The sequence below is a fragment of the Enterobacter sp. SORGH_AS_0287 genome, assembly GCF_031453695.1.
GTDB classification, from domain to species: domain Bacteria; phylum Pseudomonadota; class Gammaproteobacteria; order Enterobacterales; family Enterobacteriaceae; genus Enterobacter; species Enterobacter ludwigii.
The window spans coordinates 115,343-173,013 of sequence record NZ_JAVIZW010000002.1 but is presented as its reverse complement, the minus strand read 5'-3'; the positions used below and the strand labels follow the sequence as shown (position 1 = coordinate 173,013).

Sequence of the window (57,671 nt, the reverse complement as noted above, 5' to 3'; positions counted from 1 at the left end):
ATCTTCATTATAGTACAAGTGTAAAGATACCCATCTGTTTATATGTTAAAATCTTCAGGTAAACCATGTTCAGCTTGAAATTAGTTATCATGGCGCGTTTTAAAATTCACACGACCATTGCGATGAATTTTAACATTACTAGTGCGAAACTAAGATCCCTGATTCCTTTTCAGAATGGATTTAAGAATAACAGTAATATTCAGGAAGCAAGCGCCATGTTTATGGTTGAATCCTAATGTTTCTCGCCCTCGTTATTTCGGGTGAGAAATATCGTAAAGAAAAGCTCTTACTTCTTTCGTTTGCATTGCGTTGACGCACTTACCAGAATCACAACCCGCAGATATCCCTGTTGATAACGCCCAGCGCTCATTTGAACTCCTGCTAACGTGACGCGCCCACTTAGTGTCCTGGAGCAGGATGAAATAAGATAAAGAGGGGAAACAAACTTTTTAGTGTCTTATCCTGCCAATCTTTTCGCGGAATATGATCCAGACAGAAAGACCCCATGGGTTACCCTGTACCGGTTCATAAAGAACTTAATTCTGATACATCTTTGTTGACGAGAGAAGAACTGATCATGATGCTCACCATATAGGCGTTCCTGCAAAATAGATGGCGCGCTGATTTTTCAGATTTGGGTCGGGCATCAGATTTGCCCGAAGTGGACTGCCGAATGACAATCTGCAACGGCTGGTCAGCCTTATCCGTACTGTCGCTTGTAAATGTAGTCCTGCCACCGGAGCCATGGGAATTTCCAATGAAAGTGATTTTTGTGCGGCATGCCGAAACAGAATGGAACCGGCACGGGATTATCCAGGGCCACGAGGATAGCCCGTTGACGGCCCGTGGCGCGTTGGAGACATCGGCGTTACTGATGGCCTTAACGGATGCCGGTTATCCCGTGGAAGGTGTCTTTACGTCACCCCTTGGACGTGCGCGGCACATGGGGCAGGCGCTGGCGGGCCATTTTCAGTGCCCGCTGGTGATCGAGGCGGCACTGAAAGAACAGTCATTTGGTCACTATGACGGCATGACGAAGGTGCGCCTGGCGCGTGAACACCCCGATTACTTCCTCGCGTTATTTTCACAGGATGCCACGTTTTGCCCTCCCGGCGGCGAGTCGCTTGCCTGTGCTTCTCAGCGTATTCTCCATTTCGTGCACGAGAAAATGGCACTTGCAACGCATCAGACGCTTTGTGTGGTCACGCACGGGCAGGTCATGCAGGGTATGCTTGCGCTGCTCAGGGACGGAAACCTGGAGCATTTCAACCGCTACGCACAGCCGAACGCCAGCTATACCGTGCTGGAGGGGGGCGGAGGGCAGGACTTCACCCTCCGCTGGGGGATCGCCACCCACCTGCTTAAGTTGCCTGAGATGGATTGAGTAAGGGGAAAGGCCAGCGCAATGCACCGGTGGCTGAAAGACGGTTAACCGCTCCGGCCCGCGGTTAATAGAGGAGCGTGTGTGACTGTAACATCAGCAACGCACGCTGCCCGGTTGCCTGCCGCATCCTGTAGCACAGCGCGCTGGGCTCCACCAGAACATAACCCCGGGTGTGGAACCTGTTGAGCACCTGCACCTGGCTGACGGAGGCGAGATAGCGCGACGGTGCATGCCTGCGACAGATACCGGCGCAGACGCCCTTGCCGATCACTTCCTTATACCGTGCCGGGGTCACCCGGTCCTCATTGAGAATGACGGTCACGATGTCGTGACGGCGCGTGACGGCAAGCGGATGCCAGGAACGCAGCGCCTGTAGCAACCGCCCGGTATCGCTTGCCTGCGCGCAAAAGCAGGTAAAGATGAGAGCCAGGACTCAACGCTTTTTCCCATTGTTCATGACGGACAGAACGCCAGCTATCCGGATCCACCGTGCCTTTCGTCCCGGCGGATCCGGCTGCACTCAGAAATACGCGGTCCAGAAGCAGGAGACCGGCATGGCGAGCACCAGGGAAGGCAGCATGCTCGCCACCGGAAAAACCTTGATTCCGGCGATGCGCAGGCCGGTTGCCACCATCAGGACACCGCCTACGGCCGAGAAATCAGCCTGCATGGCCGGGGTCGTCATCGGGACAATAAACACCGCGCCCCAGGCCAGCGCCAGCTGAATAATGAGCTGCGGAACCGCAACCAGCGCCACGGCATAACCGAGGGTGGTCGCAAAAATCAGTGCCGTGAGCAAATCGAGAAAAGCTTTGGCGATCAGCACGCTGTTGTCGCCCGTCATGCCTTCATGCATGGCACCAAAAATCCCGGTGCCACTGGCACAAAAGAGCACAATGATCGCAACGTATTTTTGCAGAAACTCGGCACGGGCGTCCTCGTCACCCGGATCTTCTCTGACCACGAGCGCGACCAGCCCGCGGGCTTTCTCACCCAGATAGCCGATGCCTTTTTCCAGGTAACAGAGTTCACCCAGCAGCGTGCCGAGCAGGACAGACAGCACCATCACCGGCATGTGGCTCACGCTGGTGACCAGTACGATCCCCATGCACAGCGAGGCTGCCCCGAAAATCAGCGGCATGGAGACGCGCAGCCGTTCGGGCAGGCGGGCGCTGATAATGGCACCCGCCATTCCCCCGATTACCACCGCGGACCCGTTAATCCAGGGACCTGTGATCATAATGATGTTCTCCTGTTATCAGATGATGCGTTTCCCCCCAGCGGGGCAGGGAGTCGCAGGTCAGATCCAGCAGACTGAGCGCCCGCGCCACGCTGTGTGCGATGATCGCTTCGCTGCCGCTGGGACGGGCATACCAGGCCGGGACCGGGGGAAAAATAATGCCGCCATTTTCCGTCACCTGAAGCATGTTACGCAGGTGTCCGGCATGCAGCGGCGTTTCGCGGACCATTAACACCAGCCTGCGGCGCTCTTTCAGGGTCACGTCTGCCGCTCGCGTCAGCAGGTTATTGCCAAGGCCGGTCGCCACGACTGCAAGGGTATGCATGGAGCAGGGGGCGATCAGCATGCCAGCCGCCGGAAATGAACCGCTGGCAATGGCGGCCCCCACATCCCTGACGTCATACGCGACATCCGCGAGCGCCACGACCGCCTCTTCCGTCAGGGTGGTTTCATGACGGCGGTTCAGCTGTGCGGCGGGGGTGATGACCAGGTGGCTCTCCACCTGAAGCGCCCTGAGCGCCCGCAGGGCCGCCACGCCGTAGCCAAACCCGGATGCACCGCTGATGCCAATGATGATGCGTCGGGGAGGTAATACGTCGGTGTTATCCATGGTGTATCCCCTTATCCCGGATAGTCATCGGGCAGAAAACGCCGGACATCTACCTCCATAAAGGCACTGCGGCGAAAGGCACCTTTCATCGCGAAGGGAACCGTACAGTCAAAAATGGTTTTACAGGCAATGCCATGGTCACGTACGGAATAGCTGAAGGCCGGGTCGGAAGACGGATCCAGAGGGTGACAGCGAACACCCGGAATGAAGACGGTGCTGATATCACCCTGGTAACGCGTGGTCATGGCCCAGATCACATCGTTGAGATCGAAAATGTCCACATCCTCGTCAACCAGCATCACATGCTTGAGCTCGGAAAAGGCCGAGAAGGCCAGCAGTGCGGCTTGCCGTTGACGGCCCTCATCACTGGCCTGATTTTTTTTCACCTGGATGACCGCAAGGTATTTGCCCGTTCCCGGGGAAGGGCAGTGCACGTTCAGAACAAAACCGGGCAGGGCACGTTCAACCAGCTGCAGAATACTGGCTTCGGTGGGGATCCCCGCCATGTTGGTGTGCTCATCGCTGGGGCCAATGCACGTCTGCAGGATCGGATGGCGGCGGTGGGTGATGGCCTTCACTTTGATAATCGGAACCAGTGGCTGCGCCTTGCCGGTGTAGCCCGGGAATTCTGGCATGGCCTTCCCGCTGTTGGTATGCTGATCTTCCCTGACCCGGTAGTTCGGGATCAACTCACCCTCGATCACTACTTCGGCACTGGCAATGGCGCGCGCCTTCACGGTCAGACAGTCCACCAGCTCGACAGGCTGCTGGCGCAGACTGCCTGCCACCGACAACTCGTCATAGCCGAGCGGGGTGGTGGGCGGCTCAAAGCAGGCACCAATTTCAATGGCCGGATCCACCCCGATACTGATGGAGATGGGCAGAGGCAGTCCGTCATCCTCTGCCTTCTGACGAAACGTATCCAGATGGCGCCCCGGAACGAAGTACATGGAAATTTCATCCCGACTCTGCACACAGAGGCGATGGATCGTGATGTCGTGTTCGCCGGTCTGCGGATCGGCGGCATAGCACATCCCCAGCGTAAAATAGGGTCCCGCATCTTCCGGCGTGTTTGTCGGGGCCGGAAGAATATTGAGAATGCTAAAATCCGGATCGGTGGCCAGATGGACAACCTCCTGACACACGGCATTTTCGGGCGGAATAACGACAGGGGCTACGGGATGGGTCACGGCATCCTTGAATAAAAAGGCCAGTTTATCCGGCGTAGTGTTGAGCAGGTGGGCCACACGTTTGCGGGAAGCGAGCAGCCCGATCAGCACTCGCATGTCGTCATAGCCTTTTATGCTATTGAATAACATTGCCGGACCGATGCGGGTGGGACGCATGACGGTACCGTGTGCCCCAATATATCGGTAGACACCTGAAAGTTCCGCGTTGGGATCGACGGTCTCATCAGTTTCAATGAGTTCATTATCAAGATGGCTCAGCAAAGCCAGCGCACTGCGCAGGTCGGTGACCCTGGGTCGACGGGACATAGCAAACTCCTTTCTCAGTAACCGGAAACAGGCCTCCGGTGAGATGACTCTGGCTTCCTGCTGGTGATGGCAGAAAGCGCCCATAACACCTGGTCAGTGTGTGGGGTATCGGAAATTCCCGTCCAATCACATTTCCCCTTGTTTTGATATGGGATCCTTATTGGACTTACGGTAAGGGGAGAAGGTGTGGACTATCGGTATCTGCACGCGTTCGTCGTGCTTGCCGGGGAATTGCATTTCGGCAACGCCGCACGGCGACTGCACATTACACAACCAGCGTTAAGCCGCCAGATCCGGGTTCTTGAAGAGCAACTCGGTATGCCGTTGTTTATTCGTGACCGGCGTCATGTGACCCTAAGTCAGGCGGGAAGGCGTCTGGCAGAGGCCGCCCGGGTCTCCGTCAGTCACTATGAGAAACTGATGTCGCGGGCGCGCAGTCTGCGCGAGGGGTTCAGAGGTCAGCTTAAGCTGGGGTATGTGGGGTCAGCGATCCTCGATCCGGCGCTCACGTGCCTGACCAGCGGGTACCGCAGGACCAAACCGGATGTGGAGATCGTCATTGAAGAGTATAATGTCAGCGATCAGCTTACCCTGCTGCTCGATCATGAGCTGGATGCCGGCCTGATCCGCTCACCGGTTCCGCGTTATGCTGGCCTGAATTACCTGAATATTGCTACCCGGGCACTGATTGCTGCCGTGCCTCACAGCCATCCACAGGCTGCCATTGAGAGAATTTCGCTGGCGTCGCTGGCCGGGGATATCTTCATGATACAGCAGGATCCACCTGGCGTGGGTCTGGGCTGGTCTGCCTTACACGCCTGTGAGCAGGCCAGCTTTGTTCCGCAAAAAATTCATTTTACCCGGGATGTGGCTGTGGCTATCGGCATGGTATCCATGGGGATCGGGGTCACCCTGGTGCCTGAAACTCAGCGCTCGGTCACGCTGCCAAATGTCTGTTATTGCTCTCTTGAGGATGCCGGGGCGGTAACGACCCTGACGTTGTGCTGGCCAAAATCCCGCAAAAGCCGCGAGCTGGTAGAGTTCATACGCTACATCGCCCCCGATGTGCTTGCCGCGATGACGCCCCCGCCGGCGGCGGCCGGTGGTTTTTCTCACCCTGCTAAGTGAGAGGGGGGGGCAACATGCGGCTGGATTTTTTCATCAGGCAACTCAGCGGTGTCAGCACCCCGGAGCTGAACATGAGGATGGCCGTCAGCGGCAGGCAGGACGTCGCCCAGTGGCGCTGTCTGCGCCGCAGTAAACAGTGAGAATGCCAGCAGGATACTGGCAAAAACGCTTCTGTGTATCATCATAAAAGTGCTCCCGTCGATGTGAACCGACCGGGAGCATATCTGATTGTATGTTGAGATCAGTTTTGTCTCGTTAAACCTTTCAGCAATTATGTTGGACCTGAGTAAACCGTTTTTCAGCAGGTTTTATTGAGTATCAGGGTTAATGCCGGATTACAATTCTGCGGTGAACCTCGTCTTGCTCTGAACGGGACATGGCCCTGGCCGCCGGTAGGTGCGACAGTCATCATGAATGGTAAAGAGCGATTTTCTCGTACGTTCACGGTTTATCCGCTCCCCGCTGTCCTGCCTGGGGCAAAGCAACACGCTCAAGTGTTGACCTTTTCCGCCTCTGTGGGTAACCGGCTGAGGCAGTCAACGTCAGGATAGTGAAGATGATTGCTCAGATTACTGATTGAAAGCACCTGAGGACCCTCTTATGAGAAGTACTGCTGCGCAAATGAGGATGTTAATCAGTATGATAATGGTTATCATTTACATATTGTTACAATAATCATACACAAATACATTGAGATATACTGAAAGGTAAACTTATATAAAGTTGTGCCACACAGGCACATTCCATTATGAATTATTTGTATTCAAGGAGATGGATGTGAAAAATAAGGCAGTATTAAACCAGAGAAATGAGAAAGCGCTTAATGCAGTAAGCATTAATCGTATCCCCGTAAAAGCCAGTAAAATTACCCGTGGTCACTCAGTTGATCGCATTCCTGAATATTTTGGACCTCCGGGGCTGCCAGGTCCTGTGCTTTTTTATAGTTAATCTGCCGTAAATTTAATACCGGCGGGGGAAGCTCCGCCGTATCATCTCATATGCAATGGACTGATAGATGCTTATTACTCCCGACACGCTGAAGATTACCTGTTTCAATAAGGATCTCGTTGTTCTTGATCTTCTCAAGGATGAATATACTGTGCTTGAAAATACAGCGGACAGTTTCCTGACATTTCAGATCCCCAATCCCGATGTAGAAGCATTTCTGAACGGTGAGAAAAATTGCCGTTATCTTCAGGCGGATAGCCATAATGATCCTGAATCATTTCTGGAAGTTCGCTGGATGAAACCGCAGGTGAGAATAAAGCACAGTTCCGCGCTTGCCCGAATATCTGCGCTCAGGGCTATGTTGTACTGCAGGCACGGCCTCAATCACGGAGGACTGATAGCGTTAAAGCGTCAGTTTTGTGAAAGTCAGACCATCGGGTGTGCAACAAAGATAACACCAGAAGTGGATATCAGAATAAAAAAGGAAATTGCAGCACTCAACAGTATCTTTGATTTGATTGACCATGATAACCCCTGTCTTGTGTATTCCTGCGCTCTGAAACAACGTCTGATTTCCAGAAAAATAGGCGCAACTCTTGTTATAGGCGTCAGAACACGTCCCTTCTACAGCCACGCGTGGGTGGAGGTAGACAGTACTGTGGTCAGCGATGATCCCGACCTGAGAAAGAAAACGAGCGTCATACTGGAGTGCTGACCATGTTGATCGTTCCTGTCATGTTATCCGAAAGTGTCGCTGTTCCGGCACACTTTACGGCTGTAAGAACCGGTATGTATCTGATATACCTTGATGCCGGCTGGTCATATCGCGAGGATGATGGCAAGTTATGTATTTTTAGTGGCTGGGCGATAACCGGGAACGGTGAAGTGCTTTCACTGTCTGAAACCGCGCCTGACGTACTGGAGAAGGAGCTTAAATCAGCAGATGGCTATTTTTGTTTTATCGTCATTGAAAATGACGTTATCCAGGTGATGAAAAGCCTTTACCGGTACTGTGATGTCTATTATGGAAAAACAGCGTTCGGAGCCATTATCGGTACCGGACTTAAGGATGTGGCCAGAATCTCTGGTACGAAAACGATCACCCGTGATTTTATCAGGTCGTTTATAAGAGACAGTTTTCAGGCCGCTTTCCTTTCACCATTGCACAATACAGGTAAAGCGTATTCCGGGTGTCTGACACGAATTGATCGGGAAAATATACATACGGAAGCTTTCGTCAATCTGACACCGTTAAAGAAAAATACGCTTGATGTCATTATTACAATCGTTAAGAAACTACCCGCTGATCTCCCGCTTGCCCTCTATCTCTCCGGAGGCCTGGACTCATCGATTGTCTTCTTTTGTTTACTGGCAGCAGATAAACCTTTTACTGTCTTTCATTGCCTTCCATTCAGCTTTGAAACCGATGCTGAGCGTGCAGATGCGCACAGACTTTGCCGAAAATATAACATTACTCTCATAGAGCTCAAGCCTGGTTATACAACTGACCGGCAGATACCGAACAGGGTAAATCATCCTTCAGACTGCCCGGTTGTGAACACGTTCTGGCTAAATGCCAGTGATGGACTTACACAAGATATGTCCGGCTGGTTCTGTCTGGACGGGCACGGTGGTGACAGCGTATTCATTCAGTCGCCTTCCGTTAGGATCATTCGTGACCTTATCCGAGTCGGAAAACCTATTCAGGCATTACGAACCGCGTTCAGATTCGCAGCGCTGAAATCCCGATCCCTGCATTCTGTCCTGGCCTCAGCCTACAAAACTGAACCTGCAAAAAGAACACACGTGCATCCTTTACTTGTCGGGCATATCCCGGGCACTGCATGGTATGAATATCTGGAAGAACTCATCAGGATCAGTGAAAGTACTGTCAGTATTTTTCCTGACGGGCCGGCTGTGAAATTCTCTCCACTTATCAGTCTCAGTGTTATCCGTAGCCGTCTTGCCGTTCGTTACGAAGATAATATCCGTGCCTGGCATGATCGTGCTGGGATCAGACGAGAGGCGCTTACCCGTTTCAAAGACCCAGTATTCATCAAGAAAACGAAACGTTCATCTTCCCAGCTCATATTCACAATTATCAGGCAGTATGAAGATGAACTAATCGCTTTTGTCGTCCGTTACGGCACGTACATCCTGGATAATCCTGAGGCCATGATTGAAGAAATAAGATACAACGCCCATGTTGAACTGAATGGTTCTCTTCCAGAAATTTTATCCCTTATCAAATTAATGGTATTTAGTCAGAAAATGGAAGCTGATTTTTTCGACGCGGAGTCAAGGCATGAATTTTTTGAGTTTGTTTAAAACGGTATCCAGAGCAACCGGAACACGACATGTCGGGAAAATAACGTTTATTATCTTATTATCGGTACTGTCTTCAGTACTGATAATCATCTCCCCTGTACTGATATCCCGGACGACTGGCTATCTGATGAGTGACACAGCAGACAGTTTTCGTGTTATTTTTACACTGGGTGCAGTCTATGTCTTTGCCATTTCAGCTCAGAAAATTATTGCTTTCTGGGCGACCTATCTGCAGTCAGCGTTGAGGGTCGAATGTATTGCTTCCATTTCAGAATTCTTTCTGAAAAAACTGTATTACAGTGGTTCTCAAAAAGACAACGCCGGAGGGATTAGTCAACAGCTTAATCAGGCAACCAATGATATATATATTATTATCCGTGAACTGACGTTTGGCCTGCTACCGCCTCTGATCCAGTTATTTATTGCCCTGTGGACAATATTAGCCTCCGATGATGTGATTGTTGCATGCATGTTTTTTATGTTTGCCATATCCTTCGTTTTTACCAATTATGTCTACACCCATAAAATTGTGGCCGCCAGACAGGCCCTGATGGACAGCTCAAGAAAAACCTACACGCTTCTCTCGGACAGTGTCAGAAATATCCCTGTTGTCCGGGTTTTTAATGGTTTTGGTGTATTCATGAAGCGTTTCAATGGCCAACTGACGGAGGATGCCAGAACACAGCGCTCATTCTGGAAGGTCAGTTTCCATGCGCAACTCGTATCAGCGCTGCTGCAAATAATATTTTTTGGCTCGGCTTTCTTCTATACGCTCTACGGGGCCAGTACAGGGCAGGTCACCATTGAGCACTTTATCCTTGTCTCTTCTTATATTCTTATTCTTTCTGCACCGCTTGAGAACCTTGGGCAGTCCTATATTAATTTCCGACAATCCGCCCATGCGTTCTCCGCCTTTTCAGGGGGATGGCTGGAAGAGCCGGTTGACCGTGACGGAAATCTGCGCAGACCACAAAATGGCGACATCACGCTGAGTGGTGTCAGTTTCCGTTATCCGGAAAGCCCATCATGTACCTTGCATGACGTAAACCTGCACTTCAGAACCGGTGAATTCATCACCATTACCGGTAAAAGTGGCTCGGGAAAATCCACGCTTCTTAAAATCCTGGCACGCCAGCTCCCGCTTACCATCGGTAACTATACTCTGGGAGGATGCCCTAATGAGGAACTACCCGAGCAGGTATTTTATGAAAATATCGCCTATGTCTCTCAGGAAGAATATGTGTTTATGGACAGCGTGGCCTACAACCTGCAGATTGCAAATCCCGAAGCCACACGTGAGGAGATGATTAGCGCGCTGGCGAAATCTGGCCTTCAGATCGGCCATCTTCAGGGGGAAGCGCTACTCGATCTCAATCTGGCGAACGAAGGGACAAATATATCCGGAGGACAGAGACAACGCCTTTCCCTTGCCCGTCTTTTCCTGCGCAATCCGGCCGTTATTCTGCTGGATGAGATTACCTCATCTCTGGATCTCATCTCCGAAACCCATGCCATCAATGCGATCCTCTCTGACTTTCCGACGGCGACCATCATCAGTATAAGTCACCGTATCAGCACCTTTAATTATTCGGATCGTATCATCGTGATGCATAACGGCAGGGTCAGTGACGCCGGGCCGCTGAATGAATTACTGCAGCGCAACAACTTCATCGCGCAGTTACACCGGTCTGAAGAGTCCCCCCCGGTAAAGGCATGAGAAATGACATACAGTAGTAACGTTATCCAGCGGGCTCACCCTCGTCAGCATGACGGGTGAGTTGCCCTCAGAAGACCGTTCATCAGATGCATCAGATGCCCTGTCAGCAGGGCACGTTCCCCATCGTATCCCCTCTGCTTTCGGCGGCGGTGTGATCCGGGTGCGCGCAAACGGCATGTCTGCATCTCATGGCCAACCCGCCGGTAGACGGTTTTTTACGAATTTGTGCAGGTGAGGGAGGGCGCTTTTCGCGCTTAGCTGCAGCCCCGTATCCTGCGTGCTGGTTTCGTGTCAGAGGCAGATATTCTGATCCCCTTCATCCTTTCAGCACACGCATTTCTTCTGAAAACCACGGTCTGGTCATGCGTATTTTCAATGTATCCTGGTAACCTGAACGATAAACCAAATCGTATCCCTTCTCAGCCTGAAGTTTGCGATGGGGTAATGGCACAACCAGCCTTCCAGCACTACGTCTTCCCCAGGAGTAGCGCCATGCTGCCAGGCATCCACACCATTCATGGTCAGCATGGCCTGAAGATAATTTACGGTGTTGAGAACGACGTGTTTCTCCTGAGTCCCTCCGGTTTCTACCAGTGGTAGCTGAGGCCTATCTCTCCCTTGTCGGCAGCATCAGTCTGACGGTGATGGTGTCTGAGGTTATTCAGTTTGTAATCCATAAAAATCTGCATATTTTTCCCCAGATACCAGGTCAATCCGACCTCCTCGTAGTTCAGTACATCCCGGCGATACCCTGAATCGGTTTGACGTAAACGGGTATACCCCACATGTGGCTGCAGTGAGGGGGTCAGCATCACCTTCATCAGCACTTCCTCGCTGAATGCGGGATGAGCGTTCGCTGCCGGTTCCGGGTGAATGGCATTATTGCTGCGGGTGGATACGGCCGCCAGATACCATTTTGGTGACTGATATCGCAGGCCGCCTGCCAGTGTCCAGATCTGCTTCTGATAGCCCACATCACGCTGCTGTACGCGGGTTGCGCAAGAAGTGGAGGCGGCGACGATTGCACTGAACCGGGAAGTGAAAGATGCCTCCAGTGACGCACCCAGCCCCTTTCCGTAACGTTTTGTCACCGGGCGATCCGTCTGATGGCCCGGGAACTGATACTGAAGTGCCAGTTGCACGGGAGTATGAACGAGGTCGAATGACCGGCGATATGTCAGCAGATCCTCAGCCCGACCGCGTGTCAGGTTGTCCACGTAGTTGTACGAGATTTCCCTGAACAGGGGCGAACGATCGGTCAGGGATGTGACGTCGTACAGTACCCCCCAGTTTCTGCCGATATCCAGACTGCCCATTGTCCGGTTTCTCACCCCAAGAAATGCAAGGCGAGTTGCGTTACGTGACGCATCTGTTGCGCTGACTGTGTATTCCCACTGTCCGAAGGCCTGCCAGTCATGACTGAGTTGTTGCGTACCCCTCAGTCCGAAGTAAAGATAAGTCCGATCACCGTTATCGCTGGTCTTGCGGCTTATGAACCGTCTGGCAATCAGCGTGCCATAAAAATCCAGGCTGTGTTCTTCGGTGTGTGATAACGGAACCGCCGCGGCAGGGCTACAGAATGCAAAAAGAACCAGCCACATGGATACAATGAAAGGGCGAGCTGAGAGCAAAGTAACGGGCATGTCGAGTATGTCCTCCGGATAAGTGACGCTCTCCAGGTGCCGGCATAAGGCACGGAGATCCCTCAGGACATTGCTCTACACGCTTAAAATAGTAATTTATTATTTTATAATAATTTTTTAGTGTTCAGGTAATTCAGTATTCCGTCATTCAGCGCACTGGCCATGCGGTACCGGAATGACGATGTGCTGAGCAGTTTCTCTTCGGCAGGATTGGTTATGAAGGCCGTTTCAACCAGAACAGAAGGGATAAAAGGAGACTTAAGTACGACAAAAGCGGCCTGTTCCGTTGTGGGGAAGTGCAGCGTATGGACAGGGGCAATATGGTGAATGAGCTGAGAACCCAGCGCCAGGCTTTCCCGGATCGTTTCCGTTTGTTCCAGGTCGAAAATAACCTCCTGCAGATACCGGTCTCCGGCACTCGACTTTTCACCTGCTGCTATATCGGCAGCATTTTCACTGTCTGACAGATACCTGGCCATTGCACTTGTCGCCCCGCGGGTCGAGAGGGCAAAAACCGAGGCTCCCTGCGCGCTCGGGCTGGTAAAACCATCCGCATGCACGGATACCATCAGGTCCGCTTCGTGATGATGGGCCATCTGAACCCGTTCATAGAGTGGAACAAAGATGTCCTCTGTACGTGTGAGCCGTGCATCCACACCATTCATGATCAACATGGCCTGAAGAAATTTTGCGGTTTCGAGAACGACGTGCTTCTCCTGTGTTCCTTCGTACCCTGTGGCGCCCGGATCTTTTCCGCCGTGGCCCGGATCTATCATTACCCGGGGTTTGCGCGTCCCACGTGAGTTTGTCTTCTGCTGATATACCGGCTGTGCGCAGGAGACCGTGTTGAACATCGTACTGGTGAGCAGGGTCGTCAGCCCGGCCAGAATGAGCTGGCGTCGCGTCGTTCGTGAGGCCATACCGCATTACTCCTTGTCTGGGATTTTGATTTGTTACGTTATAACAAATCATTTTCTCTTGTTCTCTCGAGACAGTGTTACTGTTTGTCGCTTTTGGTGTCCTGGGATGAACATACAACGGGGCGGGGGCAGGCGTTCCCTGACGTGGCTGAATCACCATACTGCGATGAGCAGCGGGAGACACGGGCAAGACACAGGACTGTTTTGTCGAGCCCGCGCTTCACCTGTCAGACCCACCTAAATAAAGACGCGCAGCCCAACAGCACCCAGATGATCGTCAATATTCCAGTCGTCATTGGCGTTGCCCCAGGCTTTCTGGTAGCTGTATTCCACGTAGGTGACCGCATTTTTACCTAACCAGTAATCGGTGCCCAGCACGGTCGATTCAAGATGTTGTCCCTCCATGGCATCGCCTCCGCGCAGCCAGCTGACATCGGCGTAGACGCTCCAGTTGTCCGTTAAGTGGAGCCGGGAATCGTATTCGAGGCCGAGGATGGTCTCCTGATCGTCTGCTCGCGAAGGATTATGGCGATAATGCCCCCGTGTTGCTGAGGTGACGTTATCCACTTTATTTACGTACCACGTGGCCTGGGCACCGTTATACCAGGCATGATCGCCCACGTTTGTCGTGTATTTGGCATTCATCCCCATGGAATAGGTATTCCCGTCATACGGCTGCCCGTCCGTTTCGGTCCAGGGGTAACAGTGACCGTTAGGACCAAAAGGCGTGCAGCCCTGGCTGACGCCGGTATTCACCGTATAGTGGTTATAGGCCGCTGCTGTGGACAACATCAGGCCATTCTCCCACTGATAGCGGGCTGCCATCGCTGCGCCGTTGTGAACCAGTGCGGCGCCGTCACGAAAGGCATCGTGCAGGTCGGGACCGTTTCCGTAGTCGGCAAATCCAATTTTGTCGACGCTGTCATTTCCCTGTGCCATGACGCCCAGGGTAAGATGATCGTCCGTGTAGTACCAGATGCCCGCTGAATTGACGATATCCGTCGACATGCCGGCCTGATCGTGTTTTCCTTTGCCGCCCCAGGCATAGGTAGTATCCACCCCCAGTCCCCAGTCCGTCGGCGCATACTGTTTACCAAACGTGAGAATACCCAGGGTTTCGCTGCCCACTCCGGCGTAAGCCTGTCGGGTATAGACGTTGTTGCTGAGGCCATCCGTTGAAGAATCCAGTCCGTGAATGCCCGTTTCGTAGTATCCCAGCGCAAAAGCATCGCTCTCTCCGGCCAGCAGGTTATGCCGCAGGGCGATCCCCAGACGGGAATCGTTGTTCTGAATATCGTGTTTCTGCGTGTGCGCAGAATCGGTCTTTCCGAACAAACGAAGTGATCCAAGCACGCCGATCGCGGTGTCATTATCACTCCAGAGGGTTTCCCCTTTGGTTTGTGTGGCGGTATAACCCGGTGCGGCCTGCAGGGAATGATGATCCTGCGCCATAACAGAACCGCTGAGAATAAGGCTGAGTGAGGCGGCTATCGCCATGGGAATAATTTGCTTCATTTTATTGTTTCCTTTTTTTAAGCATGGTTCGCCGAGCCTGGATATGAGCCAGTTCCACTGCTTGTGAAAGCAAAACGGTTCTCCGGTGATTGGCCTGAGACCGTACCCGGTTCGGTAAAGTTAAGAACGGTAGTTATTCAGCGGTGCTATTATCACTGCGGCTAAGTGGATGAAATGTGATGTGTTTCTTTTTTCGGGTTTTGTCCGTAAAAATCAATGCCATGTTTATTTTCTGTTTATTATATAAATGAACTAATAAGATTATAAATAAATAAACTTATAAACAGACCGATTAATTTATTTATATCTCACGGCCTGTTTTAACCGTCTGGCTGTGAATAGTGGCAAAAAAAGACAATACGCCTTTTTAAATGTGACGATGCCGTCTTTACCTGGATACCGTTCAGTCACATTATTCAGTGAGGGGGATACGCACCCCTGGCGACATATTTTGTTAATCATCCTTTCAAAGGATAATAATTATCATTATCACGTTATGTTATAACGTATGCATATTTCCGTTTGGGGATACCGGGCGTTTCATGATGCCAGGTGTGGTAAAGGAGGGGACGTGGACAGTTTGTTGGATCCAGATGCCAAACCGGTCAGCATTATTGCAGTGCTGGCGGTTTCGCTCAGTACGGTCATTGCCATGCTGGACAGCACGATTGCGAATGTGGCACTTCCTCTGATTGCGAAAGACTTTTCGGTGTCCGAATCCGCGTCGATTCTGATCATCAATGCCTATCAGTTCGCCGTGATTGCAACATTACTTCCTTTTTCGGCCCTGGGGCGAACGTTTGGTAATACGCGGATATTTATAACGGGAGTCATTCTGTTTGCGTTGTCGTCTCTCGGTTGTTCCTTATCGGGCTCCCTGAATATGTTGACGCTTTTTCGTGTTGTTCAGGGGATGGGCGCGGCCGCAATATTAAGTGTCAATGCCGCCTTAATTAAAGAGATTTATCCGGCACGACTCCTTGGCAGGGGCCTGAGCATTAATGTCATGGTCGTTTCGGTTTCCGCCGCTGCGGGTCCGTCTGTGGCGTCCACTATCCTGTCACTGGCTAACTGGAACTGGCTGTTTACAATCAATATTCCTGTGGCCTGTCTTTCACTTATTTTGTGTTTATTCTCATTAAGATCATCGGATTATACGGTCAAACCTTTTGACAGAGGGGGGGCCGGACTGGTGTTTCTGACCTGTCTGTCATTCGCATTTTTGACGCTGAGTGTGACAAAAAATCATGCATGCTTTGCGGTGGTCAGTTTTCTCGTGCTCGTGTGTCTGGGAAGACATTTAGTTCGCGATCAAAAGATAAAGCAGTCCCATGCGATGATCCCGGTGGCAATGTTCTCAAGCTCCGTGTTCTCACTTTCACTGGCTATGTCGTTACTTTCCTACAGTACGCAGCTCCTGGCCTACGTCGCGCTCCCTTTCTATTTTCATAACACGCTGCACCGGGACGTTGTGCAAGCCGGTCTGATGCTGACGGCCTGGCCACTGGCTACCATGATGACCTCTCTGATTGCAGGGGAGTTGAGTACGCGATTTCTCGCCGAACGGGTGGCAATAGCAGGCCTGCTAATGCTGGTCGTCGGCATGTTTCTGATGATATGGCTTCCCCATATGCCATCGAACGGGCAGATCCTCTGGCGGGTGGCCCTCTGTGGGTTCGGTTTTGGGTTGTTTCAGTCCCCGAACAATTTGCTGATTATGACCGCCGTCAGTCCTGAGCAAAACAATATTGCAAGCGGCCTGCTGGGGACATCACGCCTGACGGGACAAATCATCGGCTCAGCCCTGGTTGCGGTCATGTTTAACGTCTTCGGTGGGGGGGCCATTCGTGCCAGCATGGTGGCGGGGACCTTGTTCTCACTTTTATCACTGGGGGTCAGCTATCTGCGGATCAGACAGAAGCATCGCAGGAAATCTCTGCACACTCATGCCCGATAACCGCAGTCGCGATCAGTGGCGACGTAATATTCACCTTCATCCACATCGGTGAGGGGCTGTCGGCCAGCCGGCTGGAAGGACGACTGGTTGTTATTTCCCTTAAACCTGGAGGCTCATCTTTATGCTTAAAGTTCTGCACGTCCTGTACACGCTCCTGCTGGCCCTGTGTTTTTTTCCCGCCTTTGTGCATGCCGCCGCGGAGAAACCAGGCACGCATCATCGGGTAATCATCACCGGTAATTGCCCCTTCGGGGTGATTCTTGCCAACCCCCAGGCATACAGTCAGGTCGTTGGCGTAGGGCCCTGGGCTTTTTTGCATGCCAACATGAACGTACTGAAAGATATGAAGCCCGACATTGGACGGATCACCACGCGATTTATAAACGAAGATTATTCAGTAAATCTTGAAACGTTACTGAATCTTCATCCGGATATCATTTTCTATTATGGAAAAAGCCAGAATGACCATCTCGAACGCGCGGGCGTGCCGCTCGTCAATCTGGATACTGGCGGCAGTGCTAAATACGATCCCGAAGAGACGCAGAGCTACTGGGAAACCGCCTTTGAGGATTCGCTCGGCCTGCCCCGGACCGACAAATTTCATCGGGCGTGGGAGACGACCCGGAAAGCAATCCAGCCCTATGCCGACCGGATACGTCAGCAGCACATCAGAGCGTTATACCTCGAACAAAGTGACGGTAAGACCCTGCGTGTGAGTGGTCCCCATACTTTCGGCGACACCTACCTCAAAATGGCCGGCATGGAGAATGTTGCCGGAAACCTTCAGGTGAGCGGTGATGCCGGTCGGTACATTACGGTCTCTATGGAGCAGATCATGGCGTGGAACCCGGATGTGATTTTCGTTGTGTTCGGGAGTGCCCGGGCTCTGCTCGATAACCGCAATCCCGGACAGATGTGGCAGGGGATACGCGCCTGGAAAAACAAGCGGATCTACTCAACGCCGGTGGGATTACACAACTGGGGAGGATTGTCTGCTGAAACGCCCCTGCTTCCCTTGTTTATGATCAGCAAACTGGAGCCTGACTTTGTGAGTGATGCTGATATGAAAGGCCTGACGAGAGCGTATTACAAAACCATGTTTAACTACGCTATCCCGGAGCGGTTGTTGAATGAAGTTCTCAGCCAGCGTTAAACGACGTCCCTTTTCAGCCACCCCCGAGAACGTTATGCCGGAACAAAAAACCTACCGTCGGCTACTGATCCTGTTGTGTGCCGGCCTGGTTCTCATGAGCCTGGCCTCGTTGTTTATCGGCCGTTATTCTCTGTCGGTACAGGAGGTGATGCATATCCTGCTGGGAGCACCCTACGCGGATCACGCCAGAGAAAAAGCGGCTGTGATTTTCGATCTGCGCCTGCCACGTATCATCGCTGCCGTGATGGTGGGAGCGGGACTGTCTGTCGCCGGCGCGACGTATCAGGCCGTACTGAAAAATGCCCTGGCCAGCCCGGATGTGCTCGGCACCTCCTCGGCGTCAGCCTTTGGTGCAGCGCTGGGGATCGTGATGGGGTTGTCTTATCAGGTTTCCACGGGATGTGCCTTTCTATTCGGGATGCTCAGCCTCGCCCTGGTGTTTGGCCTCTGCTTTCTCCGGCAAAGCCAGGAGGCGATCGTGACGATCCTCTCGGGTCTTATCGTTGCCTCGGTATTTGTCGCTTTTGTCTCTGTCCTGAAATATCTGGCCGATCCGGAGGATACTCTGCCCGCCATCGTATTCTGGCTGATGGGCAGCTTTTCATCGCTGGTCAAAACAGAAGTCTTCAGCCTGATCCCGCTCTTTGTGTTCTGCTATTTCGTGATTTACAGGCTACGGTGGACGATGAATATTCTCTCTCTGGGCGACGATGAGGCGAAAATTCAGGGCTTACATCCGCTGTTACTGAAGATAATACTTCTGGTCTCAGCCTCTGTAATGATATCGGCGTCCGTCGTTATCTGTGGCGTGGTGGGATGGGTGGGACTGGTGATCCCCCATCTTGTCAGAGCCCTGGTCGGAAACAACCACGGAAAATTAATCCCCGTCTCGGCATTATGTGGTGCGCTTTTTTTGCTTGTTATCGACACGCTTGCCCGCGCGCTCACCTACGCGGAAATTCCCGTCGGTATTCTGTCCGCCCTGACAGGGGCGCCGTTATTTGCGTATCTGTATGTCAGAGGAGCCTCTCATGATCATCGCTGAGAACCTGACCTATGGCTTTAAAGGTCAACGGCCGGTTTTTGAGAATATCAGCTTCCGGCTGGGGCAGGGAGAAGTGCTGTGTGTTCTTGGCCCGAACGGTGCGGGGAAAACCACGTTGCTTAAAGTTGTTGCCGGGATCCTCCGTCCGCATTCCGGACGCTGCACTATTGAGCGTCCTGACCACAAAAAGGTCTGCCTGGCCTGGGTCCCGCAGACCCGACATATCCCCTTTGACTATTCCATTCTCGATTTTATTACGTTTGGTCTGGGAGGTGATAAAGGTTATCTGAGGACGCCCACTCCTGATGATTACGCCCGGGCTGAAGCCGTGCTGGTCAGGTTGAGTGCCGGGCATCTGAGAGGCAAGCATGTCAATCAGATCAGCGGTGGCGAGCTTCAGCTTTGTGCTATCGCAAAAGCACTTGTTCCGGACCCCGATGTGCTTATTCTGGACGAGCCGGAGTCCAGTCTCGATTTCACATATCAGCATCGCATCATCAGCCTGCTACATGAACTTGCAAAGAAGGAGCAGAAGACCATCATCATGAACACCCACTTTATCAGTCATGCCAGCCAGGTGGCCGACCAGTGTTTACTGCTCCGGCCGGGATGCTATGCCTGTGGGCCGGCAGACCATATGCTCAGTGACATTCAGCTTGGTCACTACTTCGGGTTATCCATTCATACCGCGACCGGTCCAGTCTCTTGAAAAAGATAATGTGATGGTCGCTAATGTTTCTCATGTGTGTAGAAAAGGCGTGATCATCCTTACCCGCGACAGAACAGATAAAAGAGGAGTAATTAATCAGGTAGTTCAAAAAAACCGAATGCTTTAAGAGTTAACTAAGCTTTGACATTATCCCCACAAAAGGATAAACATTACGTTATCCGTTTGTGGGGATAATTTTACTGGAGCAGCGGTACCATGAATACACTCGCAATTTACAGCCCCAAACAATTAGCTAATCACCTCAAACTAACCCGCCAGAAACATGGACTTACTCAAACTGAACTGGCCGCGAGAATCGGCATCAAGCAGGCTACGATTTCAAATTTTGAAAATAATCCTGATAAAACAACGATTAAAACATTTTTTAAACTGATTCAGGCGCTTGAAATGTCTCTGGTGCTCTATGAAAAGCACGACATACAGAATGGGGAGCCTCATTCCCGCCAGAAGGAGGTGGACTGGTAATGCCTGTGCTCACAACATGGATGAATAACGAACGGGTCGGAGAACTCACGAAACTTGCGAACGGGGCGCATACATTCAGATATGACCGGGAATGGCTGTACAACCGCTATGCCAGGCCCATATCTCTGTCTCTTCCCTTACAGTTTGGCACGATAACGTCTGACGCAGTCATTAATTATTTCGATAATCTGCTCCCCGATAATCCTGCTATCCGGGACCGCATCGTAAGACGCTATCAGACATCATCCAGGCAGCCGTTCGATTTGTTAGCCGAGATCGGGCGTGACAGCGTCGGGGCCGTCACATTGCTTCCTCAGGGAGAACACACTCCGGCGCCGGTGATGTCATGGGAGAGATTGAATGAGAACCGGCTTGAAGCAATTCTGAGTTCGTATCAGTCCGATATTCCCCTCGGTATGATTAACGGGGAGGACGATTTTCGCATATCCGTTGCAGGCGCACAGGAAAAAACCGCCCTTCTCAAAATCGACAGGGATTGGTGTATTCCGAGGGGGATCACCCCAACCAGTCATATCATCAAATTACCCATTGGTGAAATACACCAGCCCAGCGCGACCCTCGATCTGAGTGAAAGCGTTGATAATGAGTATTTTTGTCTCGCGTTAGCCATGGCACTGGGCATTGACGTTCCGGATGCCGAAATCATCAATGCAGGTTGTATAAGAGCATTAGCCGTTGAGCGTTTTGATCGGCGGTGGAACAGAGAACACTCGATGTTATTACGTCTTCCCCAGGAAGATATGTGTCAGGTGTTCGGTCTGCCTTCCTCGGTTAAGTATGAATCTGATGGTGGTCCTGGGATCCCTGAGATAATGGCGTTCCTGCTTGGCTCGAGTAATGCACTCGAGGACCGTTTTAATTTTATGAAATTTCAGGTTTTCCAGTGGCTGCTTGGTGCGACTGACGGGCATGCCAAGAATTTTTCTGTTTTTATTGAGGCAGGTGGAAGTTACCGGCTAACCCCGTTTTACGACATTATCTCTGCGTTCCCCGTGCTGGGTGGACGAGGTTTGCATATTGGCGACCTCAAACTTGCAATGAGCCTCAAAGCAACCAAGGGACGGAAGTATGAAATCAACCAGATCTACCCCCGACACTTCTTCGCCTTAGCGGATGAAGTGAACTTCCGGAAAAGTGAAATGGATGAGATCCTGGACTTCTTCGCTAAGAACGTGCCTGCAGCTTTACAGAGGGTATCAGAATCTTTGCCCGCCGGTTTTTCAGTTGAGGTTGTTGAGTCGATTACCCGGTCCATGACTAAGCTACATGCACGTCTGGTTTAACCGCCCGTTGCGCTAAATGGATGAGGGCTTGACTCTCTGCAAACAGATAAAGGTTTTATCCCTTATCAGGGATATAACCTTTATTATCCCTTACCGGGGATAAAATCAGCTGTATCCCCGGTAAGGGATAAAACCATGCGTTACGATGAAAGGTGCAATGGGCCATACAAGCGTCACCACCATGCAGCAACATGATCGTCGTGGCGGGGGACGGGCCTGGTCAGTGTGAGAACGCCTCAACCTCTTCTCATGGTGAAGATAAAGGTCAACGTACAGGATGGAGATGCCTTATCCCGTTGGCCGTGTGAGGCGCCGAAGCCGGTGCTCGCTGAATCGGTTGAATGGCCAGTCGGGTATGCCATCAGGCACATAGCGGAGAAAGCATTCTGTGTCGTATTTGCTCCTCCCGTTCAGCCTCTACAATAGTGCTGCCCGCTCACCATTTGGTCAGAGCCGAAGAACAGGACGTTTTTACGACCCCAACAGACCATCCGCAGGGCATTTTTGGCGACATTCTTATCTGCGTCGAACCCGCCATCGTTGTCTTTTTTAACCAATCAGTTTTTCGGGCAGCAGCGTTTCCGTTTTTTGCTTGCGTTCTGTGCGCATCGACCTGCTTCGTATCTCGGCCCTTTGGGCGGCCATCCCTGAATCAGCATCAGGATGAATCACATTTCACCCGCGCAGCATAAGGGGCGGTAAGCCCGGGTATGCATCCCGTCATTTTCTCCTGTGTTGCCTTTCTCCTTCGTATCAGGCTTCCGGTAATCGTCCCCCGTCTCAACCCGGCCCGCAAGGGTAAATAGCACGCTACGCGCCCTTGCGGGCCAGAACGACTCCGGGGAAGACGAACCGTCAGGCGATACGAAGACGAAATTCACACTAAAGGAGAAACTGCCATGACGATGAACCTGCATACCCAAACAACCGCCCCTGTTGCCGCACAGGCGACCAGCGTATCCCCGCTGGAGCCGTCAGGCTCCTCAAAAACGAAAGGGTGTAAAGACAAAATCAGAACAAAAACGGATGTATACCAGACGGTAACCAACAGCATTATCGAGGCCCTGGAAAGGGGGGTTAAGCCTTGGGTATGTCCGTGGAAACATAACAGCGCAGTGTCGGGTATTCCGTCGAATTTCAGTACCGGCAAGGCCTACACCGGGATGAATATCATGTTGCTGTGGTGCAGTGCGGCAAAACATGGCTTTCAGGATCCACGCTGGCTGACTTACCATCAGGCCACAGAGCAGGGCGCACGGGTTCGTAAGGGTGAAACCGGCACAACCGGCATTTTTTATAAGACGCTGGAGAAAGAAAACGATGCCGGCGAGCTGGAGCGGATCCCGATGCTGAAAACCTTCACCGTGTTCAACATCGAGCAGACAGACGGGCTTAACCTGGACGACGAAATCAGCCCGCAGGCAGTGACCGGGTTTGATCCACTGCCAGAGGCTGAAGCGCTTTTTCAGCGCACTGGCGCAAATATTAACGAACGCGGCCAACGGGCGTATTATCAGCCTTCAACAGATGAAATCTGGCTACCTGAACGCCATCTGTTCACAGATGCCGCGAACTTTTACGCGACTGGACTGCATGAACTGGTTCACTGGACGGGCGCAGCAAGCCGCCTTGACCGCGAGAAGGGGGGCAAATTTGGTTCAGAGAGCTATGCGTTTGAAGAACTGATCGCTGAGCTGGGCTGCGCATTTTTGATGGCTGACCTGGGCGTGAGTGGAGAGGTCCAGCACGAAAGCTATATTGCGTCGTGGCTGAAATCGCTGAAGGACGATAAACGCTATATTTTTCAGGCGGCCAGCGCCGCCAGTAAAGCACATCGATTCCTGATGGCGTGCTAAGAGGTGAAGCCCTGCGATACAGGGCTTCACCTGCTCTGGCTGCAGGATTTACAGTGCCGACAGTCATCGCCGGACGTTCGACGCTAATGCCTAACTTTGCGACTTCTCAACCAGCGAGTCGATGAGCTTCAACAAAGGCTCTGATGCCTTCTTATATGCCGAATAGCAGAGGTAGTAGCCGGGTAAAGGCTCACACCAGTCCTCCAGCACCCTCTTCATTTGTCCTTTCTCAATAAAGGGAAGGACATCTCCTTCTGGCAGATACCCCAGTCCCGCACCGGATAAGACGGCAGTAATCAGATGGGCAGGAGACTGACACCGTATCGGCCCGTCGACATGAGTATCCTGTTTAAATTCACCTTTTTTAAAACACCACCGGCTGGTTTGCCTCTCCCCATTCTTCATCAACTGGATGCACTGATGTGCGAACAAGTCCTGCGGCCGTTCGGGTTCGTTATGACGACCAAAATAGGTTGTCGAACCCACGACCGCCATTCTGACAGGGGGACTGACAGGGTGACTGTTCCACTCTTTACGCTTACCCGGGCCCAGTCTTATATATGCATCGAATGCTTCTCCGGCGAACGCTTCGGGATGATCCGTATTGCCTAACTCGATACGAAGTTCCGGATTCGCCGTAATAAAATGATTTAGCTTTCTCATCAGCACAGGGCTCACCAGAAGCGAGGCGCAGTTGATCCTGAGTGTTCGGTCATACTGAATGTGTAAGTCGCTAAGTTTATTCAGTTCTGACTGTATTTCATCAACGTGCGATCCGATGGCATGCAGTAAACACTGGCCGCTTTTGGTCGGCGTAACCCGACGGGTAGTTCTTAAGAGCAAGGGGATATTGGTGCTTTTTTCGAGTTCAGCAATCCCGTGACTCAACGCGGGTTGACTGACACCAAGCTGTGCCGCTGCACGGGTAAAGCTTCGCTCGCGGGCAACCGTGACAAAATACAGTAAACTGGTGAGATTACGTTTCATCTGGCAATGGCCTTTTAAATGAGTCCTGGCGCGCGTTTAAACATCATTCGTATGCTGAGTACTTGAGGGGTATTTTTGCTGGAAAAGCTTTCATCATCGTGAACAACAATGGCCGCAACTCGCCCTATCTTCACAAATCACTGGCGCGTCTGCTTTATACATGGACATATTATCCTGTATGTTTGCATATGAAATACCCTGTACCGCACAGAACTGAGGTTTTTTTCATTAACGAAATATTAATGAGTTGACGCTCACTAAATATGGGCTTCTTTTGTCGAGCGCGTAATTTACCTATGGCACTAATGCTCATTTTTTCTGCAATTTTAATGAAAGAAAAGGGAGGCAATTTTTACGGTCTCCTGATGTTGTGAGATATTCATGTGGAGGCCATATGCCTGGTTTTCTTCCCGGTTAAATCATTGCTGAGTCAATCTCCCTGAGAACGGAATGTTACTTTTCAGATGTTGTTTTTATTCGTCATCGTCCGACCGCATGGTCTTTATGACTCTGTAGGTTCTTGCTATCCTGCTGGCATAGGCGTATCGCCGCATCGCTTGTCTGGCCGAATGTTGAAAACCGGCGTTGTAGGCCCCGACAGCCTGCCAGCTCACTCCCCATTTCTGAAACGCTTTTGCCAGATAATAGGTTCCCGTGTAGACATTAAGACATGGGTCCTGCAGAAGTCGCTGTGGGGAGATGCCATATTTTTTCAGTTCAGGAAAATGCTGGGAATCTATCTGCATTAAGCCTGAACCATAACCCGAAACCGGATTCCTTCCTGTTACGCTGTTATGGAAGTGAGATTCGTTCCAGGCTACCGCCCTGATAAGGTCGGGATCTATTTGGTAGTCTCTTCCGGCACGCTCGAAACAGTCTCCAGCATAAAGGGGACCCGGCAGAAGGACTGACAGGATGAATGCAGTTGCTCTGACCATTTTTCCTCAATTCTTCATATCAGGGGAGGGTGTAAACCATCCCGAACATATGCTCAGGTGTATGGCGCTCCTCATTCACTTTACAGCACACCCCACGCAAATAAATGATTTTCGAGATTAACATTTGCATTCATTAGCTTAAAAATTATTCTTTGAAGCAGAGCCTTATTCTTCAGTATATTGGCCGAATAAGGGCTGTATAATCGCTTATAGAGTGCCGGGGTGTGGTTTTATAATGGCTAATTAATAAAAATTAAAGTGTTAGGATAAATACAGTAGCACTGCATAAGTGATACATTTGTTTACTGTGAATGAGGCGATGGTTTTTTCTATGACACCATTTGAACCTTATTCATGTGCATTTTCTCTGACGAGGTAAGGGTGATGCCGCGGCAAAATGTATATATGAAACAGAGAACCCTGAATAGCATTCTCGCGATTGTGAATGAGCGACGCGAGGAAGGTGACACTCATGCTGAAGCAAATATCTCAAGCGTTTGCTCAGAAATGCTCGAATTAGGGATAAGAGTCTATCGCAGTGCTAAAGAAAAAAGAGAGGATGAGACACTTTGTAAGCAGGATAAAATTCAGCAGGAAATCATGACGGAGGCCGTCAAGTCACGGCTTGTGGCGCAGCAGATTTTGAAACTTATGTTTGATATTCAAGATATTAAGGCCGATACCCGAAACAATTACGCCAGTCTGATTGACTGGTTGAAATCACAGGCACAAACACGGATTAGAATGATATTAAGTGATGATTAGCAAAAAGTGGCGTTGTCATTATCGATGTTTGAGGAGCTGAATATGCAGGCGCAGAAAGACCCACAAGATGAAACCGAAGCTCAACAGCTTTATCGTGATATTTATTTTTTTCACAAGCGTTACATAAAGTGCTGGTACATTAAAGATTCCTGCCATCACATTGTCGATGCCAGCGAGGGATTTATTTCTCGCTTCCTACCCCCTGGGATCACTTTTGATTCTGATCTTCCTGCGTATTACGTAACAGAAATTGCGGACAGAAATAGTGAAATTATACACAGTTTTGAATCACTGGTTACTGAACAAAAAAAGACAATCAATCTTTTGGTCTGGAACATTTTCTGCGATGTTAACGGCGTCAGAGCTTTCATCATGACCTTAATGCCCTGCGAATACAAAAACAGGGGAGGTGTGATGGTTTTTCTGGCCGATCTGGCGGAATGTAATCAACGTATAGATTGGTTTTCGTCTCTGCTGCCCGGAGCATTACCGACAAGGAAGAGGACCAGTCTGATAACGTTATCCGAACAGAAAGCGCTGGCCAGAGTCACGCCAGGAGAATGGGAAACAGCATGGATGATTATTTGCGGATGCTCAATCAGAAAAATTGCGGCTTATAAGGGAGTAAGCCCTAAAACTGTGGAAAACAAAGCCAGAAATGTTTATGCAAAGTTAGGTGTTTTTAATCGTGAGGGATTGTTAAGTGCGGCGGAAGAGTATAAATGGATCAATCGTATTCCAGAAAAATTGATTTCATCACCTGCCATCATCAGACTATGAATAACCTTTTCCCTTCATAGTGTAACTGTCCGTAGCCTGTCTTAAAACTTATGCGTTAAAAACGCCCTCTTTCCGATTCAACATCTTTTAGAATGATTATTATTGAATAAAGAATGTTTTTTATAAAAGACAATGGTTTTTGGGATGAGAATATTGATTTTCCTCACTACGAATAACGAAGATATGAGGACGCGTTAACTTCAGACTCAGTCAATGGCACTATGGGGTTATTATCACTCGACACCCGTCTAACTTTTTATTCGTGCTGTTTTTATCATAATGAATAAGCGTTGGTAACGATTTTAGTGATTAGCGAAAACACGTCGATTACCTGGGTTTAAATTATATCCGGCGAGTTTTTTTCCGGGTATGACGTTATGCGTTCAGGAAAAAAGGGGAGTTCTTTTGTCGCAGTAGTTGTCGGGTGTGTTCTCCCCACGACAGGTTTGACATCCTGGGGCGGTAGCGTCCTGGAGCAAAAAATATTGCGCAGAAATGACTTTCCTGACGAGAGAAATATGATCTCCTGTTAACCCTGTTTGAGGAAAAAATATGGTTAAGACGTTGCATAAACAGCGTGAAGAGCGTTTAGCCTGGCTGCCTGAAAGGTTCAGGTTTTTATGCGGTATGGCTGGGGTGATGTCCCTTTACCCGAGGTGGCCTAACCGTCATCTGGCACCAGTGGTGTTAAAATATCTTGCGGTTTCGCTACTACTCTGGCTTGCCGCACGGGGCATGGTTCACGCTGAAGATCTGACTTCTGCAGGCAAAGCAGACGCTCAGGATACGTTTGGTCCGGATTCCACAATGATGTACTACTTCATGCTGGCTGAAGCGGTACTGGTTTTTCTGCTCTACCTGCGTAACCACAATCCGGCTACTTTCCTTTTTATACCGGTATTCATCGTGGTCACAAAAGTGGTGTTTGCCATTATTTCCGCCCGGTCGGGTGGCTGATAATCTGGCCAACCGTCATGAATGAAACGCGTGCTGCTCGCTTTATTTTTCCCCAGACCCTGAATGAACGGTCAGGTCCCGTGGGATTACCCACAGACGAAACGCTCGCGGTATTTTGCCCCATGGCATGGGGCTTTTATACGGGACAATATGTCACTGGCCTGATCATGTCAGTCATACTCTGGACGGGATTAAAACATTTCAAAAAAGGCAAAGGTTCCACCTGGTTATTTAACCTTTGCTACTGGTCTTTTCCTTCGATTCTTTTCAACGGCAGATACAAATTAATACCTGATTCGTCATACCGGTTGTGGCTTCGCTGAGTAAACCGTAGGAGGGAGAGTGTGGAACTGAAGGCGCACCGCTTTATGGGGCGTTACACCTCGCTCGCATTTGTCATGCTCCTGGGGCTGCTTGTCATCTCCCTGAGTGGCAATACGCTGGCTTGGTTACAGATCGATGCCCTGATTAACAGCCATGAGGAAACCTATATTCCGATGGGACTGGATGCATCCTTTACGCTGTCCCGTAACCGAACGGATGCGAGCTATCTCGAGCAGATCGCCGAATCGTTAGTGTTGCTTCGCTACAACGTTTCTCCTGAATCGGTTAAGGCCAATCATCAGGCATTGCTGCGATTCTTCGACAATGAGACACGTCCTGCCATGCAGGACGTCCTGGCGGAAGAAGCCCAGCGGGTCATTGATAATAACGTCACCTCGGCATTCTATCTCTCAGGTCTGGATACTTACCCGTCCGCGGGCATGGTGGATATTCATGGCACTGTTCAGCAATGGATAGGCAGTCGTAAGCAACTGCCTGAAGAGAAGACTCTCAGGCTGGAACTCCGTTATCGCCGGGGGATGGTCACCATCAAAGCATTCAGGGAGAAGACAAATGTGTCTGCGTTACATTAAGTTCGGGCTGTTTTTAGCCGCCAGCGGGAATTTCCAGGTTCATGCCAGTCCCGTATCCCTGCCCCCTGTTGATATTCCCGTCGGACCTGACAGCCAGGTCAGAATCGCGATCAGCAACACCGATCCCAATCTGTTTGTCGTGCCGGGGGACCGTATTATTGCTGTCGACAGTGTTCAGGGCATGTTTGTCAATGCCAACAAGGCGCAGGGACAGGCGAACGGGGGGGTTGTACTCATGACCACGCAAACAAGGCCCTTCACATTTTTCTTACGCACGGCAGGGGGACTGACGGTCTCGGTTATCGGGCTGCCCCAGAAAAGACAGGGCCGGGTGCTGCATTTCATTTCCGATACACCTGCGCAAAATGAGTCCACCCGTCAATGGGAGAGATCGCAGCCTTACCTCCATTTGCTGACCGATATACAGAAGGCCGTTCTGAAAGGGGAGGCGCCGCAGGGTTTTCTGAAGGCTCCAGTCGTCGCCATGCCACGGCTTCAGTTAACTGCCGGACTCAGGGTGGAGCCGGTGGACATGTGGAGCGGTGGAGAGCTGCGTCTCTATCGGCTGGATGTCCGCAATACCAAACGTCACGTGGTGGCGTTCACTGAGAAGCTGTTTCAGGCAAAAGGCGTTCGCGCCGTGATGATTTATCCTTTCAAAACCCGATTAATGCCTGACGAAAATGCTTCTGTATGGATGACTGCCTCAGGTGAGAATGAGGATAAGAAGGCGCATCGTGACCAATATTAATGTGATGACGCGCAACAAGCAGATGGCTTTGCTGGTGGCACTATTACTGGGTCTTGCAGGCGCAGGTATTGTAGCCTGGTACATTGGATCCCCTTCCCGGGCCGCACCGGGACAAAATCAGCCAGTTAAACCTGTCCCGGATATGACCGGGGCGGTTACCTCTACCACCTTTGGCAAAAAGGTCAGTGAAAGCGCAGTCGCTGACCTGCAGCACACGGCATCTGAGGTGGACAAAAAACTGAACCAGTTTGAGCTGCAGCTGACGAAGATCACCGGAGAAAATGAGGTGTACCGGAAAACGGTACAGATGCAAAACGATGCATTAAAACATCTCCAGATGCAGATGGACTCACTGCGTTCAGAAAATCATGCCGATACGCTCAAACTGCGGGATGACAGGGCCGAACCTCAACTTCCTGTCGGCACATCCTTACCAGCATCAGTGCCTCCCCCAACAGCATTTTATCCGGGGCTCCCGATGAACCAGACGGTGAACTCAGGCCGTGCACAGCACCCATCTGAGCTATCAACCATGACCGTCGGATACAGCCGTACCAACAGTAAACGTCACACTCTGCCTTATATCCCTTCTGGCAGTTTTGCCCCGGCGACGGTGATTGAAGGCGCTGATGCTAATGCATCGGTCACTGGGGAGAGTGCCTCCTCTCCCATGCAGTTTCGTTTGACGGGGAAAGTGATTCTGCCGAATGACGGTGAATATGATCTGCGCGGTTGCTTCGTGACGGCCGCCGCGTATGGCGACATCTCCAGCGAAAGAGCGTTGTTGCGCACCGATCGGTTGTCATGCCAAATCCATAACCGGATCATCGATCAGAAAATCAAAGGTCATATCTCTTTTATGGGCAAAAACGGCATCCGTGCGACGCCCGTGATACGTAACGGTAAAATAGTCGGGTTTGCTTTTGCCGGCGGAGCCATTGATGCCATGGGAAGCGCCATGTCCAGTGTCGGGTCAACGACGGTCGGTCTTGGCTCCTCACACAGCGTAACGAGCGGAGAAGTTGCTCGCGCGGGTCTGGGCGGGGGGACCTCCCAGGCAGGGAAAACCCTGTCGGAATATTTCATCAAGCGTGCTGAACAATATCACCCCGTCATCCCTGTCGGGGCAGGCGTCTCCGTTTCTGTTGTGTTTCAGGAAGGTTTTCAGCTCAGGTATGTCGATGGAGAGGACGCAAAACCAACCCGACAGACACCACCAGAAACGTCTTCAGATAATGGCATCAGCATCACGAAAGAGGTGTTAAACGAGCTAAAACTGGGTGACGCCGTTGGAACGGCGAACCCGTCAACGGCTACGTGGAAATAAGGCTGCTATCCGGAGAGCCACTTCACGGCCGTGTTGAAACAGGAGCGGATTCGGTTTCCGATGGACTGTATGTGTATGCAATGCCGGAAAGCCCGCACTCTTCCCATACCTTCACGCGATTTCTGCCCTCATTCTTCACAACGTTGTTCAGCCCACAGGACCCAGTTATGACCAGTAATCTGACTGCGATGCTTACAGGTATTTGCCTGCTTTCAGGCTGCGCTGGAATGAATACGGATTTTGACTGCCAATCGCTGGCACACGATCGCTGCCTGACCATGGAAGACGCCAACCAGTTAGCCCGGCACCTGCCAGCTGAGGCCAACAGAAAAGTGGAAACCAGCATACCGGAGATCTCTGACATGCCATCGTTGAAGCCATCTTCGTCCATTCCCGGCATATTGGCAGGTAAGGGAGGGTATTCATCCCGCGGGTCAGACGTTGTCATGGTCTCAAACACGCAGACCCGCGCGACGCTGCCCGGGAGAGCCGGCCCGGTTATTGCGCGTCTGTGGATTGCGGCCTGGGTAGATGATGATGACGTTTATCATGCTCCTTCTGTCGTCTCATTCGTTGCAGTACCTGACCACTGGATTGGGTACAGAAAATGACTCTTTATAATGAATTTTTCCGACGCATGCTTACCGGCTGGCACATCAAGGACGGAGCACCGGAAGCGGGCGCAGTGCTGAAGGAGATGGCCTACCCCTCATTGCTCAGCATGCTTCCCTACCGGCATTTCGACCCTGAAACAGGTATGTTCATCAACAGCACTACCGTCGGATTTGTTCTCGAATGTACACCGCTTATCGGTGCGAATGAGAGCATTGTGGATGCCCTGGACAATTTTTTGCGCAATAAGCTTCCCCGTGAAAGACCCTTCAGCGTGCTGCTTCTGGGGAGTAAATGCGTCAGTGATATGCTGGATACGGGCCTGACGGGGATGAGCTGGCGGGGTGAACATGCGGACAAATTTGCACGCATAACCCGCGCATTTTATGAGCGTGGCGCCCTCTATGGTCTGCCAAACAACAAAGGATATCCACTCTCGCTACGTAATTACCGTCTGTTTATCAGCTACGCAGAAGAATGTCGTCGTCTCGATGACCGCGTCTTCAGCTCGCTTGGCCAAACACTGAGTATCCTGCAGCAATCTCTCTTTGCTGTCCGCCTGCATTCTGTGCTGGTCAATGATGGAGGATTACTGGGGCTGGTACGTGAATTGATCAATTATCGTCACGACCAGGTCACGCCACCGTCCCGTAAGGTGGATCCTTATGAAGAACTGAACGCACAATGTGTTGAGCCCTCAATCACGCTTGAGGTCAGGGCAGACAGTCTTCGACAGAGCCTGTCAGCGGCCAACGGTCAACGAATCTCCACGCGTATAATGAGTTTCATGCCGGAGAAAAACCCGGAACAGTTTGCCTTGTGGCAGGCGGGAAATAACCTCAGTAACCTCCTTGATCCCGGATCAACCGTACCCTGTCCCTTCGCCATCACCCTGACGACGGAGCTGGAACCTCAGGCAAAAAGTCAGAACGAAGCGCTGCGCAAATTTGCCACTAACGACAAGCGTGCAAACTCTCCCTTCGGCAAATGGGTGCCCGGCGTAAAAGCGGCGGCCCGGGAATGGGATGGGTTGCGCTCCCGCCTCTCGAAAGGACAGTCGGCGCTGGCGCGTTACAGCCTGAGCGTCACGCTGTTTTGTGAGGATGATGACGAAAAAGCATTGATGTGCGAGCTGGCGTTAAACAATACCTTTCGTGCCAACGGGATTGTGTTGTGCCCCCCAATGTTTATGCAGATGCGTAATTACCTCGCGCTGTTTCCATTCATGATGCCGGAAGGGTTATGGAGTGATATGAAGCGCAGTGGCGCTACGCTGAGGGCGGAGGCGTTCAATGTGGCGAATCTGATGCCCGTTGTCGCGGACAACCGGATCTGCTCCAGAGGCGTGCCGATCCCCTCTTATCGCAACCAGCTCTCGTTTCTGGATCTTTTTGACAGTGACTCCGGGCTGGGTAATGACAACTATAACCTGGGTATATGCGGGACGTCAGGTGGCGGTAAATCCTTCCTCATGCAAACCCTTATTCGCCAGATCCTCGAGAGCGAAGGACGGGCATGGGTTTTCGACATGGGGGATTCCTATAAAACATTGTGTGCCAATGTGGGGGGCGTGTATGTCGACGCCACCGAGCTGAAATTTAACCCGTTTGCAGGGGTCGTGAATATTGTTGAATCGGCGGAAAGTATTCGCGATTTACTTTTGGTTTTGTCGTGCCCGTCAGGTGGTGTTGGCGATACCACCAAATCCATTCTTCTGAACGCCGTGCAAAGCGTCTGGATGGAAAAAAGAAATGCGGCGCTAATCGATGATGTCGTCGCGCATCTTAAGACGCTGGTTTTATCCGAACAGTATCGTACGGCCGATACCGTACGAAACCGGATGGAAGAAATTATTGTATCCCTGCACAAATACACCACCGGCGGCATATACGGAGAGTATTTCAACAGCCCAAACCCGGCGCTGGATGATTCGGTTCGGTTTTGTGTACTGGAGATGGGCAAACTCAAGAACAAACCCGATCTTCTGGCCGCCATCATGTTTTCCATGATGATTTATGTCGAACAGCGCATGTTCCTGTCGCCACGCAGTGAACGTAAGGCGGCCATCATTGATGAAGCCTGGAAACTGCTCGCAAGTGAGAGCGGTTTTATCGGCGACTTTATTGAAAACGGCTACCGAACGGCCAGGAAATACGGCGGCGCCTATATCACTATCACACAGGGTATTGAAGATTTTGATGGTGAAAAGGCCAGTGTCGCAGCCAAGGCAGCCTGGTCGAATTCGTCCTTCAAGATCCTGCTTCGTCAGAATCTTGAGGCGTTTCGCAAATATAACCAGACAAATGAAGGGCAGTTTAGCCCTGCTGAACAGAGCATCATTGAAGGTTTCCCGTCTGCCAAAGATGCCCATTTCAGTGCCTTTATGCTGCGTGTCGCCGGTCAGGTTTCTTATCACCGTTTGCTTCTCGACCCGCTCAGTCGGGTGATGTCCTCCTCAGACGGTAAAGATTTTGAATATCGTGAGCAGAGCCTGCGCGAGGGGAACAGTGTTGCCGAGACAGTGTGGCGTCTGGCCTGCCACAAGTATCCTGATGAAATGGAGTTACTCCAGAAATGGATGCAACAGAGATCCCGATAACAAAATGCATACGGTTGCGACGCCAGCAACGCAGCTGGCGACGTATCGTCACGTCAGTGGCGGCTGTCAGTGGCATTCTGCTTCTCCTGAACGCGTGGCTTACGGTGAGAATTTTCTGTTCGCGACAGCAGGAGGTGGTGACCTTTGATATGCAGGGCACGGTGAACAGCTTTATGGCTCAGTTGAGCCATCAACATCCCGGAGAGGAGGCGGTAAAAAAAACCACGGGCCGTTTCAATGCTGCACTCAACGGTGCATTAACTGACTGGCAACGACATCATGACGTGATCATCCTGGTGGCACCGGCGGTGGTCGCCGGTGCGCCGGATATTACACCGGAGATTCAGGCGGACGTGGCGAAACGCATGTCGGCAGCGTCTGCACGTCAGCGTCCATGATGAGAAAGCCAGATCTGCTCCGTTGATGACAACGGCGCCTTTTTGTCATCACACAGGTTACGAAAAACTGCGTTACCGGTCGTGAACAAGCCTGTTCACGCCATCAATCGTGAGCTTGTTCCCTGAACATCATCCGGGCCTCGGTCCAGAGGCAGGCAATCATGAGAAATACGATGAGAGACAGCCTTATCGCTATATTTTTACTGGTCGGGCTTTTGCCCCTGTCTCAGGCGAAAGATCTGGGGACCTGGGGTGATACCTGGCCGGTTGCGGAACAGAGTTTTCTCGCGTTTATCCAGACGCGACTGGCGACAATGATGAACAACGGGACGCTCTCTGCGCTGGAGCAGCAGTTTGCGCAGCGGGTGGAAGCACATGCACTTCGTCCGGTTCCGGTACCTGGCCTGAGAGCCGACTCCCGGGAACATGTCTCCTGGTATGATCCCACTTTTACCGCGGAGCAGGACATTGCGGACGCACAGCATCACATCTTCGTTCATCAGGGCGATCGCATCAATCCCCTCGACACACTTTCCCTGAATCTCACGCTCTATTTTATCGATGGCGATGATAAGCGCCAGATCGCCTGGATGAAGGCCCAGAAGCCTTCCACACCCTATTACAAAATCATCCTGGTTAACGGGAACGTGCGGGAGGCCTCGGACAGCCTGGCTTCACGGGTTTACTTCGATCAGCAGGGCGTCATATCCCGCAGGCTGCAGTTAACGTATATCCCGGCCAGGGTCATACAGGACGGACGACGCCTGAAAATCACGTCCGCCGCACTGCCTCAGGAATAAAAAAATACCATCATCATCGCGCAGCGGAACAGCGGAACAGCGGAACAAGGAGAGAGAACGTCTGTTGCACCCTGACCTCGTCAGGTTTGACATCGAGAGGAGACGCGAATGAAAGACACATTATCCGTCCTGGCGCTGGTGGCATTACTCAGTACCGGAGCGACAGTACGTGCCTCTGCGCCGGAGTGTCAGGGACATTTTGTCAATCCGATCACCGACATCTGCTGGCGGTGCCTTTTCCCCCTGACGATTGGTAATGTAGCGGTTGCGGCTGGCAATGAACCGGATACGGAAAATCCCTCCAGTCCTGTACAGATCTGTCCGATGAGTGAGCTTTATCGTATTGGTATTGCGATTGGGTACTGGGAACCCTTTGCACTCACTGACGTTACCCGGGCTCCTTACTGTATGGTGAATCTGGGCGGATTCAGTATCTCTGCCGGCAAACTTGGCAGTGGTGGTGGAAAACGTCAGGGTGGGGATGATACTGCCGCGTTTTATCACGTCCACTGGTACAAATATCCGCTGACCTGGTGGCTCAATATTATTACCGATCTTGGGTGTATGCAGGGGGGCGATATGGACATCGGGTATCTTTCCGAACTGGACCCGACCTGGAATGACAGTTCGCTGGCGTCGGTACTGTCTCCCGAGGCGTTTCTGTTCGCGAACCCCGTCGCTCAGGGGGCCTGTGCTGCGGATGCCCTGGCCAGCGCGGTATCCATGCCCCTCAACTCCCTTTTCTGGTGTGCCGGTTCACACGGGAGTCTTTATCCTTTCACGGGGTTTGTCCCTGACCAGGCCAGCCCGCAGGCAGCCAGTGTGCTGCTGTCAGAACGCATGGCATACAAACTGCACCGTCAGGGCATGATCATGAACAGTGTGGGGCAGAACAATAAAGTGTGTTTTGAATACCCCTCTCCGGTCATGCCAAAAGACCGCTTCCGGTATCAGATGGTGAATATGTACCCCGATTCGGCACGGTGTCACCCCTTTGGCCGAACCGTGATGGCCTGGGAAGCTGGCCATGCCACACCGGCCAGCCGACAGAACTTCGGTTACCTCATCTGGCGCAAACGCAACTGCGTTTTTCTTTGAGATCTCCTCATGAAAAATATGATCGTTATCCTGCTGTCTGGCGGGCTGCTGACCGGTACCTGTGCGCAGGCTCTGAGCCTGGATGACCCCCTGCGATTACTCCACCCGATCCCACAGGCGCGGGCTCTCCGACCACCCGTTGTCTTTTCACCGAATGCGACCGTCGCCGGGAAACCGTTTCGGCCAGCCGCTGAGGAAGATGCGCGCCAGATACTGTATTTTCTCTCTTTTTCTGTGCCGCGCGATGGCCTGAAGCTGATGATAGCGCAGGCCAGCCATCTTCATGTTCCCGTGCTGGTCAATGGTCTTATCAATAATGATTTTCACGAAACGGTACGGGTGCTTTTTAAACTCATACGGACAGAAAATGCCGGCGGTGTTCAGATTGATCCCCTGTTGTTTGAACGTTATGACATCAGCGCGGTGCCCGCCCTGGTGGTGACCTGTGAGGCCGGGTATGACCGCTTAACCGGCAATCTCCGAATAAAGGAGGCGCTGGCACGCATTGCTGAAGAAGGAGAGTGTCGCAACGTTGCCCGACAGTTTCTGGCTGGAATACGGGAGGACAAATGAAACCCCTATTAAGCGTCCTTGCCGGCATCTTTTGCTGCGCATGCGCCCTGGCAAATTCGCAGTATGACGAAGCTTCAAATTACGCCAGCGATGTAAAGGGAAAAGGACTGGATACCCTGAAAAATGCCGATCCGGCGGCATTAATCCCCGGCTTTACGGATAGCCCGGAACAGTCGAAATTGTATGGTGGGATAACGGCAGACCAGAATAGTGCGCTTGACAGTAAGGGTACCCGGGAGATGAATCACACTGAGGCAGGCAAAGCCCTGCTGGATGTGATCAAGCATCGTCCACCAGACCGGATTTCAACGGATGCTCCCTTTATCCACGGCTCGCTGGAGGTTGAGGATAAGGCGGAGAGCCTGACGCAGGACACCGACACGCAGTGTCGCGACGTCGAGATCAATAACACGCAGATTACCCGTTTTACCTGTGAGCGCACGCCTGCTGTAGAGCTTACCTGCACCCGAAATGCCGGACCGGGCGGGGGACACGCCGAAGATATCGTTATCACGAAAACGTTCAGCATGCGCAATAACGATTTTGTCTACCGCTACGATGGCGACAAACGCGTGACATTTCAGTTTCGTGCACCCGCATCAGGAACGGTGATCCGTGCCACGCTTACCCTGCATTTTACTGACAGAAATCTCTCCTACCGCATGCGCTGGTGGGGAGTGAACGAAGATTCCGTGGCGAAAAAGGAGAACTCATGGGTCTTAATCGGTGCGACGGGGGCAACCCTCAGTCAGGATCGATTCTCCCCGGCTGGAGAGATTGAAAATCAAAACTGTCTGCGCGGGAATCCGTCCCGCTGCCAGAATTATGCCCGGAAGACCCTGAACTGGTTGAAAAATGGCTCTGACGGTCAAATGAGCCTCACGCTCGAGATGCAGGTCAGAGAGAAAAAGTGGGTGCCGGACGTGGTGTGGACGGAGACCTGTCCCTTTGATCCGTCTGAGCAGGTCAAAACCGGCAGCGTGTGTACTTCGCCGGGCGGAAACCGAACCTTTATCATTAACGGACAGCCAGTTACCTTGCAAAGCGATTGCTGGCAGTACACCGATACCTATATTTCACAATCGCCGGATAGCGGTACCTGCGAACCCTACATGAAAAATCCCGCCTGCACTGTGGGCAGTATTGCCTGTATTGCATCGCTCAGTGATACCTGTCTGCGTGAACATGTGGTCTTCTCCTGTGAGAAACACACCCGCAGCACAGCGCACCTGTGTGGGGGCGAGCTGGTGTGTGCAGACGGCAGCTGCGATCACGCTGAAAACAACGCGAACGCTGATTTTCGCTCCGCCGTATCTGGTCTTGCGGCACTGGCCGCTGCAGGAAAGGACGTGGCTCAACTGAACAGCATGAACGTGTCGGCCTTCACCGGCAAGGCCATTAGTTGTCGTAAAGCCATGGCTGGATTCAGTAACTGCTGCAGGGATAGCGGCTGGGGGCAGGATACGGGGCTTGCCAGTTGCAGTTCGGAGGAAAAGGCGCTGGGCCAGGCGAAAGCACGGAAGTTGACCATCTATGTCGGGGGATACTGCGCGCACAAAGTCCTGGGCGGTCTGCACCGAGAGGAAAGAAGGGTACTGCCAGTTTGACAGTAAGCTCGCAAAAATCATTCAGGAGCAGGGGCGACGAGGGCAGCTTGGGAAAGGATTCGGGCGCGGGGAATCACCCGACTGCCGGGGGCTGAGCGTGGCTGAGCTACAGCATCTTGATTTCAGGGCCATTAACTTTGCTGATTTTTATGATGATCTTGAGAATGGCACCACGCTTCCGGAAGACCGGTTCCTGATCGAACGGATAAAACAGCAAATCACAGACAAAATGAAGGACGGTGCTCAGTGAAGCTCTTTTTGGTTGGGCTGCTCATCTTTGTGAACGTCCCTGTTGCGAAGGGCGGGGACACCACCATGGGACCTGCCACCATAAATACCTATGTTGACCGACCCATTGTGGGCTGGCACTGGTACAACGAACCCCGCCCTGAAGACGAGGCAGATACTCAGGAGAACATTCCCCTCAGCCGCCTTTCTCCGACCCTGCAGATGGCCCTGTTGAAAAAGCTGACGCAACAGCGACTTTACCGCGCCATTCTTTCACCTTCGGAACAGCACGCGGCAGATTTTTTGCGTCTGCAGGCTTATCTGGTACGTCTTTCCGGCCAGTTCACGCAGACGGCCAAAAAAGCCCTGCTGGATTATCCGGCGCTGGATTACAACCTTGAGCACAGCCGCTATAACAGCACGGCCACTCTGCAGCAAAATGAGAGTCACCAGAGGCAGAGAATAGCCATCCATTCGCTGGGTCAGCGCTACGGGCTTTTTCTGTTTTATCGCGGGCATAATCAGGTCGACAGCCTCATGGCCGCCAGCGTGAAAGAATTTACCACGCAGTACGGCCTGTCGCTTATCCCGGTGAGTGTGGATGGCACGCGCAGCGAGGCGCTCCCTCAGACGCGAGCGGACAATGGACAGGCGCGACGTCTGGGCGTCAGTTACCTTCCTGCCGTCATGCTGGTTGACCCGAAGAAGGGGCATGTTCAGCCGCTGGTATACGGTTTTATGACGCAGGACGATCTCGCCCGACGTTTTCTCGATGTGGCAACGGACTTTAAGGCACAGTACTGAACACACTCTGGAACAGAAAGGAGGTGAATGGTGTTATTCCGTTGGGGCAAAATGGCCCTCCTGATCCTTGCCAGTGGCGCATGTTGTCTCCACGCTACTACACGGGATGTGCGTCGGGTGCTGGAGGCAGGAAACGCCGAATCCGGGCAGAGGAGCGCACTTCTCCTCAGCCCTGACGTCATACGCTACCGTGATGAGCATCAAGATCCACCGCCTGATGCTCTCAATCCTCAGCCTCAGCCTCTTCAGAGGGGCTACCAGATTGTGTTGTTCATGCAGGGAGGGTGCCATTTCTGTCAGCAATTCGATCCGCAACTGGCGCAGCTGTCCCTGCAAACCGGACTGAAAGTCTTCCCGTATACCCTTGACGGTCTTGGCGATGCCAGTTTTCCCGCGGCTATTCCGGCTCCGCAGACGGTGATTGAGGCATTCTATGGCGATGGGCAACCCGTCGTGACGCCGGCGACATTCCTTGTGAACGTGAATACCCTTCAGGCATGGCCGCTGGCGCTCGGCATAGCAGACATGCCTGCAATAAAGCAGCGTATTACTCAGATCCTGAACGCTTCACCGGACTAGTCGATCGAGTTTATCCCTCAGCTTCGGCTTCACGTTCGGCGGGCCATGCTTCGCTATGCCATCGTCGACCCTCATGCAGCAGAGATAACCATCATGATGAAAATCATTCTCGCCGGATCGCTGATCGTTGCCGCGAGCACTTCAGCCTTTGCCAGCGTGGACAGTGACCTGAATACGTTCTTCAATAAACTGGGGTTTGAAGGGAATGCGACCAGGGCTGCAGCCTGGCAGGGGCAGGCCGCAGGCTATGTCACGGGAGGAAATCTGTTTTTGCGTAGTCAGGTCAAACAGATTCAGGTGATGTCATTGACTCCGCCATCACTGACGGCGGGGTGTGGCGGGATTGACGCTTACCTCGGTGCATTTTCCTTCATCAACAGCGATCAGCTGCAGCAGTTTGTGAAAAACCTGATGGCCAATTCGCAGGGGTATTTTTTCGATCTTGCCTTACAGACGGTGGCGCCGGAACTCAAGGACGCCAAAGACTATCTGCAAAAGATCGCAACAGACCTCAACAGCATGAATATCTCCAGCTGTCAGGCAGCACAGGGAATCATCGGCGGCCTCTGGCCTCGTACACAGGTGTCGCAACAGAAGGTCTGCCAGGATATCGCCGGCGATCATAATTTATTTGCAGACTGGGCGGCCTCCCGTCAGGGATGCACCGTAGGTGGAGAGATGGGCCACGTCATGACTAACGCGAGCCCCCAGGAGAAAGATCAGGTTCTGCGCAGTAAAAATCTGATGTGGGAAATTCTCAGCAGCAATGCCATGTTCGGCGACGATCCCGAGCTGAAGGAGCTGGTGATGAATCTGACCGGGACCCTCATTTACGATGGTAACGGGACGCCTTCTGTGCTGGTTCCTCTGGTCGACCATCCTGACCTGATTCGGGCGCTTATGTATGGTGGTGGCGTTCAGATCCAGCGGTGTGTTTCGCAGGGTGACTGTCTGAAAACGAAGACAGGGTACGTTACAGTCAGTGCAAACAATGCGCTGGTCAGAAAGGTCGAAACCCTGATTGCGGGGATCCGCGACAAATTGCGCACGGATGACGGGCTGACAGAGACAGAAAAGGGGTTCATCCAGAGCACATCAGTACCGGTATTGCGCTATCTCATCGATCCTATGCAGCTGGATCTGAATGTGAATATGCTGTCCGGACTGTCAGATTACATAGCCTATGACATGCTTCTGCAATACCTGAAAGAGCTTGTCGATCAGGCCAGAATGCAGATGAGCAGCAGAAACTATCCCGACCCTCAGATGGTGGCATTGCGTAAAAATGTCACCGAAGCCTCGGCCCAGGTGGAGGCCCTTCAGCAACAGGTGCAGACCAAAGCCGATGCGCTCATCGAGCTGGACCGGCAAATGAACTACCTGCGGCAGGCAACGTCCAGCCAGCTGCTGGAACGCTACCAGCAGAACTATCGTTTCAGCGGGAATGAGGGGGGACTCTGATGGATACGGTCTATGTCCTGACCGGAGGAGAGTTCCTCGGGACTGTTTTTAACGGCGTCGCGACGCTGACGGGCACCACAGAGTGGTCCTCCATGTTTCGGATCGCCGCGCTGATGTCCGCGATGGTGTTATTCTCCTTCTATCTCCGGGGGCAGGATCCGCTGGAGGTCATTAAATTTCTGATGGCGTTTCTCCTGCTAACCAGCATTCTGATGGTCCCTAAACGCACTGTACAAATCATCGATCGTTCGGATGCCTCCAGTATTCATACCGTTGAGCATGTCCCGCTCGGGCTGGCCGCCCCCGCAAAATTTATAACAACCCTGGGGACGGCACTGACAGAGGCGTTTGAGACGGTATACCACGTCCCGGATTCGGTAACGTACAGTAAAACCGGCATGTTGTTTGGCGCAAATCTGGTGGGAGCGGCCACGGATTTCATGTTCCGCAACGGTGACCTGGCTGAACTGTTTACAGCCTATGTCCGAAACTGCGTGGTGGGTGACATATTGCTTAACCACAAGTACTCCTTTCAGGCTCTCATGACGAGCACAGATCCCTATTCGCTCATTTTCAGCCGGCCCAGCCCATTGCGCGGCGTGATGGTGCCCGCGGGTAATACTCTTGCAAACCGGGAAGGTTTCTGGACCTGTGAGGCGCTGGCCAGTCAAGTACTGAAAACCCAGTTGAATGCCGATACCATGTCAGGCGGTAAAACCTGGGAGTATTACGTTTCCCGGATTACCGGCGCCAGAGCGAACAGCAGCGCCCTGTTCGGTACGCTGATGGCAGACAGCTATAATTACTATTACAGCGGGGGGGCAACGGCGAGTCAGATCATGCGGTCTGCGGTGGTGATGAATGGTCTTAAACAGGGCATTTCAACCTACAGCGCGCATAACGGGGATGCCGCCGGGCTGATTAACCTCGCCACGCAGTCATCCTACGCCAAAATGCGTCTGAGTCAGGTTACCTCCGGCAGTATCGCCACGACGTATCTGCCGCTGATGAACACCGTCCTGCTGGCGATGGTGATCGGCCTCTTTCCCGTGATTATTCTGCTGGCGACCCTTCATTCTCTGACGCTTCAGGTACTCAAAGGGTTTCTCTTCACCCTGATTTATCTCCAGGCCTGGGGACCTATGTTTGCCATCCTGAACTATGCCGTCAGTGCATGGCTGACCAGTAAAACTCACTCTCTCAGTTTCTCCCTGGCAAATCTGTCCGTTATTCAGCAGACCCATGCCGATATCGGTGCCATTGCCGGCTGGCTGTCGCTGTCTATCCCGTTTCTGGCTATGGGGCTGGTCAAAGGGCTGGGCAGCGTCGTATCGCAGGCGGGCAATTACCTGGGGACGGCCATGAACAGCACCGCTTCATCTGAAGCCGCGCGTGCCGGTGACGGCGTATGGGCATTCAATAATCTGCAAACGGATAATGTGGCGGGGAATAAATGGGATACGAACTATGTCCGACGCAGCGGGATGGCGACCACTCAGCTGGCAAATGGCGCGATGGCCAGCCAGACCCAGGATGGCAGTTCAGTCTACGACACCAGTACCGCGATTTCGTGTCTGCCTGTCGATATTCAGCTGGATCGCGCCGCGGTGAGTGGATTTCAGCGCCAGGAGCGTGAGGCACAAGGGCAGTTGCACAATCTGACGACCTCGCTGGGACAAACAATTAACTCAGGGGTATCCCAGCTGTCACAGTGGGCACGCCAGCGTGGCCACAGCGATACTGTCAGCCAGGGGACAGACCAGAGCATCAGTACCAGCGATGCGCAGGCGATCAGCCAGCTTCAGAGCGTGGTCTCACGCTATGCCCGCGACAATCACGTCAGCGAGTCGGAGGCCCTCCGGGCGGCGATGGAGAAAAGTCAGCATCTCGCACTCAGCGCCGGGGCGGGTGCGTACGCGAAAATTGATTCCGGTGATGAGATTTTTGGCAAACTGGCCCGTCTCGGCACCGGGGCGAGCGCAGGTGCGGATGTGCATTCCAGAGTGGATGCCAGCGGGCAACGCGGAACCAGCCATGGCGTCAGCAGCGAAATCAGCCATCGCCAGGGTCAGTCACAGGATTTCAGCGTTCAGGATCTGAGGGATATACGCCATGGTATGGATGTCATCACCAGCCACCGCGTCACCGATAACAGCAGCCACACCGAAAATGCTTCCGGTTCACTGCTCAACCAGATGGCCGCGACGTTCAGTGACATTCGCACTCAGGCAACCCAGTTCAGCGACACACAAACCCGGTCTCTGGAGTCTGCCCGGCTCGCAAGCTTTGTAGAAAATCACAGTGCGGCGATACGCAGTCATGCCACGCAGGAATTTGTGGAGTACGTGAAGCAGAGGGTGCCGGATGCCGATGCGATTCTGACCGATGTTTCCTCACCACAGGCGCGCGAAAAACGCGAACAGCTTGCCGCGCAATTTGTGCAGGAAAGAATGATGCCACAACTTGTTGCCGCATACCGGAAGGGGCAGGAACTCACGACACAAGAGGCGGGTTCATCCGCGCCGACCGGCGTGCTCCCGCAGAAAATCCGTAATGATTTCAACACGCGTCAGCATGAGATCCTTCAGACGGCCGCGGTTGAGGGTGCCCGCGACGATGGCAGTCTGGAGGCTGACGTTACTGCGCACGATCATGGCTCCCGGACATCACTTGAGACTGCCCAGCAGGCTATTAATGCCAGGCAGGCAGAAATAACGGCTGACACGGCTCATCTGTCTCAGGCCTATCAGACCGAAAAAAAAGAATTTGATGAAGTAAGGCAAAAGGAAACGGCCCGTCAAGAGGCGTCTTCTGCGCCGGGCACATTATCTGAGACCAAAGGCGAAAATAACCACACCGGGTAACCCTTACGCTTATCCAGTATTAATATACTGTCCATGACGACGTCATGTCGGGTGACATCCCCTCGGTTTTCCTGAAAGCGTGCTCTCACTCCGTCGTGATCGTCCAGATTTTGAAGCCACTGTATATCAGCCAGAAAGATCTCCCGGTCCGTGATAAATGCTGAGATCGCTTTCACTGTACAGGTAGCCCTTAAATTCGAGTGTTTCGCATCCTGATGTGAGCAGGCACTCACTCTTCGTAAACCGCACTGAGAGTCAGCATAGGTCCAGCAAATTCAACCCAAAAATGGGTACCTGTCCCCTCATCCTGTCAGCCGGATCCACGCATGTGAGACAGAACAGTCTCTCGTTTTCAAAATACCGCGGTTTTCTCCAGGCATCGTGCATGCCTGTTTCGGTTCCGCCACGGTTTTATATTTACCCGGCCAGGCAGCGAATATGCCGGGAAATATTGCCTGCAGGAACACTGCCAAGAATGGATATATCGGGAGGAGACATGAGTGTAACCAAAAATATAACGCAGGGGGGCCAGGTCTTCAGCTATATGCTGAATATGTTTATGCAGGTTAACCGGCGTATCGCTTTCTGGCTGTGTAATCTTTTTATTCTGCTCGTGCCATTTTTTTTCTGGTTGCGGGTTCCCTGGCAGGAGATCTGCAACGGCGCGTTGTACTGGTGGCTATCCGTCACCGCGAGGGGGGAACACGCCCTGTTTACGGTACCACCTGTTTATGCCGTCAGGTACGAGGGCCAGATACTGCACTTCACGTCCGGAGCGATCCTGAAAGATCCCTATATGACCTATGCCGGTCAGCTGGTTATGCAGGAGCTGGGGATTGCCGTCTTACTGGGCAGTATCGTGGTGCTGGTGGCAGGGTATGCCATCTACTACTGGCTTAAACGGCTTGGGGAGAACCAGGCACAGGATGTTCAGACCGGTGGGCGGACGTTAACGGAAAATGTGAAATCGGTGACGCGCATGCTGCATCAGTCGGGAAACGCGTCGACGCTGCATATCGACCAGCTGAGCCTGGTTCGCGACAGTGAACTTAAAAATCTGCTCCTGCACGGTACGCCCGGGTCCGGAAAATCGAATGCGCTGAATAAATTGCTCCGTCAGTTGCGGGCGCGTGGGGATATGGTGGTGGTGTATGACAAAGGATGTTCACTCGTAAAACGTCACTACAACCCGACGACAGACAGATTACTGAATCCGCTCGACAGGCGCTGCGAGTACTGGGATCTCTGGCTGGAGTGCCAGTCCACACCGGATTACGATTCCATCGCCAATACGTTGATCCCGCAGAGTACGCGGGAAGATCCCTTCTGGACCGGGGCTGCCCGTACGATTTTTACTGCAGTCTCTGCTCGTCTGAAAAACGACCCTCAGCGAACCTACAACCGTTTGCTGCGCACCCTGCTGGCCATCAATCTGGAGGCATTGCGCGAATACGTTGCGGGGACAGAAGCCTCTAATCTGATGGAGGAAAAGGTGGAGAAAACGGCGATCTCCATACGCGGTGTTCTGACGAATTATGTGAAGGCACTGCGGTATATGCAGGGAATCGAACACACCGGCAGGCCGCGTTTTGCTATCCGGGAATGGATGACACAGGTAAATGAGCCCGGACAGCCTCGTGGCTGGCTGTGGATCACATCTAACGCCCGACAACACACGTCGCTCAAACCCCTGATCTCCATGTGGCTGGCTCAGGCCGCAAACTGTTTGCTGGAAATGGGGGAAAATTCGAACCGTCGGGTGTGGTTTATTTTTGATGAGCTCACCTCCCTGCATAAACTTCCTGAGTTGCCGTTGGTCCTGTCTGAGGCTCGTAAATTTGGTGGCTGCTTTGTCCTGGGGTTCCAGAACAAACCGCAGCTCGATTTCACGTATGGAAAGGACTTTGCCGACGCAATGATGGACCTGCTCAATACGCGCTTCTTTTTCCGTTCACCGGACGAAGGAGTGGCCAGCTACGTCATGCGTCAGCTGGGGCAGCGGCGTGCCCGCATCTTCAGTGAGCAGTACAGCTATGGTGCTGATACGGTACGTGACGGGGTGTCATTCAGTAAGCAGGAAGAAGATCGGTATCTCGTTAACTATTCGGATATCCAGTCCCTGCCAGATTTAAGTTGCTTTGTCACACTGCCCGGGCAATACCCGGTGGTACGAATGAATATACGCTATGAAGATCTCGATACCATCGCCCCTGAATTTCTTCCGCGTGAGCTCAATGACAGCCTCGATCAGGAAATTGAAGCGGAAATCCGCTCCCGGGACCAGGAAGATGAACGTGTGATGCGGCTGCTTGCGTCGCTGGAGGGAAGCCCGGGAGAAGCTGTCCCCGCGGGCCGTGCCTGCGGCGCGGACCATCCGGCATCAGCAGAGGATGCCTTAGGAAAGCGGAGGATGCCGGAGGGCCTGATTGTCGAGGAGATGACCGGGGAAAGGGGGATGAGACCGGAGCTGGAACGCACGGGCTTGCCGGCGGCGCATGCGCTTCGTGCAAGCGAGCAACAACTTCTTACGCATGCCCGCTCGGATAACACCCCGCCCGGAGATGACTGGTAATGCTGACGATCGCCCCGGTCGCCAGCGGCGGTGCGGATTATTACCTCGCCGGGGACAATTATTATTTTCTGGGCGAAAAGGCCTCCTGCTGGATGGGGACGCTTGCCCGGACGATGGGTCTGCAGGGGAGCGTAGAGTCCCACGATTTTGACCGCGCGCTCGCGGGCTATTTCCCGGGAGGGATCAGTCTTGCAAGAATGTCTGGCGGAAAAAATATCCATCGGCCCGGCTACGATCTGACGCTGTCTGCACCAAAAAGTGTTTCCGTTCTCGGGCTGGTTATGGGGGATCGGCGCTTTCTCGAGGCGCACCAGCAGGCGGTCAGCGTAGCGATGAACGAAATTGAACACCTCGCCACGACACGAATTATGCGTGACGGGGTGAAGCAGACCGTCTTGACCGGAAAAATTCTGGCCGCTGCGTTTCATCATGATACGTCACGAGAGCTTGATCCCCATCTCCACACCCATCTCATTCTCCTCAACATCACGGAATATCTGGGGCGGTGGAGAACACTGTCCACCGATATGGCCGGGAAAAGTGGTTTCATTGAAACCCTCTTCGCACTCCAGGTGGCCCTTGGAAAAATTTATCGCCATGAACTCCGTCAGCGCATTGAAGCGATGGGTTTCGAAACGGTCATTACAGGTAAAAATGGACTGTGGGAAATTGAAGGCGTGCCAGTGGGATTATTTTCAAGGCGCACCGAACGTATACGGGCTGCGGTGGGTGAAGATGCCCCCCTGAAGGCACGCGATATCGCAGCGCTGGCAACCCGACTGCAAAAACAGGGATTGCCGGACCGGTCAATGCTGCTGGCGGACTGGGAGCAACGGCTGGAACAGAATGGCTTTACATACCCGACGCTGCTGAAGGCGGCGGCTGAACGAAGCAGGCGGGAGCGAGAGACCATCGCTGAGACGCAGACTCTGCCTGCTGATGTTCGCCAGGCAGGCAGTGAGAGATGCCATATCGTTGCTCAGTGAGAAACGCACCCGCTTCACGTACTCCGACGTGCTGAACCGAAGCCTGAATAATCTTGATGCCCGATCGCATATAGCCCTGCTGGCCCGACAGGCCATTGAAGAGGCAATCAGTACACAACTGCTTATCCCCCTCGATCGTGAAAAAGGCCTGTTTACGTCTTCGCTCCATCTTCTGGATGAACTCAGTTTGCAGGACCTGGCGGGCCAGTTACGAAATGAAACCGTGCCCGGAACGGCACGAACGCGATGTGCTTCGGACATATTGCCGACACCACTGACAGACGGGGGGCTACCCATCGCCATTATCGGTCTGGCCGGCGGGATGCAAAACCTGAGTAAAACGGTTCTGGCTGCCGCTGACCTTGCCAGATCGCAGGGGCGTGCATTCCGTGTTCTGGCCAGTGATAAGGCCGTTGCGCGGTTCCTGGAAAATGAATCGCTCAAGCCAGGATCGGTGCTCACCCTCAACAGGCTTTCTCAGGCCCCACTGCCGGAGAAGGCCACCTGGGTTGTCGCCGGCGCTGAAACCTTTTCCGTCCGGGACACAGTAACCGTGATGGATACCGTACTGCGTACGCAGTCACAGCTCCTGCTGATCGACAACAGCGGCAGGCAGGGAACCGGTAATGCGCTTCAGATCCTGGAAGAGGCTGGTGTGGTCAGGCTGCACGGGACATCGGCGCCGGTCACTTATGCTGTGAAGAGCGAGGCGGATAAGATTCAGCGCTATGCCTTACTGGCGGAGGAGTATGCGGGGTATTTCAGGAAAGGTGAAACAGTCGCCGCGCAGGTCAGTGGATCCCGCGAGCAGGCCGCCCTGACCGCCAGGATCCGCAAGACGTTATCTGAGCGAGGATGCCTCGGTAACAGGACGGTCAGGATCGATACACTGCTTCCTGTATGGCTGGACCGTAAAAATCGCCGTCAACTGGATACTTACCGGGAAGGGATGGTGCTGGAATACCGGGAACCCGAAAAACGCTCGATGGTGCGCTACACCATCGACAGAGTCAGTCCCGAAACACGGTGTCTCAGGTTACAGGATGACGCAGGCCATAAAACAGGCGTGAAATTGAGCCAGATTAATGCCGACTGGGGGTTGTATCAACCGCACACGATTGAGGTCGCAGAGGGAGAAAAACTCATCTGGTTCGCCCGGCAGGGAAAAACAGGTTCACGTGACAGTGTCACGGTAAAAACGATAAGCGACACGAGCCTGACGGTGAGACATCACGGAAAAGACCGTGTCATTTCCCTGCATGAACCGTTAAAAGCGGGTTATGGCTATGTCACTCCATTGGGAGGCTGCGTGCAGGAAAAGGGGGTTGTCCTTGCCGCCGTCGCCAGTCGCGAAATGACCGGCAGAATGCTTGGCACGCTGGCCCGGAGCGGACACCGCATTCGCATCTTTACGCCACTTGCACCGGATGATGCCCGGCGGCGGCTGTCACGCTTTTCAGGCCCCAGCACCGTGCTTTCTCAGGTAAAACAGAATGGAGACGAGCTCATGGCCGCCCTGGATACCCGGCGGGACGCGTTAATGAGCGTCACGGAAAAAGCAGTCAGACAGGCCGTCAGCCTGACACAGGGCAGCAATGTATTTTTTAACCGCATGGACGTACTCGCAAATGCACTACCGCTTCACCCCTCTCTTGGCAAAGAGGCCGTGGACAGAGAACTGCGCCGGCAGATCCGTACCGGCGAGCTGATCCCCGTTCCTGGATCGCAGGGAGCAGCGCTGCAACGCTATGTGGCGGCCGAAACGTACGAGGCCGAGAAGCGCATTATCCGGCTTGTGGCAGAGGGGCTGGGCACGCAACCGCCTCTGATAGCGCCGGGCACGGTGATCCTTCCGGCAGGACTCACGGACGGCCAGCGCCACGCGTCCCGGCTGATCCTTGAAAGTGCCGATCGTTTCGTGGCCGTTCAGGGCTATGCCGGGGTGGGAAAGACAACGCAGATGAGGGCGGTCCTTACAGCGCTTGAGACCCTACCGGCACCGGGGCGGCCAGTGGTTGTCGGGCTGGCCCCCACGCACCGTGCCGTGGGAGAAATGGTGCTGTGCGGGATAAAAGCACAGACTCTGGCCAGCTTTCTGATGGAGACGGAACGCGAGATTCAGTCAGGGGCGTCTCCGGATTTTCGGCAGACTCTTTTTCTGATGGATGAGTGTTCGATGGTCGGGAACCGGGATTTTGCCGAATGCCTGCAGCATATAGCGAACGGGGGAGGTCGAGCCGTATTGTGTGGCGATCGCGACCAGCTGCTCTCGGTTGCGAATGGCGCGCCTTTTACGTTATTACAGGAGCGGAGCCCCCTGGATACGGCGATCATGAAGGATATTGTTCGTCAGGTACCCTCTCTGCGGCCTGCGATTTATGCACTGACGAACCGTTGTGTACCCGCAGCACTGGATATTATTCGTCAACAGGATCCAGATACCGTTCCGCGTGAGCCTGACCAGTGGAAACCAGCCGGGGCTGTGATAGCACTGCCACAGACGGCAGATCAGAAAAAAGAGGAAGGCGATCGTGTCCTGGCTGCGGTAGTGGCGGATTTTACGGAACGAACGGCAGAAGGCAGAGCATCCACCCTGATTGTCACCCAGACAAATGCTGATAAAAATGCAGTAAATGTTGCCATCCATCAGCGATTGCAGGCCCGCGGAAAGCTGGGGACGGAAACGGTTATTACGGTTCTGGACAGAGAGAAAACGCACAGCGATCGGCTCAAATCCGTACAGGGAATGGCTGAACATGCCGGCAAGACGGCGCTGATTAACGATCGTTACTACGAAATTCGCGTCAGAAAAGACAGCCAGACAGGCGGGATCGTGGAGCTGGTGGATGACACAGGACAGGTGGAGTTGTTCTCTGCATTTGAAAGCAGCCTGCGCGACGTGGCTATTTTTACGTCTCGCCAGATAGCCATTTCTGTTGGCGAGTGTGTGACCTTTTCTCGCTCCGATCGTGAGCGGGGACGTACCGCTGGCGAAAACTGGCGGGTGTCTGCAGTCGCCGAAACCGGCGAAATTCACCTGACCCGCGCTGAGATCACCCGGATACTGAAACCGGGTCAGGAGATGGCGGACCGGCATCTTGATTATGGCTACGCCGGCACGACACACAAGGCACAGGGCGCGAGCGCCAGATATGTCATTGTTCTGGCAGGCGCAGAGGGCGCGCGCGCGTCTCTCGCCACGCTTCGTGAGACCTATGTCGCGCTCTCCCGGGCTAAAGAGCACGTTCAGATTTATACCGACAACCTCGGCAGATGGCTGGAACGGGTTGCCGGATCGTCAGACCGTCCAACCGCACATGATGTTCTCCTGAGCGAAAACGAGCGAATGACGGCGCTGGCCCGGCGTCTGTGGAAGGGGGCAAAACCGCTGAATAAAATGGCCTGCGATCGTCTCATACAGGATCTGCCTGGCGTATGCCGGGTGGCCAGAATCATCCCGGCTGGAACAAAATACCCCTCACCTCATATCGCTTTGCCGGTGTTTGGCCCAGCCGGAAAACTGGAGGCAATCATGCTCTGTCCGGGAGAATGTGATGAGAACGGACGGTTAGGACGACTATCTGGTGAATGGCACTGCCTGGGGGGAGACGACGCAGGGTTTACGCTGATACAGCGGAGCTTCAGCGGGAAAACGCGGGAGGCGGATTCAGTCAGTCACGGTCTGATCCTCGCGAAGTCATACCCGGAAGAGGGTGTTATCGTCAGAGCGCCGAAGGCTACGCTGCAGGATTTGATTGTCCGGAGTGTGACAGGAGGAACTGTTACGGATATTTACGCCCGGGAAAGTCCGGAGATGGCGGTTCCATCGTTCGCTGAGACGTCCCGCCTCAGAATGAACGACAGACTGAATATGGACGAGGCGGTACTCGCAGAAGTATTACGCCAGCAGAAGGAAGCTCGTGATTACAGCCGGTCTGTCGTCGCGTTTACGACCCGAGAGGTAAGCCCGTTACATCATCTTCAGTATCCGGAGCCCGAGTTTGAGAAGGGGAGGAAGACTTTGTCTGAGCGACATCCCGGAAGGCAGGCCCGGGCGAAGGAAGAGGAGGGGCAACAGACTTACCCGGGCATAACGAAGGAAAGAGATGAACCAGACCGGTAATCCGGTTCATCAGAACCGGTGTGAAGATATCCACAGATTCGGGGGATATCGTTACCACAACATGTGTATAACACTAGGTCTCTGGCGAATAGACCGGAAAATTTTAGGGCGGTTGAAACTTGCGAAGATAAATTTTGCGTAACCTCACAAAATAATAAAATTAAGAGAATGTTTCCAGTGGTGGCGTAATAACTCTTGTGCTGTTGACGAAATATTTATTTTCTGCGCGGTGTTGTTGGGTACAATAATTCTGTCAAAAGCGCAGGAGTAGAGCATTATTTTATAACCTGAGGGCATGTTATGGACGTCACTGAGATCTATTACATTAAGAGCAATAGCATTTATTCACTTCCGGAAGCATCTTATCGTCGTTTTATCGTTATTCCTGTCTTACTTGCTATCGGGCAGGGCACAAAAGCGTATGCGAGGCAGGTAGTGAAAAGCAATAATATCGAAGTGGTAAGGGCAGAAGCTCAACCGGGGAGCGTAAACTGTACCGGTTGGACGGGGGTTATTGAGCCCAATCAGTCTGCAAGTATTGCGGTAGAGGAAAAAATATCCCACGGTGGAAATACAACGGGCGGTATCACCGTTTTAACGGGGAAAGCATAACAGCATTAAAAAGAACTGTGAGAACCATCATCAAAATTAAAACTGTTCTTCTCTCATTGTTTTTTTTTGCTGTCTGTACTGGAACAGCAACAGCTGGAACGCTATTTACAACGCTTGGTTATGCGTTTACCCATGAACGCCATGTGCAAAGTGCCGATGGGTTTACGGTGAAATACGGGTACCGGGAAGATGGTTCCTCTGTAGGTTTTATGACCTCCTTGTCATATCTGTATTCAGACAGCAACCCTAAGGGGGATGGCATCAGGGGACATACATCAAAAAACTTAAAGAACAGTGACATAAAGTATTTTGGCGTCGGTCCGTTCTGGCACGTCACGCCTGCAATGAGTCTGTATGCCACGGCAGGCGTCGGGCGGGTGGCGATTCAATACCGAAACACGAAAGATGATGTCGTCACGAACACATCTTACAGGCGAACAGGTTTCGGTTACGGCACGGGAGTCATCATTAATCTGACGGAAAATATTCTTTTTAGTATCGGGACGCAGTCGGTAAAGTATGAAGATAAAAAAGTGAGGGGGAAGGTTCTCAATATGTATGATGTCAGCCTGGGATATCAGTGGTAACCTGATACGTCTAACGGGATAAATGTCTCTTTACGGATAACAACGTCGACGATCCAGTTTTATACGGCTTCATTTTAAAATTGCTTATAAATATTTTCATAAATGATATGTGGCATTCTATCAGATGAGAAGTTTTTCGCCGACTTACGCAATGAATCAAATGTTCATCTAATGAAAGAATACTCACGAAAAGACTATATTTAATAAAAAAAGTAATAAATCATAAGGAAGGGGACAGATGCCGGGACATCACTTATGGGTACGATTTTTAAAGAATATTATAATGTGTGTCATTATATTGCTTATTCTTTTAGGCGTACTGGCTTACTGGATTTTTCCTTATTCACCGGGCATCGGGCAAACTTTTTAAAGTAAATAATAGGACTAAAGTTTTCTCTCCTGGTATGGTTTTTAGTATATCATTGGACCGGTCCTATAAACAAAGCTGATTTTCACTAGTGAATGCGTACTCTTAGGAGCCATAGAGAATGCTTATGCTTAACGATTTCGGGGAGGCAATACAGCAACTGGACCTCAAAAAGGCATAAACGATGCCATACTGGATTTAAAAAATAGTTACAACATACACTAAGATTTTCACGTCGATACACGCTTCAACACTTCAGCTGATGTTTAGGGCTGAATAGAGTGACGAATCGGCGAGGTTGCTAAAGGCTACCTGGTGGTCAATCATAATATTCAGGTAATGGTCAGCAGAGTAGCAACCACCACGTAAGCAACAGATGATTACACTCAGCGTGATCGAGAACCAGGTTTCCCTTCTGGATGAGCCGGATACCCAGGCCTTCTTGCAGGTTAAGCTGAACGTCGCGGTGATAGAATTCCTTATATTATGCGACAGTTTCGCGCCAAAGCTGGGAAAGGTCATTTAAGCGCAGCCGGTCGTCTGGTATATCGTCAAGGAGTGGCTAATCTTTGGTGGTCGCAATGAAGCCTCACTTCAGGCGGCTCAGCAGTTGAATTCGTCTGGGAACAGAAAGAACCGTTGTTGAATGTTACTTACCACAATGCTATCTGCGAGACCAGTCATAATGAGGGTAGACGCATTTCTGAGAACATCCGGTAGGCGGCATCAGAGGCTGGACTGGCAACGCCAGCACAGGACGATTATACCGCGCCCCTTGAGAACAACAACAATCTGGCGGAAGTTCTGGGGCTGACCGATTATAAATATGCTAACAAAAGGCACCCCACCTGAAACTATTGCTGCCTTTCCATAGGCTGTGAGTGCCGCGCAGGCGCATGTACCCATCCGTACAGCCTCGGCCATCAAAAAATTCCAGTGAAGTTCTATAAATTAAGCTTTTACCTCGATTGAACTGGACAGAACTATCTAAAATCTTTGACTCTGCCAACTCCATGATTACTCAGTAGTTGGCCAACTTAGCCGCTAAACTGAAGAAGTAGCGAGTAGGCATCAGAAGTTATTGAGCCCCGTATCATAAAGAGCTGAAGCTCAACACTTTTGAATCCTTCCTGGTCTTTACTTTGTGTAAGTATTATCTGTTTTTATTATCACCGGGGGACCGGAAAATTTTGGACCTTCTTTAGGGCTAAAACTAATTCTGCTTTCAACGTTGTTTTTTGGATAACCCGGTTTAAAGCGCCATTTACTGATGGCACTGCGAACTTCCCGATCAAATACTCCCGGTGGTGTCGACTCAACAATTTGAACGTTCTCAGCATAACCTGCATCTGTGATGCGGTAACGCGCAGTCACTATGCCAGACTTAGTTGAACCATATGCTTTAGCTGGGTAGTAGGGCAGTGATTGCCTAATTATAAGGTCTGTGGGTGCCGCTGAGGTAGAGAATGTTGGAAAGTCATCTTGTGCGCGAGCCTTTTGGCTATCTGTAGCTTTGTTCGAAGCACAACCCATCAAAAACAACGGTATTAAAAGTACTGATGATAAAACTCGAAATGAAAGCATTATGACATATCCTTAGGTTTGTAAAGAAATCATAGTAATACAATGATTAAAGAAAAGTAAACTGGGTAGTATAAATGCGTTGCCTGGAGTTCATGGTTCGTATATACACACCTGATTTCCACATAAAAACACAGCGTGGTTCAAATATCTCTATCCTTTTTAAGGAGTGCGGATGTTTTTTTAATGGTTGTGATCTTCTTATTGATTAGAACATTATTAGGATTTTTGGATATTTCCATATTGTGAAAAAGTTACTTAGATCGCTTGGACATCCTTCTGGAGGCTTTTGGTAATATAGATATCATAATCTAATATATCATCTCAAGGTATGTTTTCGAGAACAATTCAACAAATAGAGTCATTTGTAGTGCGTATCCAAAGGTTAAGGATAAGAGTGACGATCCATGCCTGTAAATAGCGAAAAATAAGAAAAAAAAACCTGTTGACGACGTAAGTTCATGAGGACTAACATGTGTAGTACTGTATGCATGTACAGTTGTGTGGGGCGAGATGTCGATGTTTTTAAGTATTAAAAATTACCAAAATTAATTTCACTTACGGCACTAAATCGCACATTACGCTCTTTCTTAAAACATTGAAATATACATAACAAGAGGAAATAATATGCCAGGATTTACAGGTTTTGGTGGTAGCTGGAACAATGGTGTTCATAGTGGTGGAGATGATTCTGGTAGCATTGGAGGTGGTTCTGGGAATACATCGCAGGCACTTGGACAGTTTGCAAAACTGACGGGAGTGAAGCCTTCCGAAGTTTCAAACTTTCGAAGCGATGGCGAGGGTGGATGGTCGGGAGATATTGCTGGCGTAGGTCCAGTTCATGCTTTTGCTGACGAAATGGGAGGCTATACCAGCCCTACAGGGAACAGTGGAGGTTCTGGTACCAAACATACATCGTGGGGAGAGTTGAGTAATGATGGGACTGGTAACAGCACTATGAATGGAATAAAACTAACTGCCGAAAATTCACAAGTCGTAAATGAAACACCAACTAGTCAGGTTCGAGTTCTGAATTCGATACTTGACCGATCTTTTATGAAACCTGAACCCGGGGAACACTCTGGGGTAACAGGAGTATCTGCCACTACGCCCAGTCGTATAACCTTGGCTAATAATGCTGTGACTGCGGCTCAACTTAAAGCAAAGTTAGCGGCAGATAATCTCGCCAAGGCAAACGCAAATGTTCCTCAGGCCAAGTCACGTTTGGCAATTGCTGAAAACGCAATCCCAAAATTACAAGCCGAAGTGAATACTACCCAAAAAGTATTCGATACTGCTCAAGCTAAAGCTTCATCCATGGCCGAGTTTGCAAAAGCTGATCCCATTTCTAATCAGTTTCGTGCCTGGCAGCAGGCCGGCTATGAAGCTCAAAAGGCTCAAAATGCCCTAAACAGCTCAAAAAAAGCTTTAGCAAACGGAAAAAGTGAGATCACGGCCGCTCAGCAGGCTCTGGCAGATGCTCAAAAAGCATTACCAATAGCTGTCACAAACAAACAGAATGCTGACAAAGATGTTGCTTCTGCAACTGATATGAAAGACGCAATTACGACGACCACCGCATTTTTTGAATCCGTATCGAAAAAGTTTGGGGATCGAGCTGCTCGTCTTGCTCAGGAATTTGCTGCACAAGCAAGAAGTGCAAAGATTCGAAGTGTGCCCGAAGCACTTGCTTTATTTGATAAATATAAAGGAACGGCTGTTAATAAGTTGAATGCGGCGGATAAAGCTGCTATTTCAAATGCTTTTAAATCTCTAAACCAAGCTGACATTGCCAAGCAACTCGCTGCTTATTCAAAAGTATTAGGGACTTTCAATAAAGCAATGGATCTTGCTGATCTAGGTGCTGCTGTTAAAAAAGGTATTGAAACAGGTGAATGGAAAGATGCGATCACTAAACTTGAGTCTATCGCATTAACTAATACTGCGGGGCAATTGGCTGCTATTGCGTTCGCCGCAGCTGGAATGCCTATGGGGATTATTGGGTTTGGTATTACACTTACTCTTGCAGGTGTTATATTTAGTAATGAAAATGTGCTAAAAGCGATTAATTCCTCGCTCGGAATGTGACAAAAAAATGCTAAGGCAAATATTGCCTTAGCGTTTCTTATTAATGAAGGGATAACACATAAGCAAGGGTAGTGAGAAAATGACACATAAGAGGTATATAATAGGAAACGCACTCCATGATGGACTATTCGATCCGAAATAGTCATTCCATGTTTCTTTTTTCATTACTTTCAATGTGATCTTCTCAAAAACATAAAAGTCAAACGGGAATGCAAGTGCGCTTATTAGAAGATATGCTGCTACATACGGCATGTAAGGTATATACGCCGGG

At 51.8% G+C, this 57,671-nt stretch carries 52 protein-coding genes; 40 read left to right on the top strand and 12 right to left on the bottom strand.

Translation table 11 applies throughout. The features are described from left to right. Positions 1-757 precede the first annotated feature (757 nt). A complete protein-coding gene (locus QE396_RS23305) occupies positions 758-1,384 on the top strand; it encodes a histidine phosphatase family protein (protein ID WP_104440581.1) in 627 nt (208 codons plus the stop codon). 64 nt (positions 1,385-1,448) lie between these two features. Here QE396_RS23305 and QE396_RS23300 read toward each other — a convergent pair whose 3' ends face one another. From QE396_RS23300 to QE396_RS23285, 4 genes are all read right to left on the bottom strand, one after another. Then, the gene (locus QE396_RS23300) at positions 1,449-1,763 is read right to left on the bottom strand and encodes a hypothetical protein (protein WP_104440580.1); all 315 of its coding nucleotides are present in this window, start codon (positions 1,761-1,763) and stop codon (positions 1,449-1,451) included. A 141-nt stretch (positions 1,764-1,904) separates the two neighbouring features. Next, a complete protein-coding gene (locus QE396_RS23295; protein WP_104440579.1) occupies positions 1,905-2,624 on the bottom strand; it encodes a DUF554 domain-containing protein in 720 nt (239 codons plus the stop codon). Beyond that, positions 2,602-3,234, bottom strand: coding sequence for a UbiX family flavin prenyltransferase (locus tag QE396_RS23290; protein WP_185791756.1), 633 nt, complete (start codon positions 3,232-3,234; stop codon positions 2,602-2,604). Before QE396_RS23290 ends, QE396_RS23295 begins: the two co-directional genes overlap by 23 nt. Before the next feature lie 11 nt (positions 3,235-3,245). After that, positions 3,246-4,730 carry a UbiD family decarboxylase gene (locus QE396_RS23285; RefSeq protein ID WP_185791755.1) on the bottom strand — a complete coding sequence of 495 codons (1,485 nt, stop codon included), beginning with the start codon at positions 4,728-4,730 and terminating at the stop codon, positions 3,246-3,248. Between the two features lie 186 nt (positions 4,731-4,916). On the opposite strand from QE396_RS23285, the gene QE396_RS23280 reads away from it, so the two are divergent. Further along, entirely contained in the window at positions 4,917-5,858 is a 942-nt protein-coding gene (locus tag QE396_RS23280) for a LysR substrate-binding domain-containing protein (RefSeq protein WP_309952895.1), read from the top strand. Here the strand turns inward: QE396_RS23280 and QE396_RS23275 are convergent. Next, positions 5,843-6,043 (bottom strand): hypothetical protein, encoded by a 201-nt coding sequence (locus QE396_RS23275; RefSeq protein ID WP_185791753.1) that lies wholly within the window; start codon positions 6,041-6,043, stop codon positions 5,843-5,845. The two genes, QE396_RS23280 and QE396_RS23275, sit on opposite strands and share 16 nt — an antisense overlap. Positions 6,044-6,635: 592 nt before the next feature. On the opposite strand from QE396_RS23275, the gene QE396_RS23270 reads away from it, so the two are divergent. From QE396_RS23270 to QE396_RS23250, 5 genes are all read left to right on the top strand, one after another. Next, positions 6,636-6,806, top strand: coding sequence for an acinetodin/klebsidin/J25 family lasso peptide (locus tag QE396_RS23270; protein ID WP_166673367.1), 171 nt, complete (start codon positions 6,636-6,638; stop codon positions 6,804-6,806). Positions 6,807-6,873: 67 nt separating this feature from the next. Then, positions 6,874-7,521: a lasso peptide biosynthesis B2 protein gene (locus tag QE396_RS23265; RefSeq protein ID WP_104440573.1), complete on the top strand. Its 648-nt coding sequence runs from the start codon at positions 6,874-6,876 to the stop codon at positions 7,519-7,521. A 2-nt stretch (positions 7,522-7,523) separates the two neighbouring features. Further along, on the top strand, positions 7,524-9,134 hold the full coding sequence (locus QE396_RS23260) for an asparagine synthase-related protein (protein ID WP_185791751.1): 1,611 nt from the start codon (positions 7,524-7,526) through the stop codon (positions 9,132-9,134). Continuing rightward, positions 9,112-10,851 carry an ATP-binding cassette domain-containing protein gene (locus QE396_RS23255; protein ID WP_185791750.1) on the top strand — a complete coding sequence of 580 codons (1,740 nt, stop codon included), beginning with the start codon at positions 9,112-9,114 and terminating at the stop codon, positions 10,849-10,851. The genes QE396_RS23260 and QE396_RS23255 overlap by 23 nt, the downstream gene beginning before the upstream one ends. Positions 10,852-11,295: 444 nt before the next feature. Then, the gene (locus QE396_RS23250; RefSeq protein ID WP_166673368.1) at positions 11,296-11,451 is read left to right on the top strand and encodes a hypothetical protein; all 156 of its coding nucleotides are present in this window, start codon (positions 11,296-11,298) and stop codon (positions 11,449-11,451) included. Here the strand turns inward: QE396_RS23250 and QE396_RS23245 are convergent. The 3 genes from QE396_RS23245 to QE396_RS23235 all read right to left on the bottom strand — a co-directional run bounded on the left by QE396_RS23245 (position 11,439) and on the right by QE396_RS23235 (position 14,929). Next, positions 11,439-12,494 carry a porin gene (locus tag QE396_RS23245; protein WP_234047627.1) on the bottom strand — a complete coding sequence of 352 codons (1,056 nt, stop codon included), beginning with the start codon at positions 12,492-12,494 and terminating at the stop codon, positions 11,439-11,441. The genes QE396_RS23250 and QE396_RS23245 overlap by 13 nt on opposite strands. Before the next feature lie 104 nt (positions 12,495-12,598). Continuing rightward, on the bottom strand, positions 12,599-13,414 hold the full coding sequence (locus tag QE396_RS23240) for an N-acetylmuramoyl-L-alanine amidase (protein WP_185791749.1): 816 nt from the start codon (positions 13,412-13,414) through the stop codon (positions 12,599-12,601). A 237-nt stretch (positions 13,415-13,651) separates the two neighbouring features. Beyond that, positions 13,652-14,929, bottom strand: coding sequence for a porin (locus QE396_RS23235; RefSeq protein WP_185791748.1), 1,278 nt, complete (start codon positions 14,927-14,929; stop codon positions 13,652-13,654). A gap of 571 nt (positions 14,930-15,500) precedes the next feature. Between QE396_RS23235 and QE396_RS23230 the strand changes: the two genes are divergently transcribed. The 6 genes from QE396_RS23230 to QE396_RS23205 all read left to right on the top strand — a co-directional run bounded on the left by QE396_RS23230 (position 15,501) and on the right by QE396_RS23205 (position 21,583). Beyond that, positions 15,501-16,886, top strand: a complete 1,386-nt coding sequence (locus QE396_RS23230) for an MFS transporter (RefSeq protein WP_309952886.1) — start codon at positions 15,501-15,503, stop codon at positions 16,884-16,886. 121 nt (positions 16,887-17,007) lie between these two features. Then, the gene (locus QE396_RS23225; protein ID WP_050871300.1) at positions 17,008-18,039 is read left to right on the top strand and encodes an ABC transporter substrate-binding protein; all 1,032 of its coding nucleotides are present in this window, start codon (positions 17,008-17,010) and stop codon (positions 18,037-18,039) included. A gap of 34 nt (positions 18,040-18,073) precedes the next feature. Further along, positions 18,074-19,084 carry an iron ABC transporter permease gene (locus QE396_RS23220; RefSeq protein ID WP_050871317.1) on the top strand — a complete coding sequence of 337 codons (1,011 nt, stop codon included), beginning with the start codon at positions 18,074-18,076 and terminating at the stop codon, positions 19,082-19,084. Next, positions 19,071-19,793 (top strand): ABC transporter ATP-binding protein, encoded by a 723-nt coding sequence (locus tag QE396_RS23215; protein ID WP_185791746.1) that lies wholly within the window; start codon positions 19,071-19,073, stop codon positions 19,791-19,793. The genes QE396_RS23220 and QE396_RS23215 overlap by 14 nt, the downstream gene beginning before the upstream one ends. Before the next feature lie 216 nt (positions 19,794-20,009). Beyond that, a complete protein-coding gene (gene hipB / locus QE396_RS23210) occupies positions 20,010-20,279 on the top strand; it encodes a type II toxin-antitoxin system antitoxin HipB (RefSeq protein WP_046889157.1) in 270 nt (89 codons plus the stop codon). Beyond that, positions 20,279-21,583, top strand: a complete 1,305-nt coding sequence (locus QE396_RS23205) for a type II toxin-antitoxin system HipA family toxin (protein WP_134179976.1) — start codon at positions 20,279-20,281, stop codon at positions 21,581-21,583. The genes hipB and QE396_RS23205 overlap by 1 nt, the downstream gene beginning before the upstream one ends. A gap of 410 nt (positions 21,584-21,993) precedes the next feature. Here the strand turns inward: QE396_RS23205 and QE396_RS23555 are convergent, their stop codons facing one another. Beyond that, positions 21,994-22,140 (bottom strand): transposase, encoded by a 147-nt coding sequence (locus QE396_RS23555; RefSeq protein WP_185791745.1) that lies wholly within the window; start codon positions 22,138-22,140, stop codon positions 21,994-21,996. A 342-nt stretch (positions 22,141-22,482) separates the two neighbouring features. On the opposite strand from QE396_RS23555, the gene QE396_RS23195 reads away from it, so the two are divergent. Further along, entirely contained in the window at positions 22,483-23,439 is a 957-nt protein-coding gene (locus QE396_RS23195) for an ArdC family protein (RefSeq protein ID WP_185791744.1), read from the top strand. A 90-nt stretch (positions 23,440-23,529) separates the two neighbouring features. On the opposite strand, the gene QE396_RS23190 is transcribed toward QE396_RS23195, so the two are convergent. Together QE396_RS23190 and QE396_RS23185 are read right to left on the bottom strand one after the other, a co-directional pair. Beyond that, entirely contained in the window at positions 23,530-24,426 is an 897-nt protein-coding gene (locus QE396_RS23190) for a LysR family transcriptional regulator (RefSeq protein ID WP_104440564.1), read from the bottom strand. Between the two features lie 473 nt (positions 24,427-24,899). After that, complete coding sequence (locus tag QE396_RS23185; RefSeq protein WP_104440563.1) at positions 24,900-25,364, bottom strand: transglycosylase SLT domain-containing protein; 465 nt, start codon at positions 25,362-25,364, stop codon at positions 24,900-24,902. Between the two features lie 354 nt (positions 25,365-25,718). On the opposite strand from QE396_RS23185, the gene QE396_RS23180 reads away from it, so the two are divergent. From QE396_RS23180 to QE396_RS23060, 25 genes are all read left to right on the top strand, one after another. After that, on the top strand, positions 25,719-26,129 hold the full coding sequence (locus QE396_RS23180; protein ID WP_309952873.1) for a relaxosome protein TraM: 411 nt from the start codon (positions 25,719-25,721) through the stop codon (positions 26,127-26,129). A 42-nt stretch (positions 26,130-26,171) separates the two neighbouring features. Further along, entirely contained in the window at positions 26,172-26,909 is a 738-nt protein-coding gene (locus QE396_RS23175; protein ID WP_166673370.1) for a helix-turn-helix transcriptional regulator, read from the top strand. A gap of 552 nt (positions 26,910-27,461) precedes the next feature. Then, positions 27,462-27,866 carry a type IV conjugative transfer system pilin TraA gene (locus tag QE396_RS23170; protein WP_104440560.1) on the top strand — a complete coding sequence of 135 codons (405 nt, stop codon included), beginning with the start codon at positions 27,462-27,464 and terminating at the stop codon, positions 27,864-27,866. A gap of 17 nt (positions 27,867-27,883) precedes the next feature. Next, on the top strand, positions 27,884-28,189 hold the full coding sequence (traL, locus tag QE396_RS23165; protein WP_104440559.1) for a type IV conjugative transfer system protein TraL: 306 nt from the start codon (positions 27,884-27,886) through the stop codon (positions 28,187-28,189). A 21-nt stretch (positions 28,190-28,210) separates the two neighbouring features. Beyond that, a complete protein-coding gene (gene traE, locus QE396_RS23160) occupies positions 28,211-28,783 on the top strand; it encodes a type IV conjugative transfer system protein TraE (protein ID WP_185791742.1) in 573 nt (190 codons plus the stop codon). Next, positions 28,764-29,534, top strand: a complete 771-nt coding sequence (gene traK / locus QE396_RS23155) for a type-F conjugative transfer system secretin TraK (protein ID WP_185791741.1) — start codon at positions 28,764-28,766, stop codon at positions 29,532-29,534. Before traE ends, traK begins: the two co-directional genes overlap by 20 nt. After that, positions 29,521-30,861, top strand: coding sequence for a TrbI/VirB10 family protein (locus tag QE396_RS23150; protein ID WP_185791740.1), 1,341 nt, complete (start codon positions 29,521-29,523; stop codon positions 30,859-30,861). The genes traK and QE396_RS23150 overlap by 14 nt, the downstream gene beginning before the upstream one ends. A 167-nt stretch (positions 30,862-31,028) precedes the next feature. Further along, positions 31,029-31,472 (top strand): type IV conjugative transfer system lipoprotein TraV, encoded by a 444-nt coding sequence (gene traV / locus QE396_RS23145; protein WP_185791739.1) that lies wholly within the window; start codon positions 31,029-31,031, stop codon positions 31,470-31,472. Continuing rightward, the gene (gene traC, locus QE396_RS23140; protein ID WP_185791738.1) at positions 31,469-34,072 is read left to right on the top strand and encodes a type IV secretion system protein TraC; all 2,604 of its coding nucleotides are present in this window, start codon (positions 31,469-31,471) and stop codon (positions 34,070-34,072) included. The genes traV and traC overlap by 4 nt, the downstream gene beginning before the upstream one ends. Continuing rightward, entirely contained in the window at positions 34,048-34,470 is a 423-nt protein-coding gene (gene trbI, locus QE396_RS23135) for a type-F conjugative transfer system protein TrbI (RefSeq protein ID WP_104440553.1), read from the top strand. The genes traC and trbI overlap by 25 nt, the downstream gene beginning before the upstream one ends. Positions 34,471-34,631: 161 nt before the next feature. Continuing rightward, positions 34,632-35,270 (top strand): type-F conjugative transfer system protein TraW, encoded by a 639-nt coding sequence (gene traW, locus QE396_RS23130; protein WP_234047625.1) that lies wholly within the window; start codon positions 34,632-34,634, stop codon positions 35,268-35,270. A gap of 108 nt (positions 35,271-35,378) precedes the next feature. Then, positions 35,379-36,368 (top strand): conjugal transfer pilus assembly protein TraU, encoded by a 990-nt coding sequence (traU, locus tag QE396_RS23125; RefSeq protein WP_185791737.1) that lies wholly within the window; start codon positions 35,379-35,381, stop codon positions 36,366-36,368. 9 nt (positions 36,369-36,377) lie between these two features. After that, positions 36,378-36,941 carry a type-F conjugative transfer system pilin assembly protein TrbC gene (trbC, locus tag QE396_RS23120; protein ID WP_185791736.1) on the top strand — a complete coding sequence of 188 codons (564 nt, stop codon included), beginning with the start codon at positions 36,378-36,380 and terminating at the stop codon, positions 36,939-36,941. Continuing rightward, positions 36,938-38,548, top strand: a complete 1,611-nt coding sequence (locus QE396_RS23115) for a conjugal transfer protein TraN (protein WP_309952856.1) — start codon at positions 36,938-36,940, stop codon at positions 38,546-38,548. Before trbC ends, QE396_RS23115 begins: the two co-directional genes overlap by 4 nt. A 97-nt stretch (positions 38,549-38,645) precedes the next feature. Next, entirely contained in the window at positions 38,646-38,798 is a 153-nt protein-coding gene (locus tag QE396_RS23110) for a hypothetical protein (protein ID WP_309952933.1), read from the top strand. Further along, positions 38,795-39,580: a type-F conjugative transfer system pilin assembly protein TraF gene (gene traF, locus QE396_RS23105; RefSeq protein ID WP_309952853.1), complete on the top strand. Its 786-nt coding sequence runs from the start codon at positions 38,795-38,797 to the stop codon at positions 39,578-39,580. Before QE396_RS23110 ends, traF begins: the two co-directional genes overlap by 4 nt. Positions 39,581-39,607: 27 nt before the next feature. After that, positions 39,608-40,159, top strand: coding sequence for a type-F conjugative transfer system pilin assembly thiol-disulfide isomerase TrbB (gene trbB / locus QE396_RS23100; protein WP_185791734.1), 552 nt, complete (start codon positions 39,608-39,610; stop codon positions 40,157-40,159). A 93-nt stretch (positions 40,160-40,252) separates the two neighbouring features. Beyond that, entirely contained in the window at positions 40,253-41,620 is a 1,368-nt protein-coding gene (gene traH, locus QE396_RS23095) for a conjugal transfer pilus assembly protein TraH (RefSeq protein ID WP_104440548.1), read from the top strand. Then, positions 41,620-44,484, top strand: a complete 2,865-nt coding sequence (gene traG, locus QE396_RS23090; protein WP_309952849.1) for a conjugal transfer mating-pair stabilization protein TraG — start codon at positions 41,620-41,622, stop codon at positions 44,482-44,484. The genes traH and traG overlap by 1 nt, the downstream gene beginning before the upstream one ends. Positions 44,485-44,980: 496 nt before the next feature. Then, on the top strand, positions 44,981-47,056 hold the full coding sequence (traD, locus tag QE396_RS23085; protein WP_234047624.1) for a type IV conjugative transfer system coupling protein TraD: 2,076 nt from the start codon (positions 44,981-44,983) through the stop codon (positions 47,054-47,056). Then, complete coding sequence (mobF, locus tag QE396_RS23080) at positions 47,056-48,042, top strand: MobF family relaxase (RefSeq protein ID WP_309952846.1); 987 nt, start codon at positions 47,056-47,058, stop codon at positions 48,040-48,042. The genes traD and mobF overlap by 1 nt, the downstream gene beginning before the upstream one ends. Further along, entirely contained in the window at positions 48,014-52,165 is a 4,152-nt protein-coding gene (locus QE396_RS23075) for an AAA family ATPase (RefSeq protein ID WP_309952842.1), read from the top strand. The genes mobF and QE396_RS23075 overlap by 29 nt, the downstream gene beginning before the upstream one ends. 300 nt (positions 52,166-52,465) lie before the next feature. Next, positions 52,466-52,777, top strand: a complete 312-nt coding sequence (locus QE396_RS23070) for a hypothetical protein (RefSeq protein WP_185791731.1) — start codon at positions 52,466-52,468, stop codon at positions 52,775-52,777. A gap of 17 nt (positions 52,778-52,794) precedes the next feature. Beyond that, the gene (locus tag QE396_RS23065) at positions 52,795-53,364 is read left to right on the top strand and encodes an Ail/Lom family outer membrane beta-barrel protein (RefSeq protein WP_185791730.1); all 570 of its coding nucleotides are present in this window, start codon (positions 52,795-52,797) and stop codon (positions 53,362-53,364) included. A 743-nt stretch (positions 53,365-54,107) separates the two neighbouring features. Then, positions 54,108-54,257 (top strand): hypothetical protein, encoded by a 150-nt coding sequence (locus QE396_RS23060; RefSeq protein WP_199802874.1) that lies wholly within the window; start codon positions 54,108-54,110, stop codon positions 54,255-54,257. 611 nt (positions 54,258-54,868) lie between these two features. Here QE396_RS23060 and QE396_RS23055 read toward each other — a convergent pair. Beyond that, positions 54,869-55,315, bottom strand: a complete 447-nt coding sequence (locus QE396_RS23055) for a TonB family protein (protein ID WP_086463181.1) — start codon at positions 55,313-55,315, stop codon at positions 54,869-54,871. Between the two features lie 624 nt (positions 55,316-55,939). Here QE396_RS23055 and QE396_RS23050 point away from each other — a divergent pair. After that, positions 55,940-57,400: a colicin-like pore-forming protein gene (locus tag QE396_RS23050; protein ID WP_185791729.1), complete on the top strand. Its 1,461-nt coding sequence runs from the start codon at positions 55,940-55,942 to the stop codon at positions 57,398-57,400. The last annotated feature ends 271 nt before the right edge of the window (positions 57,401-57,671 follow it).

Excerpts from the sequence above, each read along its gene's own strand:
- QE396_RS23305 (WP_104440581.1), top strand. The coding sequence starts at position 758 with ATGAAAGTGATTTTTGTGCGGCATGCCGAAACAGAATGGAACCGGCAC.
- QE396_RS23295 (WP_104440579.1), bottom strand. The coding sequence starts at position 2,624 with ATGATCACAGGTCCCTGGATTAACGGGTCCGCGGTGGTAATCGGGGGA.
- QE396_RS23290 (WP_185791756.1), bottom strand. The coding sequence starts at position 3,234 with ATGGATAACACCGACGTATTACCTCCCCGACGCATCATCATTGGCATC.
- QE396_RS23285 (WP_185791755.1), bottom strand. The coding sequence starts at position 4,730 with ATGTCCCGTCGACCCAGGGTCACCGACCTGCGCAGTGCGCTGGCTTTG.
- QE396_RS23275 (WP_185791753.1), bottom strand. The coding sequence starts at position 6,043 with ATGATGATACACAGAAGCGTTTTTGCCAGTATCCTGCTGGCATTCTCA.
- QE396_RS23265 (WP_104440573.1), top strand. The coding sequence starts at position 6,874 with ATGCTTATTACTCCCGACACGCTGAAGATTACCTGTTTCAATAAGGAT.
- QE396_RS23260 (WP_185791751.1), top strand. The coding sequence starts at position 7,524 with ATGTTGATCGTTCCTGTCATGTTATCCGAAAGTGTCGCTGTTCCGGCA.
- QE396_RS23255 (WP_185791750.1), top strand. The coding sequence starts at position 9,112 with ATGAATTTTTTGAGTTTGTTTAAAACGGTATCCAGAGCAACCGGAACA.
- QE396_RS23250 (WP_166673368.1), top strand. The coding sequence starts at position 11,296 with ATGGCACAACCAGCCTTCCAGCACTACGTCTTCCCCAGGAGTAGCGCC.
- QE396_RS23245 (WP_234047627.1), bottom strand. The coding sequence starts at position 12,494 with ATGCCCGTTACTTTGCTCTCAGCTCGCCCTTTCATTGTATCCATGTGG.
- QE396_RS23240 (WP_185791749.1), bottom strand. The coding sequence starts at position 13,414 with ATGGCCTCACGAACGACGCGACGCCAGCTCATTCTGGCCGGGCTGACG.
- QE396_RS23235 (WP_185791748.1), bottom strand. The coding sequence starts at position 14,929 with ATGAAGCAAATTATTCCCATGGCGATAGCCGCCTCACTCAGCCTTATT.
- QE396_RS23225 (WP_050871300.1), top strand. The coding sequence starts at position 17,008 with ATGCTTAAAGTTCTGCACGTCCTGTACACGCTCCTGCTGGCCCTGTGT.
- QE396_RS23220 (WP_050871317.1), top strand. The coding sequence starts at position 18,074 with ATGCCGGAACAAAAAACCTACCGTCGGCTACTGATCCTGTTGTGTGCC.
- QE396_RS23215 (WP_185791746.1), top strand. The coding sequence starts at position 19,071 with ATGATCATCGCTGAGAACCTGACCTATGGCTTTAAAGGTCAACGGCCG.
- hipB (WP_046889157.1), top strand. The coding sequence starts at position 20,010 with ATGAATACACTCGCAATTTACAGCCCCAAACAATTAGCTAATCACCTC.
- QE396_RS23205 (WP_134179976.1), top strand. The coding sequence starts at position 20,279 with ATGCCTGTGCTCACAACATGGATGAATAACGAACGGGTCGGAGAACTC.
- QE396_RS23195 (WP_185791744.1), top strand. The coding sequence starts at position 22,483 with ATGACGATGAACCTGCATACCCAAACAACCGCCCCTGTTGCCGCACAG.
- QE396_RS23190 (WP_104440564.1), bottom strand. The coding sequence starts at position 24,426 with ATGAAACGTAATCTCACCAGTTTACTGTATTTTGTCACGGTTGCCCGC.
- QE396_RS23185 (WP_104440563.1), bottom strand. The coding sequence starts at position 25,364 with ATGGTCAGAGCAACTGCATTCATCCTGTCAGTCCTTCTGCCGGGTCCC.
- QE396_RS23180 (WP_309952873.1), top strand. The coding sequence starts at position 25,719 with ATGTGCATTTTCTCTGACGAGGTAAGGGTGATGCCGCGGCAAAATGTA.
- QE396_RS23175 (WP_166673370.1), top strand. The coding sequence starts at position 26,172 with ATGCAGGCGCAGAAAGACCCACAAGATGAAACCGAAGCTCAACAGCTT.
- QE396_RS23170 (WP_104440560.1), top strand. The coding sequence starts at position 27,462 with ATGGTTAAGACGTTGCATAAACAGCGTGAAGAGCGTTTAGCCTGGCTG.
- traL (WP_104440559.1), top strand. The coding sequence starts at position 27,884 with ATGAATGAAACGCGTGCTGCTCGCTTTATTTTTCCCCAGACCCTGAAT.
- traK (WP_185791741.1), top strand. The coding sequence starts at position 28,764 with ATGTGTCTGCGTTACATTAAGTTCGGGCTGTTTTTAGCCGCCAGCGGG.
- traV (WP_185791739.1), top strand. The coding sequence starts at position 31,029 with ATGACCAGTAATCTGACTGCGATGCTTACAGGTATTTGCCTGCTTTCA.
- traC (WP_185791738.1), top strand. The coding sequence starts at position 31,469 with ATGACTCTTTATAATGAATTTTTCCGACGCATGCTTACCGGCTGGCAC.
- trbI (WP_104440553.1), top strand. The coding sequence starts at position 34,048 with ATGGATGCAACAGAGATCCCGATAACAAAATGCATACGGTTGCGACGC.
- traW (WP_234047625.1), top strand. The coding sequence starts at position 34,632 with ATGAGAAATACGATGAGAGACAGCCTTATCGCTATATTTTTACTGGTC.
- traU (WP_185791737.1), top strand. The coding sequence starts at position 35,379 with ATGAAAGACACATTATCCGTCCTGGCGCTGGTGGCATTACTCAGTACC.
- trbC (WP_185791736.1), top strand. The coding sequence starts at position 36,378 with ATGAAAAATATGATCGTTATCCTGCTGTCTGGCGGGCTGCTGACCGGT.
- QE396_RS23115 (WP_309952856.1), top strand. The coding sequence starts at position 36,938 with ATGAAACCCCTATTAAGCGTCCTTGCCGGCATCTTTTGCTGCGCATGC.
- trbB (WP_185791734.1), top strand. The coding sequence starts at position 39,608 with ATGGTGTTATTCCGTTGGGGCAAAATGGCCCTCCTGATCCTTGCCAGT.
- traH (WP_104440548.1), top strand. The coding sequence starts at position 40,253 with ATGATGAAAATCATTCTCGCCGGATCGCTGATCGTTGCCGCGAGCACT.
- traG (WP_309952849.1), top strand. The coding sequence starts at position 41,620 with ATGGATACGGTCTATGTCCTGACCGGAGGAGAGTTCCTCGGGACTGTT.
- traD (WP_234047624.1), top strand. The coding sequence starts at position 44,981 with ATGAGTGTAACCAAAAATATAACGCAGGGGGGCCAGGTCTTCAGCTAT.
- mobF (WP_309952846.1), top strand. The coding sequence starts at position 47,056 with ATGCTGACGATCGCCCCGGTCGCCAGCGGCGGTGCGGATTATTACCTC.
- QE396_RS23070 (WP_185791731.1), top strand. The coding sequence starts at position 52,466 with ATGGACGTCACTGAGATCTATTACATTAAGAGCAATAGCATTTATTCA.
- QE396_RS23060 (WP_199802874.1), top strand. The coding sequence starts at position 54,108 with ATGATTACACTCAGCGTGATCGAGAACCAGGTTTCCCTTCTGGATGAG.
- QE396_RS23055 (WP_086463181.1), bottom strand. The coding sequence starts at position 55,315 with ATGCTTTCATTTCGAGTTTTATCATCAGTACTTTTAATACCGTTGTTT.
- QE396_RS23050 (WP_185791729.1), top strand. The coding sequence starts at position 55,940 with ATGCCAGGATTTACAGGTTTTGGTGGTAGCTGGAACAATGGTGTTCAT.